The following is a 44952-nucleotide window of genomic DNA, read 5'->3' as shown; positions in this document are numbered from 1 at the left end:
TCGCCGGCGCAGCGAACTTCTTGGGTCGATAAGTGACCCGCCCGGCTGGTCTACACGTGGGGGGCACGGGCGCCGGGCGGGTCTGACAGAACCGTCGTTTGGAAAAAACGCGATCCTGACTTCACGAGCATATCACACTCAGACCAATCAATGGTAGCAAAACCCGGGCGATCATGAGCCCGACGGTCGGTGCGGGTCACCTTGCCAGCCTTAACACCAACCCTGTTCTGGTCATGTTCGGCTCGTTTGAGGGGTAGTCGCAATACCCCTTTTTGTTCCGCCCGTTTTGCCACCCGGCGGCTGGCGCGGCCCGGACCGGAGGGGCACGATCCGGTGCCGCGACGGGTGGGCGTTGCAAAGGGCTCGACAGGGTCTGACGGGTTGCCGCACCGAAAAATGGACCTCCGGTGCCCGCCGGGCCCGACACGAAGGGAACCCTTGGCTGCCTGGCGGATTGGTCCGGCATGAGCCGAACCGACCGAAAAAGCACCGCACCGAAAAATGGACCTCCTCCGCGGCCGAAAACGCCGCCTGAGGGACCCCATGCCGATCCCCGGCTGATCGACGAGGCAAAGACGCCGGGTTCCGGCATGTTCCCCGACCCGGGGAAGAAGAGAAGCGACGCGCCCAGCGGTTAGGCCCGTCTGACGCCGGGGTTCTGCCGGCATGACGGATCGGACGCAGCCTTTCGCCCGCTGGACTGCCGTCCCTGCCGGCCTGTTGAACATGCCCCCTCACCCCGCGGCACCGTGAGCGTTGCCAGTGCGCTGCATCGCACCTAGGTTCGGTTGCGGAGCGATCATGGCCACGCGCTTCTTCTCCATGACGGATGACAGCCGCGACGTCCGGTCCGCGGCCGCTTCGCCGCGCGTGGCGCTGCTGGTCGGTGCGGGTGCCTATCCGGGCGGCCGGCTGGCCAATCCGCCGCGCGACATCGCACTGGTCTCCGCTGCGCTGAAACCGCTCGGCTTCGATGTCGAGCTGCTGATCGACCCCGCCAAGACGCAGCTCGAGACCGCCATGGTCCGTTTCGCCCAGCGGCTGGAGCAGGCCGGCGCCGAGGGCATCGGCTTCTTCTATTTTGCCGGCCACGGCATCCAGTTCCGCGGCGCCAATTATCTGGTGCCGGTGGACGCCCAGATCCCCGAGACGCGCTACCTGCGCAGCGGCGCCGTGCCGGTGGACTATCTCGTGGCGGAACTGTCCGAGTGCCGCCCGCTCGCCACCGTCATCGTGGTCGATGCCTGCCGCAACAACGACATCCGCGCCTCCGAAGGTGGGCTCACCCAGGGGCTCGGCGCGGTCGAGCACCTGCCGGACGGCACCATCCTCGTGTTCTCCACCGCCGCCGGCGAGGTGGCCGAGGACGGCGAGGCCGGCAACAGCCCCTATGCGATGGCGCTGTCCGGGCGTCTGGCGGCCGGCGGCCACCGGCTGGACGAGATCTTCCTTGGCGTCGCCGGCGATGTCGCGGCCATGACCGGCAACCGGCAGCGGCCGGCGGTGTTCCTGCAGGGGGCCATCGCCCCGGTCGTCCTCAAGGATGCGCCGGCGGGCGAGGCGCCGGGCTTCGGTGGCCCGATGGACCGCCGCCCGCCGCCCAATGCGGTGGCCCTGGCCCGTCCGTCCGAGATCGCCCCGGCCGTCCAGCTCTTCGCCAACGTGCCGCCGCGCGACCTCAACTTCACCGGCCGCGAGGCGGGTCTTGCCGCCCTGCACGATGCGGTGGGGCCACAGGCGGACGCCATCGGCCAGGCGGTGACCCACGGCATGGCCGGCATCGGCAAGACCTCGTTCGCTGCCGAATATGCCTACCGCCACCGCGAAGCCTTCTCAGGCGTCTGGTGGGCCCCGGCCGAGCAGCGCGAACTGCTGGTCGACAGCCTGGCGACCCTTGCCGTGACGCTCGATCCCGCCCTTGCCGCGGAGGCCGACCGCGAACGGCAGGTGCTCGGCGGCTTCAAGCGGCTGGCGCAGATGACGCCACCCTTCCTGCTGGTCTTCGACAATGTCGATTCGCCCGAGATCGTCCGCAACCTGACCCCGCCGGCCGGCGTCCGGCTGGTCATGACCAGCCGCTGGGCCGACTGGGGCGGGCGCGCCGCCGAGATCGACCTGCAGATCTTCGAGCCGGACGCCGCCGCCGAGTTCCTGCAGAAGCGCGCCGGCCGCGACGATCCCGTCGGCGCCCGCCGGCTGGCCGCCGCCGTCGGCCACCTGCCGCTCGCCCTCGACCATGCCGGCGCCTATTGCCGGGCCACCGCCACCAGCTTCGGCGGCTATTCGGAGAAGATCGACGCGCGGGTCCAGCGCGCGCCGAAGGGCGTGGCCTATCCGGCCAGCATCGCGGCCACCTTCGGCATGGCCATCGACAAGGCGACGCTGGAACAGCCGGCGGCCGAAGACCTGCTCGGGCTTTTCGCCCACATGGCGCCCGAGCGCATCCCGCTCGATCTCGTTTCCGACGCGGTGATGGACGAGGACGACCGCGCGGAGGCCCTTGCGGCGCTGTTCGCCGTCTCGCTGGTGGAGCACGACCAGTTTTCCGATGGCGCGCCGGCCATCAATCTCCACCGCCTGATCCAGGCGGCCATGCGGGTTCGCCTCGCCGACCAGGGCCGGGCGGAGGTCATGGCCGACCGCGTGATCGCGGCACTGGCCTGTGCCTTTCCCGACAATGCCCATCTGGACCCCGGCCTGTGGCGCGCCTGCGGCCGCCTCATGCCCCATGTCCTGGCGACAAGGGAGCTGGCCCGCTGGAGCACTGCAGCAGAACCCGCCGCAGCCATTCTGTTCCACCGCGCCGGCCGCTACCTGTTCGGCCGCGGGGCCTATCGCGACGCCGAGCCGTTCTACCGGCAGGCCATCGCGATCGGCGAGGCCGGCGCGGGCCGCGACGACCCGGAAGTCGGCCGGCGCATCAACGATCTCGCCCAGTTGATCGCCGCCGCCGGGCGCTTCGACGAGGCCGAGCCGCTGTTCCGCGAGGTGATTGCCAGCGGCGAGGCGCGCCTCGGCCGTCAGCACCTCGACGTGGCCATAAGGCTCAACAACCTCGCCCGCCTGCTCAACGACACCGGCCGGCGGGAGGAGGCCGAGCCGCTTTACCGCGAGGCCATCGCCATCAACGATGCGGCTGCGGGCTCAAACTCCATCCACGCGGTCGCCTGGCGCAACAATCTCGGCATCCTCCTGAACGAGGCCGGCCGCAACGACGAGGCCGAGCCGGTCTATCGAGAGGCCATCGCCATCGGCGAGCGGCGGCTTGGCCACCGCCACCACGAGGTCGCCCGCTGCTTCAACAATCTGGGACGGGTGCTGTGGCGCGCCGGCCGGCTCGACGAGGCCGAGGCCATGGCGCGCGAATCGCTGGCCATCTCGGTGGAATCGCTTGGCCCGGACCATCCGATCTATGCCCGCCAGCAGCATTCGCTGGCGCAGATCCTCACCGATGCCGGCCGAACCGCCGAGGCGCTGGAAACGGTCGCCGCCGCGTTGAAGGTGCACGAGGCGACGCTCGGCGAAACCCATCCGTGGACCCGGGATTCGGCGCTCACCTTCGTGGAACTGGCGAGGGTCGAGGGGCAGCCGGACAGTGCGGCTGACGTTGCCGGCCGCCTGGGCCTGGAGACACAGGACGCGGGCTGATCCGGCAGACGCGGCCTGTCGGCTGCCGAGCCCAGCAGCAAGATCCTCACAGCAAGGCCCTCGCAGCAAGCCCCTGCAAGCCGGGGCAATCCCGCGACGGCGCGTCCCCTGCCAAGGGTTCCGCCGACCGCTGGAGACCCGCATGGACAGCCCGACCACATCATCCGACCGCGCGGCCGAGAGCCGGGCCGGCCTCTGGAACAGCCTGCGCGAACGGCTGCTCATGACGGCGGTCGCCACCGTCCTCCTGTGCTGCCTTGCCGCCGCGATCGAGCCCGAGCCGCGGTTCATGCTGGCCATGCTGACGCTTGCCGCCGTGCTCGTCGCCTTCACCGGCCTCGTGGCGCTGGCCTTGCGCTGGCTCCTGATCGGGCGGCGGCGCTGAGCCCCCCGGCGATCAACCGCCCATCACCGGCCGCGACGGCGCAGGAGCAGCCAGACCGGCGCCGCGATCAGCGCGCCCTGCAGCAGGAACGGAATGGCGCGGACCAGTTCCCCGATGGACCCGATCGTCAGTTGCCTGAGGCTCCACAGCGGATGGCGCAGAAGATCGGGGAGCGTCACATCGGCCATGTAGAAGAGACCGCCGAACAGGGCCGACAGGCCCGCCAGCAGGCCGAGCCCCATCGGCTCGGCGGCGGGTCGGGAAGCGGGGGCTATGCCGAAGGGGCGATAGTGCATGGCTGGTCTCCTCTGGTCCGGTTGCCGGCACGGTCCCACAGCCTCGCCGAACCCCTCCTGACCGCACCGGTTCAGGCAAGGTTCAGCCGGCGGGCCTCTCACCCTGGAACGACTTCAATCCGCCGTCGGGATGGCCTATGAACCGCCATCGCCCTGCCACACGCGCCCTCGCCCGGCGCCTTCCGACGGGATCATCTGCCATGAACGCTCCCCTTGCCGCCGGCTCCTATTCGCTCTTTCCGCTGGCAAAGGACGAAACGCCCTATCGCAAGCTCACCTCGCAGGGGGTGCGGGTGGAGACCGTGCTCGGCAAGGAGGTGGTCGTGGTCGAGCGCGAGGCGATCCGGCTCCTGTCCGAACAGGCCTTCATCGACATCAACCACCTGCTGCGCCCCGGCCACCTCGCCCAGCTGCGCCGCATCCTCGACGATCCGGAATCGACCGCCAACGACAAGTTCGTTGCCTATGACCTTTTGAAGAACGCCAATATCGCCGCCGGCGGCGTGCTGCCCATGTGCCAGGACACCGGCACCGCCATCATCATGGGCAAGAAGGGGCGGCTCGTCTGGACCGAAGGCGAGGACGAGGCGGCGCTCGGCCAGGGCGTGCTCGACGCCTACGAGAAGAAGAACCTGCGCTATTCGCAGGTGGCGCCGCTCTCGATGTTCGAGGAGCGCAACACTCGCAACAACCTCCCCGCCCAGATCGAGATCTATGCCGAGGGAGAGGACGCCTACAAGTTCCTGTTCATGGCCAAGGGCGGCGGCTCGGCCAACAAGAGCTTCCTGTTCCAGGCGCCGCCCTCCATCCTGACCCATGACAGGATGATCAAGTTCCTGCACGAGAAGATCCTCACCCTCGGCACCGCCGCCTGCCCGCCCTACCACCTCGCCATCGTCATCGGCGGGCTTTCCGCCGAACACACGATGAAGACGGCCAAGCTCGCCACCGCCCGCTATCTGGACGGGCTGCCGACGGCGGGCTCCGAATTCGCCCACGCCTTCCGCGACCTGGCCATGGAGGAGGAGGTCCACAAGCTGACCCAGGCCATGGGGGTCGGCGCCCAGTTCGGCGGCAAGTATTTCTGCCACGACGTGCGCGTCATCCGCATGCCGCGGCATGGCGCCTCGCTGCCCATCGCCATCGCGGTCTCCTGCTCGGCCGACCGGCAGGCGCTCGGCAAGATCACCCGCGACGGCGTGTTTCTCGAGGAGCTGGAGCATCACCCGGCGCAGTATCTGCCGGAGATCGACGAGGGCGCGCTCGGCGGCGATGTGGTCCGGATCGACCTCACCCGGCCGATGCCGGAAATCCTCGCAACGCTCTCGCGGCAGCCGATCAAGACGCGGGTCTCGCTCACCGGCCCGATGATCGTCGCGCGCGATGCCGCGCACGCGAAGATCCGCGAGCGCCTCGACCGCGGCGAACCCATGCCCGACTATTTCCGCAACCACCCTGTCTATTACGCAGGTCCCGCCAAGACGCCCGAGGGCTATGCCTCCGGCTCGTTCGGCCCGACGACGGCCGGCCGCATGGACGGCTTCGTCGACCAGTTCCAGGGCGCCGGCGGCTCCATGGTCATGCTCGCCAAGGGCAACCGCTCGCGCGAGGTGCGCGAGGCCTGCGCCAAGCACGGCGGCTTCTATCTCGGCTCCATCGGCGGCCCTGCCGCCCGCCTCGCCCAGGACTGCATCCGCAAGGTGGAGGTGCTGGAATATCCCGAGCTCGGCATGGAGGCGATCTGGCGGATCGAGGTCGAGGATTTCCCCGCCTTCATCGTTGTCGACGACAAGGGCAACGACTTTTTCAAGGAACTGAACCTCGGCTGAGGCGTTCGATCCGATGTGACCGGCCTGTTTCGGGCCGGAAACATCGGATGGCGCGCCCCGCAATCCCCGTGAAACCGGGTGGCGCGAATGTGCCATCCACGCCAAGGGGATTTACGAAAAGGGGTTCGCCATGCGCCGCTCGATCCCGACCACGCAGCGCAGCTTCGCCACTGCCCAGTCCTCCACCGCCGATGCACAGACGCTGGCGGTGATCGCTTCCTCGCTGGTGGCCGCCACCGCGATTGCCTTCCTCGCCATGGTCATGACCGCCTGGCCGGTGCGCGCCGCCGAGCCGGTGCGCCTCGCCTCCGTGTCGCCCGCCATGATCCACGGCACCCTGCACGCCGACGACGCCCGCACCCTGCTGCAGCCGCGGATCACCGCGCCGCAGGCGGCGGCGCCGGCCGCCGCGGCCACGCAGACGGCCGCCCTCGGCACGCTTCCCATGGCCGCCGAGCCCTGCCCGGCTTCTGTCGACGCCATCGACGCCGAGGTCAACCAGAGCCTGACCAAGGTCGAGGCGGCCTATGAGGCGGACGGTGCGGCCCAGTGCCAGGCCTTCCGCGTGCACATGACCTCCCTGCAGCGCGCCGCCCGCGCCGTGGACCGCTGCGTCCAGGGCGAGGCGCGCGCCTCCAAGCTGAGCCTGATCCGCCGCTCCATGACCGACTGGAACGGCGTGATCGCCAACGGTTGCCACTGATCCCCTTCCCGGCCTGACCCGGCCACCTTCCGGACGACCTTCCGCATGCCCCTCCAAACTCCTGACCTGGCCCGCAGGCCCCCCGGCCTTGCGGGCCTTCTTTTTGCGATCATGGCCGCAGCCTGCCTCGCGCTGGTGCCGGCAGGGTCGGCCCTTGCGCAGTCGACGGCGGCGGCGGCGTTCTGCGCGCGCGACCTGTCGGCGACCGACACCCGCCTGAAGGCGACGCTGCGGCGCCTCGAGACCACCCGCTCATCCCCCATCGCCCAGCGCTGCTCGGTGTTCCGCGACCATATCCGCGTGATGCAGCAGGCAGCCGTGGTGTTCGAGCGCTGCACCACCGGCCGCCACCGGCAGGAGAATGTCGGCCAGATGATCGGCTCCATCGCTGACTGGCGCGAGATCGTCGCCCGCAACTGCCGCTGATCGCCGCCTCAGTTGCGGAACAGCAGGTCGCGGACGGTGGTCGCCACCTCGCCCAGCGTGCCGAGCGCTTCCTTCAGCCGCCGCTGGCCCGCGCGGGTCAGAACCGAGGGATCGACCCGGTTGCCCGGAGGCCGGCCGGCGGCAATGTCGGCAAGCTGCTGCCGAAGGATGGCATCGACGATCACCGCATGGGCCTCCGGCCAGCGCTCCAGATCGGCATCCGAGCCGATCTTCATGCGCCGCACCGCCTCGATGCGCTCGCGCGTCGCCCGCAGGCGGATGTTGTGGCGCATGGCCAGACACCGCGCCGCCGCGACCACCGGGAACAGCCCGCCCTTCTTCAGGTCCACCCGACCCTGCTCGGTCCGGAACCCGCCGAGCAGCGTCAGCGGCGGCCGGTGACCCTCGATCTCGCCGGCCAGCAGTTTTGCCAGGAGCGGTGACCGGTGCGCGGCTTCATAGGCCTCGTCGAACAGGCGGGCCGCCAGTTCCATATCGCCGTGGACGGGCCGGAAATCGTAGAAGATGTCGACCGCGAGCAGATCCTCCGGCCGGTTGCGGCCGAGCCATTCGGTGATCCGACCGCGCCAGTCCTCAATCGAGCCGCGAAAGGCCGGGTTCTTCGCCATGACCCCGCCCTTGCAATAGACGACGCCGGCGGCATCCAGGAAGTCGGCCAGATGCGTGCCGAAGCGGGCGAACCAGCGGTCGGCCGCCTCCGGATCGGCCGGCACGGCGGTCACCACCGCATTGTCCTGATCGGCCGCCAGCAGGCTCTCGCCGCGGCCGACCGAGCCCAGCACCAGAACCGCATAGGACACCGGCGGGGCTCCGTGACCCTCGTCGGCCATGCGCATTTCGGCAAGGCGGGCCGCCCGGCCCGTGAGCGCTGCAATCTCGTGGCTGATGACGGCTGCGACGTCGCGCGCCGGCACTTCCTCCTGCATCAGGTGGCTGGCCACCACCGGCATGCGGGCAAAGGCAGCGGCAAGCCCCGCCGGGCTGTCGGACGCCTCGATGGCATCGCCAAGCATGAGCGCGTCGCTCGCCCGCGCCTTCAGGAGATCGCGCGCCGACAGCGCGCCGACCAGCGCCCCTTCCGCGTCCTCGACGCCCAGGTGACGGACCTTCAGCCTGTCCATGCGCCCGATCGCCCGATAGGCGAAATCATCCGCCCGGACCGTGGCCAGAGGACGGGACGCGACCGGGCCGGCCGGCAGACCGAGCGCTGCCCCGCCCTCGGCGGCAATCGTCCGCATCACGTCGCGCTCGGTCAGGATGCCGCAGTCCGAGGCGCGTGAACCCGCTGCCTCGGCCACGAAGACCGAGGAGATTCGCCGCTCCATCATCAGGTCGACGACACCGGCAACCGGCAGGCCGGGCGCCACGATGACCGGTGGGCTGGCCATCAGGTCGCGCACCCGGTGGCGGAACGGGAAGGCGTCGATGCGGGCGAGAGCCGAGGCCTGGGCGGCCCTGTCGGCAAGCACCCCCGGCTCGACCCAGCCGGCGCGGGCGAAGTTCTCGAGCGCACCCGCGAGCCGGCGGCAGGCCTCGTCCGCCTCGCCGACGGTGCGGATGCCGCGCTCCTTGAGATGGGGAACCAGCGCCACGAGCAGCGCCCCAGCCGAAATGGCGTCCGCGACGGCATCGTGCCGCTGGCTACGGTCGAGCCCGAGGCCGAGGCGGCCGGAGAGCACCTCCAGCGTCTGGTCCGGCAGGGATGGAAAGCAGACCTCGCCGAGCAGGCGCGTATCCAGCGAGGGCGGTGGCACGAACGCCCGTCCGGCAAGCCGGCATTCGCGCTTCAGGATCGCCAGGTCGAAGCCGAGATTGTGGCCGACGACCAGCCGCCCGCGGCGGAAGGTCTCGAACGCCTCGTAGGCGGTAATGAAAGCGCCCTTGCCGGCGACGGCCGCATCGTCGATCCCGTGGATCGCCGTCGAGGCGGGGGGAATCGGCCCTCCGGGATCGACCAGCCGGTCGAAACGCTCCTCGGGGACGAGTTGCCCTTCCCGGATCGCCACGGCGCCGATCTGGACGAGGCGCGCCCGCGTCGGGTCGAGCCCGGTCGTCTCCGTATCGAGGACGACGGCATCGAGCGCGATCAGCGGGTGGGCGGCCTGCGCGGGCATGGTGGCAGGTTAGTCCCGCCCGCCCGGCAAAGGCGAGCTAGACCTTGATCTGAGCCTTCACGGCCTCGATCAGTTGCTTCAGCGAGAACGGTTTCGCCAGGAAGGCGAAATCCTGGCCCTCAGGCAGGTCGTTGCGGAACGCCTCCTCGGCATAGCCGGAGACGAAGATTACCTTGATATCGGGATTGGACTTCCTGAGTTCGCCCAGCAGCGTCGGGCCGTTCATTTCCGGCATCACCACGTCGGAGACGACCAGGTCGACCGGCCCCGCCTCCTTCATCACCTCCAGCGCCTCGACGCCGGAGCCGGCCTCGAGCACGGTATAGCCGCGCGAGGACAGCGCCCGCGAGGCAAAGGCGCGGACCGCCTCCTCGTCCTCCACCAGCAGAATGGTGCCGGCCCCCGTGTCGTCGCGCGGCGGCAGGGCCGGTGGGGGTGTAACCGGCGCAGCGGTTGGCGCAGCGGCCGGCGCCGCCATGGCCGGAGCCTCCGCGCCGGACACCAGCAGGACCGCAGGCGCTGCCGGAAGTGCAGGCGCTGCCGGCGCCGGGGAGCGCGACGCATCCTCCTTGGGCAGAACAACATCGTCCTCCGGCAGGGCGACATGGCGCGGCAGGAAGATGCGGAACGTGGTGCCCCGGCCGACGGCCGAATCGACGAACACATAGCCGCCGGACTGCTTGACGATGCCATAGACGGTCGACAGGCCGAGCCCCGTGCCCTTGCCGACATCCTTGGTGGAGAAGAACGGGTCGAAGATCTTCTGCCGGATGTCCTCGGGAATGCCGGTTCCGGTGTCGGTCACCTCGATCAGCACGCAGTCGCTGGCCGGCATCTCCACCGGCTGGTCCTTGGTCTGGTGGCGCCCGATCTCCGAGGCCGGCACATTGACCGTGCGGATGGTCAGCTTGCCGCCATCCGGCATGGCGTCGCGGGCATTGACGGCAAGGTTCAGGATCACCTGTTCGAGCTGGGTGACGTCGGCCCGCACCGGCCAGAGGTCGCGGCCGTGGACGACGTCGAGGCCGACCCGCTCGCCGAGCGAGCGCCGCAGCAGCATCGACAGGTCGGAGAGCACGTCGCCGAGCTGGATCACCTGCGGGCGCAGGGTCTGCTTGCGCGAGAAGGCCAGAAGCTGCCGCACCAGGCTCGCCGCGCGGTTGGCGTTCTGCTTGATCTGCATGATGTCGTTGAACGACGGATCGGCCGGCTTGTGGTTCATCAGCAGGAGATCGGCATGGCCGAGGATCGCCTGCAGCACGTTGTTGAAGTCGTGCGCCACCCCGCCGGCCAGCTGGCCGACCGCGTTCATCTTCTGCGACTGGGCAAACTGCTCCTGCAACTGGCGAAGCTCGGTGGTCTCCACCGCATAGACGATGGCCGCCTCGCCGGCCGCCTCCGGATCGTCCACCGGCGCCACGAGGAAACGTGCGAAGCGGTTGGCATTGCCCTGCAGCGCGCCGTCGACACCGGCAAGGTCGCTGCGCCCGCGTGCCGCCTCGGCAATGGCATGGGCAAGATCGACGCGCGAGCTCTCCTTGACCAGCGCCATGATCGACTTCTGGCCGGCCTGTCCCTCGGGCAGCAGTTCTGCGGACAGGCGCGCCAGCAGCGGGTTGGAGCGCAGCACGTTGCCCGATGCATCGACGGTTGCGATGCCGAGCGGGGAATTGTTGAAGAAGCGGGCAAACCGCACCTCGGCCGCCCTCAGGCTGTCGCCCTCATCGGCCGAGCGGCCGCGATGGATGACGAGCGTGCGCGAGGGACCGGACGTGCCGTCGGCGGCGAAGGCGACCTTGTGCAGCAGGCGGACTGGCAGCGCCTCGCCGCTGCGCCGCTTGAGGTCGAGGTCGAAGGTCGCCGTCGCGACCTCCCCCGGCACCGGCGTGACGGTCCGCAGCAGCGCCGCCCCGTCCGCAGCCAGGATATCGGCCAGCGCCAGCCCGCCCGGGCCGACCTCGGCCAGGTCATGGTCGAGCCAGCCCGCCAGCGTGGCGTTCATGTAGCCGATGTCGCCGGAGGGCTCCATGGAGAAGAAGCCGGCCGGGGCATGGTCAAGGAAGTCGATGGCCCGCTGCAGCGTCTCGAAGGCGCTTTCCGCATGCTGGCGGTCGCGGGTGATGTCCTCCACCGACCAGACGCTCGCCCGCCCGACCCCGCGCGGGCGCACGACGCCCTCGCCGACCAGCGGCCGCACCCGAAGCCGGTACCAGCGCGCGCCATCCGCTGCCGGCAGGCGCACCTCCTCCTGGTGGCGACGGTTCTCGCGCGCGGACTGGGACAGGCGGTAGATGGCCTCGGAGACCTCTGGCGCGCCGGTGAAGGCCCGTTCCACGCCCTTGACGTCATCCGAGCCGGTCACGCCGGTCAGCTGGAGATAGGCCGGATTGGCATAGAGCACGCGCCCCGACGGCTCGGTCACGACGATCGCCTGCGGCGCCCCGTCGGTCATGGCGCGGGTGAAATCGTTGCGGCCGTCCTCGGTCGAAAAGCGCAGGATCCCGGCGGCATAGGCAAACAGCGAGAACACGCCGCAGACGGCGAGCACCGCCAGAAGGCCGAGCACGAAGGGATAGGCCTGGTCCCGGCCGATCGCCAGGAAGAACAGCGCGGCGCCGACCAGCACGACGGCCACGGCCAGGACCATGACCGTCGAGCCCGATTGCTCGGATCGGTCGAGGGCGCGGCGACCGCTCATGCCCGGCTGGTCCGGGTGATCGGCGCGGGCATTCTTTTCGACAAGGGCCATGCGCGAAAGCCGTCCTGGAGGGCGCGGAGAATCTGTTCGGGAACCAATGACTAGTCGTGCCGCCTTGCAGGCCCGGAGGCAAGGCCGGCGTGCAGCGGGACGGCGTTATCCGGGCGGGCCGGATCAGTTCAGCCCACCCTTCAGGCGCATGACATAACCGATCACCTCGGCCACCGCCCGGTAGTGATCCTCCGGAATCTCCGCGTCAAGCTCCACGCCGGCGTGAAGCGCGCGCGCGAGCGCGACGTTTTCGACGATGGGAACGCCGTTTGCCGTCGCCACCTCGCGGATTTTGAGCGCGATGGCGTCCATGCCCTTGGCCACGCACAGGGGCGCGTCCATGCCGGGCTCGTATTTCAGCGCCACGGCATAGTGGGTCGGGTTGGTGATGACCACGGTGGCGTTCGGGACATTGGCCATCATGCGCTTGCGCGAGCGCTCGCGCCGGATCTGGCGCACCTTGGCCTTGATTTCGGGATTGCCGTCGGTCTGCTTGAACTCCTCCTTGAGCTCCTGCATCGACATGCGCTGCCGGTTATACCAGCGCTGGTACTGATAGACGTAGTCGCCGATGGCGATGATGGTCAGGATGGCCATGACAGCGACCAGGATCTGCACGATCACCCCATGGGTGAACGGCAGCAGCATGGTCACGTCCATGCGCACCAGGCTGTCGATCACCGACCGCTGCGGCCACAGCACCGCGGCGATCACGATCCCCATCAGCGAGATCTTGGCGAGCCCCTTCAGGAAGTTGACCAGCGCGTCCTTGCCGAAGATGCGTTTGAAACCGGCGACCGGCGATATCTTGGAGGCCTTCGGCTTCATGCTCTCGGCCGAGAACACCAGGCGGTGCTGGACCATGTTGCCGGCAACGCCGGCCAGGAAAAGGGCCAGGAACGGCAGGCCGAGCGCCAGCACGACAGCCAGCACCAGCGACATCAGCAGGCCCATAAGGCCGGTGCGGTCGACCTGCACGAGATCGGCATTGCCGATGAGGTTCTTCAGCGGCAGGGCCAGACCACCGGCGGCACCCGCGGCGAAAACCACCACCACGAGCGTGCCGGCCGACAGGAGGAACCAGGTCACCAGGTCCTGGCTCTTGGCGACGTCGCCTTTCTTCAGCGCGTCGTCGAGCTTCTTCTGTGTCGGCTCCTGTGTCTTCTGGTCCTTGTCGTCATTGCCCTCGGCCATGCGTCACCTCCGGTTGACGGCAAGGTCGTTGAGCACGGTTTCGAGTGACCCGAGATAGTGGGTCATCATCACACCGATGACGAGCAGCAGGATCAGGAAGCCGACACCGATGGTGGCGGGCATGGCGACGAAGAACACCTGCATCTGCGGCATCAGCTTGGACAGCACGCCGAGCCCGATGTTGAACACCAGCGCGAAGACGATGAAGGGTGCCGCCAGCTGGATGGCGATGAGGAAGGCCCGGGCCATGGCGCTGGCGAGGAACGAGGCCGCATCGCCAGAATCCGGCAAGGTCCCGGGCCGGATGATCGTGAAACTGTCGGAAATGGCGGCGATCACCAGGTGGTGCAGGTCGGAGGCGAAGACCAGCACAAGCCCGGTCAGTGTCAGGAACGTGCCGATCACCGCGCCCTGCTGCCCCTGCGTCGGATCGACCTGCATCGCGAAGCCGAGGCCCATCGTGTTGGAGATGACCACGCCGGCCGTCTGCAGTGCGGAGACCGCGATCCGCGCCGCCATGCCCAGCGTGAAGCCGACCGCCAGTTCCTGGAACAGGATCAGCAGCACGCTGGCCGGCTGGGCAAGGTCCACCGCATAGAGCGGCCGGTGCAGGGGATAGAGCACGAGGGTCAGGAGCAGGGCCACGCCCAGCCTGACGCGCACCGGCAGGGACCGGTCGCCGAGGCCCGGCATCAGCATCATCATGGTGCCGATGCGCGCGAACATCAGGAAATAGACCACCACCAGGTCTGGCGAGAGCGGGACGGTCATGCGCCGGGCCCCTCCTGGACCGTGCGGGTGGCTTGGCGGCGGATCAGAACCGATTCACCCGCCCAGCACCACCCTCGCCATGACCCGGGTCATGTAGCCGTTGAGCGCATCGCCCATGAACGGCAGGGCGATGACAAGCGTTGCGAAGATGGCGAGAATCTTCGGCACGAAGACCAGCGTCTGCTCCTGGATCTGGGTCAGTGCCTGGACCAGCGAGATCATCACGCCGACCAGCAGGCCGACGATCATCAGGGGACCGGCGACTAGGATGATGGTGAGAACGCCGTCGCGGGCGACGTCCAGAACGTCTTGCGGGCTCATCGGATGCCTTCAGATCTGCATGCGCATGATTTCCTCGTAGGCCTGCACGACCTTGTCGCGCACGGCCACGAGGGATTCGACCGCCACCTCGGTCTCGGCAACCGCCGTGACCACGTCGATGAGATCGGCGCGGCCGGCCGCCATGGCCTGCGTGCGCTGATCGGTTGTGCGGGCGGTCTGGCCGACCGACTGCACCGCATTGCGCAGCATGTCGCCGAAGCCCGTGCCCTCCCCGCCGCTGCGCTGGGCCGCGGCGGGCGAGAGCATCCGCGCGGCGGACGCATAGGCATTGGCGGCAATGGAGGTGGTGGACATCAGACTAGACTCTCAGAAGCTCGATGGTGCGCTGGATCATCCGGCGCGTGGAGGTGACCACGTTGAGGTTCGCCTCGTAGCTGCGCTGGGCCTCGCGCATGTCCATGCTCTCGACCAGCGAGTTGACATTGGGGATCTTGACGTAGCCGCGGCCATCGGCGCCCGGGTGGTTGGGGTCGAAGCGGGTCTGAAACTCGCCCTGCGCCCGGCGCACCGGGCCGAGCTGGACGGTGGTCGCCTGCAGTTCGCGGTCGAACGAGGTGCGGAAGGTCGGGATCCGGCGCCGGTAGGGGTCGCCGCCAGGCGCCTGCGACGTCGAATTGGCATTGGCGATGTTCTCGGCCACCACCCGCATGCGGCCGGCCTGGGCGCGCATGCCACCGGCGGCGATCCGGAGCGAGCGCAGGAATTCCATGGACATGGCGTGTCTCCTCAGCCTGTGCGCTTGCCGATGGCGGTGCGGATCAGACCCAGCGAACGCTGGTAAAGGCCGGCGACCGCCTGATAGTCGAGCTGGTTCTGGCTGACCTTCATCATCTCGTCCTCGAGGTTGACGCGGTTGCCATCCGGGGTTGCCGTGACGCCCGTGTCACGGCGGATATCGAAGCGGGTGGTCTGGTCCGACGTGAGCGGAATATGCCGGGCACTCGTCTGGCTGACGCCGGAGATGCCCGAGGCCGAAGGCGAACCCGTTGTCGCTGTCGCGCCGATCCCGGCCGTCGTCATGCCCGAGGCCGAGCCCCCACCCCGCACCAGTGACTGGAAGCTCGGCATCCTGAGGTCGCGCGCCCGGTAACCCGGTGTTTCCGCATTCGCGACATTTTCAGCCAATAGCTTCTGGCGTTCCTGGTGCCAGCGCATACGGGTCCGTAGCATGGAAAAAAGCGGCACGTCGCTCGTCGTCATGGCCCTCTCCACGCGCCGGGGGTGGGCAAACAATGCCCGGTGCATGGTTAACGAGGGGTTAAACGCTAAGGCTCTTTTAACCATTCCCGGCGCGGGTTAACCATCCGCGCAGGTCGGCATCGGCAAGCCTTGCCGGGCCTGTTAACCTCAACATAGACTTAATGCGCACGTTCTTACCCGGCCGGCGCATGGCATGGGATCAGTCTCGATGAATTATCTCACCAGCTTGCTGGGCCCTAACGCGCCGTTGGCAGCGACTTTCATCGTCGCTTTCGCCGTCGTGCTCGTGCTCATTGGCCTGACGGCCTGGATCTTTCGTCTGATCCGCGGCCGCGGCCTCGGGATCGGCTCCGGCGGCCGTGGGCGCCAGCCGCGCCTTGCGGTTCTCGACTATGCGGATGTCGACCAGCGCCGCAAGCTGGTGCTGATCCGGCGCGACAATGTCGAACATCTGCTCCTGCTTGGCGGTCCAACCGACGTCGTGGTGGAGAGCGCGATCGTGCGCGGCATGCCGGTTCCGGCCAGTGCCCTGCGCGAGCCGGCAGCCGCCGAACCCGCACCGCCCGCCCCGGTCGCCGCGGAGGCACCGCGCCTGTCGATGCGGGAACAGGCCCGTCAGGCGGCCGGCGAATATGCCCCGCGACCGGAGCCGGCGCCCGCGCCGCGGCTCGATCCGGTGCGCCCGAGCCTGCGCGAGCCGGCCCGTCCCGAGCCTTCGCGACCCGAACCGGCCCGCCCGGCGCCTGTCGCGCCGCGCGAGACGCCGCGCATCAGTCCCGTCGTCACGCCCGCCCGCGCGGGCCAGCCCGCCGCGCCGATAGCCCCTCCCGCCGCGCCGCGCCCCGGCACGGGTCCGGCCGCTGCACCGGCCACCGACGATGTCGCCGCGCGGCTGGAGGCGGCCCTGCGCAAGCCGATCGGCGCGAACCCGGCCGCCCCGCTTCGCCCGACACCCGGCATGCCGGCACAGCCGGCTCGACCGCCAGCCGCGAAGCCGGGCGGACCGTCTGCTCCGGCGGCCGCCGCGGCAGGGTCTGCCGGCCCTGCGGCAGCGGGCGGTCCGGCAAAGCCCTTGTCGGCCGACGACAAGTCCGTCTTCGACAGTCTCGAAGAGGAGATGGCCGCGCTGCTCGGCCGCGGGCCCACCCCGCCCAAAGCCTCCTGATCGGCTGAGCCATCATCGGGGCGATGGGCGATCGTCCCTCGCCCTGGCCGGCACCTGTCCACAGCGCCCCCGCTGCCGCAGGGCGGTGCCCGGCAGCCTGCTAGACTGCCGCCACGGCGCGAGCGATTCGCGCCGGCGGTGAGACGGCGATGCGGGCCTTGTCAGTTCTGCGGACTGTGATGCCGGCCGGGCGCTCTGCCCTGGCTGCGCTCGGGCTTGCGCTGGCGGCCGCCCTCCTCGCCGCGCCCGTGCTGGCGCAGGACATCGCGATCAATCTCGGTCAGGGCGCCGGCGTCACCGAGCGGGTCATCCAGCTCATCGGGCTGCTGACCGTCCTGTCGGTGGCCCCGTCCATCCTCATCATGGTGACGAGCTTCGTGCGCATCGCCGTGGTGCTGTCGCTGCTGCGCACCGCCATCGGCACGCAGACCGCGCCGCCCAATGCCGTCATCGTCGGCCTGTCCCTGTTCCTGACCGGCTTCGTCATGGCCCCTACGCTCCAGCAGAGCTACGAGAACGGCATCCGGCCGCTGATCGACAACCAGATCGAGGTCACCCAGGCGTTCGAGCGGGCATCCGCGCCCTTTCGCGAGTTCATGCTCGGGCAGGTGCGCGAAAAGGACCTCGCCCTGTTCCAGGAATTGTCGCGCGAGCCGCCGCCGCCGACCCCCCAGGAGGTGTCGTTCCGCGTCCTCGTCCCGGCCTTCATGATCTCCGAGCTGCGGCGCGCCTTCGAGATCGCCTTCCTGCTGTTCGTGCCCTTCCTCGTCATCGATCTCGTCGTCGCCTCGGTGCTCATGTCGATGGGCATGATGATGCTGCCACCGGTCACCGTGTCGCTGCCGTTCAAGCTGATCTTCTTCGTGCTGGTCGACGGCTGGAACCTGGTCGCCGGCAGTCTGGTGCGAAGTTTCGGCGGCTGAGCCGCTACGCCCGCGTCAGCGAACCGCCGTGTCAGCCCTGCCGCTGTGCCGCGCCCGGAACGGACGAGGTCGGACGACCGGCGCCCGGTGTCTCGGCGGGATAGCGCTCGCGATAGGCCTTCAGGAAGGCCTCCAGCGTGTCGCGGTCGGCGATCGAGCGGGCGATCTCGCGGTATTCGACACCGCGGGCCGCGATCGGCGAGGTCACCACATCGAAGGCGCGGGCATCGGGCGTGTCGGCCATGGCCTCCTGCCAGCGCGTGCGCAAGCGGTCGAGCCCCAGCGCATCGTCGATCAGGGCAAAGCCGATGGCCGCGCGCAGGAGATGGCGCCGTGCCGCCTCGGACAGGGGCTGGCCGCCGCGTCCCGCCGCGACGAGCCTCTCGCTCTGTTCGGCAGCCTCCTTGTGGCGCCCGGCGCCCCACAGGATGTCAGCCCGCAGCATTTCCGCTTCCGGCGTCTGGATGTCCGCAATCAGTTCGAGGCCGCGGTCCGGCCGGCCGAGGTCGGCATGGCCGCGCGCCTCCAGCAGATAGCGCTGGATGCGCAGTTCCTCGGGCAGGTCGGCAAGGCGGGTGGTCTGCAGGACCTGCAGGGCAAGCGCCGGCTTGCGGTTCATCAGGTGCAGCAGCGCGAGCCGGGCGGCAACCTGCGTGCGGGCGGCGCCCTGCAGGCGGTGGTCGATCTGGTGCTGCAGCAGCGAGGCGGCCTGATCGAGCAGTTCCATGCTCGCCAGCCGGTCGGCCAGGCGCCGGATGATCTCGTCGCCGCGCCGCCCCTGCGGGGTCATGCCGCGGAAGTCGTAATAGAGCGACAGCGCCTCGATCGGCCGCATCTGGTCGGCATTGCCATCGAGGAACAGCTGCTCGAAATGCCGGGTCATCGCGTCCTGCGCTTCGTGCACGGCCGGCGAGCGCGGATGCACGGCAAGCGCCAGCCGCATGACATCGAAGGCATCGCGGAAGCGCTTCTCCTCGGCATAGAGGCGGGAGAGCAGCGCCAGCGTCCTTGCCTCCACGTCGTCGCCGCGCCAGGCGAAGCTCATCACCTCCAGTTCGGAGATGGCCGCCTTGCGGTCGAGTTCGCCGAGGCGCAGCCGCGTGGCGACGAGCCGCTGCTCGGCATCCGCCCGGGTCGGCAGGTGATGCCCGTTGGCTGCCCGCGAGTAGGACGCCAGGGCATCGCGGTCCTGGCCGCGCGCCTCCGCCAGGCGGCCGCGCAGCAGGGCGAACTGCTGCTCGCCGCCATCCGGGATGCCGATCTCCTGAAGCTCCTCGATCAAGCGCTCGGCGCGCTCCAGCGCTCCGGCGCCGATCGCCGCATTCGCCGCATGAAGGAGCAGCGCATGGGCCAGCGAGGCCGGCAGCGTGCCGATGGCCATCTGGGAGTTCTCGAAGGTATCGTTGGCCTCGCGGGCACGGGAATCCATCAGCAGGGCGGCGGCCCGCCACGGGGCCGCGTCGGGAGCCGTGGCCATGGCCGGGTGGGCAAGGTCGCGCAGAGCGTCGGCGGGCCGGTGCATCATGACGGCGATGACGCCGCGCAGACCGAGCAGCGAGCCGTCCTCGGCCACCCGCCGGTCCTGTTGCATGATGGCATCGATCACCGACTTGGCCTCCGGCCAGCGGCGGCGGGCCATGTAGAAGCGGACGAGATCGAGGCGCTTGGCGGTCCGCTGGGTCTCATGGACGGCGGCGGCGGTTGCAGCGAGATCGGTCTCACGGTCGCGGAACGGCGCCTGTTCGTCGGCCGTCCACAGTTCGAGATCGAAGGCGATCGTGCGCGGCCGCCTGACGAGGCGCTGCACCGATTGCGGGCGACCGTCGGCGGCGCTGAGCTGCAGGCCGCGCGGGCGCGAGACATTGACCCGGTCCCCCTCGACCGACACGGTCAGGTCGTCGGCCAGCGGCTGGAAGACGAGGCCGTGGCTGCCGGCCAGTGCCGCGAACTCGACCATCTCCATCGTGCGCAGGAACGCGCGCGCAGGCCCCGCCCCCGTCACCACGATCAGGTCGTCACCGGCCAGGGGGTCGGCGAGGTAATGCACCTGCCCGGCGCCGCCGAACTCCGCCGAGGCGACGAGCCGGCCACCGTCGGCGGCACGGGTCAGCTGGACGGGCCGCGGCGGCTCGAGCTGGGTTTCGGCGAGCGTGATGATCCAGGCGGTGCCGTCCCGGCCTGTCGAGGTCAGGCCCTGCCGGTCGAGCCCGATGCGGATGGCCGTGCCGTCACGCGAGCGCGTGGCATCGACGGAGGCGAACAGGCCGTTGGCGCCGGTCTGCAGGCCCGAAATGTCGATCGGATCGGCGGCATCGAACACAAGCCAGAGCGTGTCGCCGCGCTGGAACACGGCACCGGGCGTGTCCCGGGCGAACGGCACGAGAATGCGGATCGTGTCGCCGGCCCGGCGTGCCTGCAGGCTGACGCCGCGGGCGGGCTCGGCCCCGACAGCCGGCCGGGCCGATGGCGCGGGCTCGGCCTGCGCGGGTCTGGCGGCCAACTGGGGCGGGGCCACCGGTGCAGGCGGCCGGTCGGCGGCGGCCCGAGGGGGCGGCGGCTGTGGGGGCGTCGCCTGAGCGGGGGCGGCAGGAGTGGCTGCCGCAGGCTGCTGCCGGGGCATGATGGGCAGCGGCACGGTGGGGACCGGCGCGTTTCCTGGCAGCCGGGTTGCCCCTGCGGGCGGCGCCATGGCCATCGCGCCCTGCTGCGGCGCGGGCCGCATATGGGGCATGGAGACATCCACGACATAGGTGTTGTCCTCGCGGAAGGCGCGGACATCGGCCTGCTGGGACACCATGATCCGGATCAGGAGTTCGTCGGCAGCGGTGTCGGCCTCGATCTCGGCGATGAAATTGGGCAGCGAGTCGCGGACATTGCGCAGATCGGCCCGGAACGGCTTGGCGATCTTCACCGTCAGCCGGTCGCCGGAACGGTCGAGCGCCACGCCGACCGGCTCCGGCAGCGCGAACAGGATGCGCGTGAAGGTCGGATGGTTGCCGATCCTCACGCCGACGGCCGGAACGGCGCGGGCGGCACGGGCCGTCTCGGCGGCGCGCGCGCGGCGCTCGGCATCGCGCGCCCGGCGCGTCAGTTCCTCGACCACGTCGGCCGGCAGGCCCGGCGGCGGCCCCGGCCAGCGATCCGGCAGCATGTCGATGAACAGGCGCTCGCCGGCCTCCATCGAATTGACGGTGACCCGCCGCGACAGCGCGAAACGCAGCGACCGGCCGTCCGGATCGCTCCGCACCGCGGTGACATAGCCGTCGAGCTGCGAGACCAGCAGGCCGATCTGCTGGACTTCGATCGGCTGGCCGAAGGCGACCACGAGGACGCCGCCGCTGATCTTGACCTCGGAACTGACGATCTGGTTCAGGTTGAAGATGATACGGGCGAAGCCGTTCGCCGTGCTGGCGGTGGCCTCGACCTTGAGCGTGGTCGCGGCGGCAGCCTGCGACCTCTGCGCTTCGGCCGGGCCGGTGCCAGGCAAGAGGGCGAGAGACAGAACCAGCGCGGGGGTCAGCACAGCGCGCAACAGGGCGGCGGTGAGCCTCCCCTTCGCAAGACGCTTTACGCCCACTGCGCACCCGTCCATGGGACGCCACTCGACACGCTACCCCGCGCCGGGGCGCGGTCGTCCGGCCGCTCCATGCCACCAGATCGGCGCCATCATGGCGGCGCGTGATTAACGGGGGGTTTCGTCAGGCCGGAATGCCGTCTCCGGCGGGGCGGGCGCGGGAAAAGGCCACCCGTCACCGGGTCGGCCGGCCCTCGATCTTCGGCAACTGGTCCGGCGAGACGGATCGCGGAGACTGGGCCCCTGCCGCCACCTGCTGGCCCGGCCGGCGGGCAAGCTCGATGGTCAGGCGCTTGGCCGGTTCCGCCTGCATCTGGGCGATGACGTCGGCAAGCTTGGCCGGACGCATGGCGCGCGCCACTTCCGTCAGCACCGGCATGTCGAGCGTGTCGAAGATGCGCGCCGCATCGCGCGGCCGCATGCTCTCGTACATGCTCACCACGCCACGGAAACGCGCCTGCTCGGCCTCGTCGCGGCGCTGCTCGATGGCGGTGATGCGGGTTTCCAGTTCGCGCAGTTCGGTGGCGCGCTGCTCGAGCCTGCGCTCGGTTGCCCTGAGCAGGTTCTCGCGCATGTCGAGCTCGCGCTGGCGGCGCTCGAGGTCCTGCCGGCGCTCCTGCAACCGCTCCAGAATGGCCCGCTCCGCCGGTGAAACGGCGGCCGCCGGCGGTTGATTGCCCAGCGGCGTCGGCGCACTGGCCTGCCGGCCTGTGGCCGGGGGACGCTGCGCGGCGGCAGGCGGCTGGGCCGCGGCCGGCACGGCGCCGGTGGTCAGAAGTTCGTCCGGCCGCTCCGGGCCGGGGATCATCGCCTGCTGTGCATGGACCGTTCGGGGACCGGCCGGCAGCATGTCGCCGCTGATCAGGCCGATGGCCTTCAGGAACAGGAGCCCGCCGGCAGCCACCATGACGATGGGGAGAAGGCGCAGGTCCCGCATTCCGGTTCTCCCTCAGGCCGCGCGCGATGACACGCGGGCGGCGAATGCACTGGCCGCCGCCAGCGTCGAGGCGGCGTTCGGGCCCGGGTCCGGCATGGCGGATGCCGCCGACGCGGGCTTTGCCGCCACCGTGACGGGAACCACCGGTGCGACCGGGGGCGCCACGACCGCCGGCGCCGCGGGGCGCGAGCGAGCCGCCTCGGTGATCCGGGAAATCCGGTCGACCACCGTCTGGCCGGCCTTGACCTCGCGCTCGATGTCTCCAAGGAAGCGCTCGGCGGTCCGCAGGCGCTCGCCCAGCGTGCCGTCGCATTCGCGCACGGTGACCTTCAGACCCTGGATGGCGCGCTCCGCGATTTCGGTCGCGGTGATCAGTTCGGCAATGGTCGCCTTCAGCGCCTGGTCATCCGCCTTCAGGCGGATCAGGCGCCGGTTGAGTCGCACGCAGTAGCCGATGGTTGCCGCAAGAAGAACCGCAACAAGCAGTTCGATCGCAAGCGAGACCGTGAATCCGGACATCATGCTTCATGCCCCCCCGAGGAAACCTGCTCGAACTGTGCCAGCGAGGTGCGGCCGCGGCGCAACGGCCGCTGCACCCTGACGGCCACCTTGTCGCCGACACGGCCCATGCGCCCCTCGGTCAGGATATGGTCGCCGCAGCGCACCTTGACCATCGCATCGGGCTTCATGTCGAGCATCAGCGTGTCGCCGACCTTCAGGTTCATCAGTTGCCGCAGCGGATAGCGGCTCTCGTAGAGCACCGCCTCGACCTGCGTGCGCGCCTGGAAGATCTCGGTGGCCAGGTGCCCCTCCCAGACCGGGTCGCGGCCAAGCTTCTCGCCGACGAAGGTCTGCATCAGGCGATCGCGGATCGGCTCCAGCGTCGCATAGGGCAGCAGCATCTCGATGGAGCCGCCGCGCTCCTCCATGTCGATGCGGAAGCGCACCAGGATCGCGGCATTGTTCGGCCGCGAGATGGCGGCAAAGCGTGGATTGGTCTCCAGCCGGTCGATCCTGAAATTGACCGGCGAGATCGGGCGGAAGGCAGCCTCGGCATCGGCGAGGATCACCTCGACCATGCGCTTGACCAGCCCCATTTCGATGGTGGTGTAGGGCCGGCCCTCGACGCGGATGGCGGTGACACCGCGGCGCCCGCCGAGCAGCACGTCGATGATCGAGTAGATGAGGCTCGAATCGACGGTCGCGATGCCGAAATTGTCCCATTCCTCGGCCTTGAAGATCGACAGGATGGCCGGCAGCGGGATGGAGTTCAGGTAATCGGCGAAGCGCACCGCGTGAATGCGGTCGAGCGAGACCTCGACATTGTCGGAAGTGAAATTGCGCAGGGATGTCGTGAGCAGCCGCACGAGGCGGTCGAACACGATGTCGAGCATCGGCAGGCGCTCGTAGGCAACCATCGCTGAATCGATGATCGCGCGGATGCCGCCATTGTCGGTGAGCGCCAGGTCCTCGATGGAGAAGCCGAGGAGATTGTCGATCTCCTCCTGGTTGAGGATACGTTCGGCGCCGCCCTTGGCACCGATCGTCGCATGGGACACACCGTCCTCGCCGACAGTGTCCCAGCCACCGCCCCCGGCGGCGTCGGCCGCGCCCTGCTCCTCGAGGGCCATGCCCCATTCGGCGGCAAGGGCGTCCTGGTCGATGTCGGACATGCGGTCAGGCCCTCACTGCACCACGATTTCGCGGAACAGCACCGCATTCACCCGTGCCGGGTGGACGGCGGTGTTGACCCTGCGTGTCAGTTCGTCGCGCAGGCGGAAGATGCCGGCCGAGCCCTCGATGTCCGACGGGCGCATCTCGCGCAGGTAGAGCTGGAAGGCATCGACGACGCGCGGCATGATCGGCTTGATCTGGTCGGCAACCTTCTGGTCGGTCACCTCCAGCGCCACGCGCACCCGCAGATATTGCGGCCGGTCCTGGCCGACCGACAGGTTCACCGTCATGTCCGGCAGGTCGACGAAAGCGACGGGCTTGGGCGGCTCGACCTGCTGGGTGTTCTGCGCCACCGGCTTGGGCTTGAGCAGGAAGAACCAGCCGCCGCCGCCAAGCGCCAGCACGGCCACTGCCGCCCCGGCGATCATGATGAGCTTCTTCTTGCCGCCACCGGCAACGGCTTCGGGGCCGTCTTCTGCGTCGCCGTCCGCTTCGGGCTTTTTCGGGGCCTTGGCCATGGTCCGGAACCTGATGAGTCTCGCTGGGCCGGACGTTGCGGCCCAAATGGTTAACGGCGCGTTTATTTCGGTAAACAGCCGGCAAGATTTGCCGGGCCGTCCGCGCCCTGCCGGCGCTTCCTGCCGGGTACAGGACATGGCTCCATCACGCTAACCCCTTGATATTTCGAGGATCACCCAGTTGGCACGGCGCGTGCCAGTTCGGGACCTGAAGTCGCCGGACTGTTTGGGAGAACGTTCGGGGACCTCAAGCTGGGGAGCACCCGGTTGAAGCCGAGGCCTTGGGAGAGGCGGAAGCGGATGCTGGACAATCTGGGACCGGTCCGATGGAGAACATTGGTCTCGTCGGTCTTTCGCGGCAGGTCGCCCTGCAGCGGGAGCTCGACGTCATTGCCAACAACCTGGCGAACCTGAACACCACCGGGTTCAAGCAGGACAACCTGCTGTTCCAGGAATACATGATGCCGGTCGCCCGCGAGGACTCGTTCCAGCGCGGCGCCGATCGCCGCCTGTCCTTCGTCTGGGACCGCGCCACCGTGCCAAACATGGCCCAGGGCGCGATGCAGCAGACCGGCAATTCGCTGGACATGGCCATTGGCGGCCGCGGCTTCTTCGTCGTCCAGACACCCGAGGGCGAGCGCTACACGCGCAACGGGTCTTTCGAGATCAATGCCCAGGGCCAGCTCGTCACCAAGCAGGGCCACCTCGTGCTCGGCGAGGGCGGCCCCATCGCCTTCGAGCAGAACGATATCGGCATCACCGTCGGCCGCGATGGCTCGGTGGCGGCCTCCGGCGGCCTGCGTGGCCGCCTGCGCATCGTGACGGCCGATGGCGCCGGCGCCTTCGAGAAGGCCGGCGACAACCTGTTCCGGATGGCGCAGGGCGTTGCGGCCCGGCCCGCCGAGGCCCGCGACGTGCGGCAGGGCTTCATCGAGAAGTCCAATGTCGAGCCGGTTCTTGCCCTGTCCCGCATGATCGAGGTGACGCGCGCCTATCAGTCGCTCGCCACGAGCATGGAACGCCACGACCAGCTGCGCCGCGAAGCGATCCGCTCGCTCGGCAACGCCTCAGCCTGAGGAGGATGAACCATGCGCGCGCTGCACACCGCCGCCACCGGCATGAAGGCCCAGGAGCTCACCGTCGAGGTGATCTCCAACAACATCGCCAACATGCGCACCACCGGCTTCAAGCGCCAGCGGGCCGAGTTCCAGGACATGATCTACGAGAACCTGCGCCGGGCTGGCACGCAGAATTCCCAGCAGGGCAATCTCCTGCCGGTCGGCCTTGCCGTCGGCTCGGGCGTCAAGCCGGCTGCAACCGCCCGCGTCATGAGCCAGGGCAACGTCCTGCCGACCGAGCGCGACTATGACCTCGCCATCCGCGGCGAGGGCTTCTTCCGGATCCAGCTGCCCGACGGCCGCACCGCCTTTACCCGCGACGGCTCGTTCGAGCTCAATGCCGAAGGCCAGGTCGTGACCGTCGACGGCTACCAGCTCGACCCGGCCATCACGGTTCCGAACAATGCCCGCTCCGTCACCATCTCGGCAGCCGGCGTCGTCCAGGTCACGGTGCCGAACCAGACCGCGCCGCAGACGGTCGGCAACATCCAGCTCGCCCGGTTCGTCAACAAGGCGGGCCTGGAATCGATGGGCGACAACCTCTACCTGGAGACCGCAGCCTCCGGCCAGGCCCAGAACGCCACGCCGGGCTCGGAGGGCCTCGGCTCACTGCTGCAGAAGCATCTGGAACAGTCGAACGTGACCGCGGTTTCGGAAATCTCCGACCTGATCGCGGCCCAGCGCGCCTACGAGATGAATGCGCGCATCATCTCGGCGGCCGACCAGATGCTGCAGTCCACCGCCCAGATGATGCGGTGAGGCCGTCATGAGGCGCGTCCGCTCCCTCGCCCTGATCGCGGCCCTCGTTGCGGGCCTCGCTCCCGCGGCGGCTGCCGAGCCGGCACCGCGCCTGCGGCCCCATGTCAGCGTCGCGGCCGATATCGTCCGGCTCGGCGACTTCGTGGAACATGCCGGCCGGTTTGCCGATGTCGCGCTGTTCCGGGCCCCAGACCTTGGCCATACAGGCACCGTCCCGGCCTGGCAGATCGTCGATGCGGCCCGGCGCGCCGGCCTCGCCGATGTGGCTGCCGACAGCCAGGCCGAGGTGGTGGTGACGCGCGCCGCCCGCATCATCCCGCTCGCCGACATGGAGGAGAAGGTCGCAGGCGCCGTCGCCCTCTCGCTGGGCGTCACCGATACATCCCGTATCCGCGTGGCCTTCGAGGCGGGCGTGCGCCCCATCGCGGTGGAGCCGGACGCACGCGGCACGGCCATCGTGGTGCGCCTCGACCACGATGCCCGCACCGGCCGGTTCGAGATCGTGCTCGCCGTGCCCGGATCCGACCGCTCAGCGCGCGCTGGCGGGTTCGTCCTGACCGGCCATGCCCATGAACTGATCGACGTCGTCGTGCCGGCCCGCATGATCAATAGGGGCGAGGTGCTGAAGGCGAGCGACCTGACGGTCGAGCGCCGCGCCCGCCACGAGACGCACGGCCTGACCGCGGACACCGTCATGTCGCTGCCCCAGGCGGCAGGCCTTGCCGCCCGCCGGCCCCTGCCCATCGACCGGCCGTTCCGCACGGCCGATCTGATGAAGCCCGAACTGGTCGAGCGCAACAGCGCCGTCCTCATCACCTTCGAGACGCCGGGCATGATGCTCTCGCTGCGGGGCCGGGCCCTGGAGGCTGGCGCCGAAGGCGACGTCATCCAGGTCCAGAACCTGCAGACCCAGCGCACGCTGCAGGCCAAGGTCATCGGCTCCGGCCGCGTCTCCATCATCCGCCAGGCACGGCCGGTCGCCCTCGTCCGGTCCGCACCCACACCCTGACCGCAATCCGACCCTCCCCCGCCCTGCCCTTTCCGGTCGACCTTCAGGACATCCCATGCGTCCCGCCCGTATCGCCCTCATCGTCGCCGCCGCCCTGACGACCACCGCCTGCGGCGCGCCCGACCGGCTCCGCAATATCGGCCGGGCACCGAGCCTGTCGGCGATCAACAATCCCCAGACCCAGCCGGGCTACCGGCCGGTCTCGATGCCAATGCCCGAGCCGCAGCCGGTCTCGCACAATCCAAACTCGCTGTGGCGCAACGGCTCGCGGGCTTTCTTCCGCGACCAGCGCGCCCAGAGGGTGGGCGACATCCTCACCATCAAGGTGAAGATCACCGACCAGGCCAACGTCCAGAACACCACCACCCGCTCCCGCAACAACACCGAGGCCTTCGGCGCGCCCAACCTGTTCGGTCTCGAGAACGCGGCAAGGGCGCGGGGCATCGACCCCGCCAACCTGATGACGCTCAACGGCCAGTCCGGCAACGAGGGCCGCGGCCAGACCCAGCGCTCCGAGCAACTGGTTACGAACGTGGCGGCCGTGGTGATGCAGATCCTGCCCAACGGCAATCTGGTTCTGGAGGGCAAGCAGGAAATCCGCGTCAACTTCGAGGTTCGCGAACTGGTCGTCGCCGGCATCGTCCGGCCCGAGGATATCGAAAGCGACAACACCATCGATTCGGCCAAGATCGCCCAGGCGCGCATCGGCTATGGCGGCCGCGGCCAGATCACCGATGTCCAGCAGCCGCGCTACGGCCAGCAGGTGATGGACGTCCTGCTGCCCTGGTAGGGCCACCCGTCAGTTCCCAGCTCCACAGCCGTCCCGCTCCCCAGGCGTCACGGCAGACCGACGCCGCCCGTGCTCTCCCACACGGGCGGCGTTCGGCCGTTTCATCCACTGGAAAAACGACAGGCCGCCCGAAGGCGGCCTGTCGGCATCTCGGCAATGGCGGCAACCGTCACTCGTCGCGATAGACCCGCTCGCGGCGCTCATGGCGCTCCTGCGCCTCCAGCGACAGGGTTGCGATGGGCCTCGCCTCCAGCCGCTTCAGCGAGATCGGCTCGCCGGTCTCCTCGCAATAGCCGTAGGAGCCGTCGTCGATGCGGGCGATCGCAGCGTCGATCTTGGCGATCAGCTTGCGCTGGCGGTCGCGGGCCCTGAGTTCGATCGCCCGGTCGGTTTCGGACGATGCGCGGTCGGCGATATCGGGATGGTTCTGGTTCTCGTCCTGCAGGTTCTGCAGGGTCTCGCGGGCCTCGCGGAGGATGTCCTCCTTCCAGGCCTGAAGCTTCTTCCGGAAGTACTCGCGCTGCCGCTCGTTCATGAACGATTCCGATTCGCTCGGGCGGTAATCCTCTTCCAACTCCAATGGCATACAGGAACCCCTCGATGAATCACGGGCTCGCACCCGGGTTTCGGCGCGCTCATAGCACCCGGCCCCCGGCCAGACAACCTGAAACCGGGTCACCGGAGCGTCATTGACGGAGGCCGGCTGACGAGCCGGAAGCCGGCGTCAGCCCTGCTGCACCGCGCGCTTGGCCAGTTCCACCTGCGCCCTGAGGTCGATTTCGGCGAGCACGCCGTCGAGCCCGTCCTCGCCGGTGGCCTCCAGGCCCGATGCCGTGAGCCCGCGCAGGCGCAGCAGGACGACGGGAACCGGCTCGCCGGCGATCAGCGCCAGCTTGAGTTCGTCGAGCAGATCCAGCGAGGCCCGGCCGCGCTGGAGGGCACGCCGGCGACGGTCCCGGCGATCGTCGGGCTGCATGCCCTGGACCGCCAGCAGGGTCTCGAGGCCCGCCGTGCCCGCCGGCGCGCGGGCAACGGACGGCTTCGCATCCTCGGTGCGGGGCTGGCCGGGAAGTTCGAACGCATTGCGCGCACGCTCAGCCCGCTGAACGGGCTGCGCTGTCGGAACGGCGCCGAGGGGCGGCGTGGTCGTGATCCGCATGGTCCTCCTCCGGAACGGCGCATTCACACTGTGGCAAGGCGTCTTTCGCAGAGGTTAAGAGAGCGCCGTCATGGTTAAGGCGCCGTTAATGCCCGGCAGGATTTGCCGGGCGGCATCGCCGGCCGGCTGCCGGATGCCGGGCGCGCGATTTTTTCATCGCAATATCAGATGCTTGCAAATCGGCCTGCATGGCACGGCTCCTGCTACGTGCAGGGATGACAACTGACGAGGCTGCCTGAATGGTCACCCGCATCGCCCTTGCTCTGGTCTGCCTGGCGCTGGCTTTCCCGGCTTTCGCCACGACGTCCCGCATCAAGGATCTCGTCGATGTCGAGGGCATCCGCGAGAACCAGCTCATCGGCTACGGACTTGTCGTCGGCCTCAACGGCACGGGCGACACGCTGAACAACTCGCCGTTCACCCGCCAGTCCATCCAGTCGATGATGGAGCGGCTCGGGGTCAACACCCGTGGCATGAACCTGCGCACGGCCAATGTTGCTGCGGTCATGGTCACCGCCAACCTGCCGCCGTTTTCCACGCAGGGCACCCGCATCGACGTGAAAGTCTCCGCCATGGGCGATGCCCGCTCGCTTCAGGGCGGCGAACTGTTGGTCACGCCGCTGGTCGGCGCAGACGGCGAGGTCTATGCGGTGGGCCAGGGCGCGGTCGCGATTGCCGGCTTCCAGGCGCAGGGCGCGGCCGCCAGCATCACCCGCGGCGTTCCGACGGTCGGCCGCATCGCCAACGGCGCCATCGTCGAGCGCGAAGTGGCCTTCTCGATCAACCGCATGGCCTCGATCAAGCTGGCGCTACGCAACCCCGATCTCACCACGGCCCGCCGCATCGCCCAGGCGATCAACGACTTCATCGGCGCTCCGACCGCCGAATCCACCGATCCGGGCACCATCCACGTCAAGGTGCCGCCGCGCTTCGAGGGCAACATCGTCTCGCTGCTCACCGAGATCGAGCAGTTGCGCGTGCAGCCCGACCACGTCGCCAAGGTGGTGATCGACGAGGCCTCCGGCATCATCGTCATGGGCAAGGATGTGCGCGTCTCGACCGTCGCCGTCGCGCAGGGCAACCTCACCGTCTCGATTTCCGAGCGGCCGCAGGTCACCCAGCCCAATCCGCTGGCCGGCGGACAGACCGTGGTCACGCCGCAGACGCAGATCCAGGCGACCGAGGATGGCAAGCGTTTCGCCCTGGTGCGCGAGAGCGTGTCGCTGCAGGAACTGGTCGATGGCCTCAATGCGCTGGGGCTCGGGCCGCGCGACCTCATCGCCATCCTGCAGGCGATCAAGGCGGCCGGCGCGCTCCAGGCCGAGATCGAGGTGCTCTGATGCGCTCGCAGACCCCCGTCCCGCTCACCATCACCAACCAGACGCCGGCGGCCGCCCGCGTCGCCGGCTCGCGCGAGCAGCGCGCCTGGCGCCAGGCGCAGGATTTCGAGCAGGTCTTCCTCAACACCATGCTCGGCCAGATGTTCACCGGCATCGGCGACAACTCGCCGCTCGGCGGCAAACAGAGCGAGGCCTGGCGGGGCATGCTGGTTGACGAATATGCCAAGTCGGTCACCTCTCAGGGCGGGCTCGGCATGACCGGCCATATCTATCGCGAACTCATCTCGGCGCAGGAGGCAGCCCCGCGCCGCCTGCCGAACGCGCTGCAGAGGCCCGCCTATGCGCCCTGAACCGACACCGCGCCCGCCCCTCGCCGTTTCAACGCCCGCCGAAGCGGCCGAACTGATCGACCGTCTTGCCGGCACCATGGCGGACCTGACCCGGCTCCTCGCTGAGGAAAGCGCCCTCGTCCGCGCGGTGAAGCTGACCGAGGCCCGTCCGCTGGAGCGGCGGAAGGCGGAGCTCAGTCAGCTGTATCTGGCCGACCTCGCCCGGCTGAAGGCCAATGGCGCCTATATCCGCCGGGCCGCGGGAGCCAGGATCGACGGCCTGATGCGGAGCAACGAGGCGCTTCAGAAGGCCCTCGAATACAATCTCGCGATCCTCGCTACCGCCCATGCCGTCAGCGAGGGCGTCATCCGCTCGGTCTCGACCGCCATTCAGAGCAAGCGGGCGCCCGCAACCTATGGCGCCAATGGCCGGACCAATGCGCCGCCGGCGCGCGCGGCAGCACCCGTGGCGATTTCGCGGCAGCTCTGATCTTGCATTGCTTCACGCGATGCTGAGGATTTGATTCGTATTCTTGGCATTGTTGCACTGCCACATTTACCATGTCCCCTAACGTCACCTTAGAACATCGGCGGTAATCTCCGGCATGAGGGAGAAAAGGGATCACGAGATCCCCCCCGCAGGGAGTACCGGTCATGGACGTTCAGTCCCCACGACCGGCCGTCGGAACGGGTCAATTCGGGCGGCCGGAAACGGTCTCGTATCGCGAGGCGGTACGCACCGAGCTTCCCCGCGTTCAGCGCGTGGAGCAACCCCTTGCCGCGAGTGCGGCGGCCGCCGCTGGCGACCGCCGGACAGGGGATTCAGCGGCACGCGATGAACGCGCCCAGGCCGAACGCCGGGCGCGCATCGAGCGCATGGCCGACATGGTGCGGGAATCGCTCCAGCGGCGGATCGAGCGCGACGAGAACGCGGACACGCTGGTTTACCGGACCGTCGACAAGGTCACGGGTGAGGTCGTGCGCCAGTTCCCGGACGAGATGATCCTCAAGCTGAAGGCCTATGCGCGCGAGATGGAACGGCAGGATGCCGGTTCCGGGGAGGCTGGCCGGCTCGACAAGGTCGCCTGATCCGGACGGCTCCGGCCGCTACGGACCCGCCAGCCCGCACCGCCCCGCAAGGGCGGCTTTCGTCGTTCAGGCGGCGCGCCTCTGCGCCGGCTTGAGGATCAGCGCGACACCGACGAGCACCACCAGCGTTCCCAGCGCCATCCGCAGATCGAAGTGGTCGCCGGTGATGGCGACGCCCATGCCGATGGCCATCAGCGGGCACATCAGGGTGAGCGTGGAAATAAGGTTCGCCTCGTAGCTCTGCACCAGCCGGAAGAACAGGCTGTGGCCGATCAGCGAAACCGCCACCGCCGAATAGACCAGCGCGAGCAGGAACGGCCAGCCCCCCGCGACCATCCGCTCGACCTGGTTCGTCTCCAGTCCGATCGAGGCGAGCGCCAGCGGCAGGCAGGAGGCAATCCCCACCCAGGCCTGGAACTGCAACGGCTCGACATTGGTGGTCTTCTTCATCATCACCATGCCGAAGGAGGAGGCCAGCGCGCTGCCCAGCACGAAGAGCAGGCCGACCGAGACGGCAAAGCCGCCGGGGTCGTACATCACCGTGATCGCCCCCGCGAAGGCGATGGCAATGCCGAGGCCGCGGCGCAGCCCGATCCGCTCGGCCAGCATGAAGACCGACATCAGGGCGGTGATCGGGACGCCGAGCTGCACCACCACCGCCGCGCTCGACGGCGTCGCGGTCATGAGGCCGACCGAGACGAGCCCGAAGCCGCCCGCCCCCATCAGCAGCCCGACCAGCACGATGCGCCAGCGCGGGCGCGGCCAGGGCAGCAACCATGGCACCGCGACCAGGAACACCAGCAGAAAGCGCAGGGCCGAGAAGGCCAGCGGCGGCACGTCGAGATCGGCGAGCACCAGCTTCGTCACGATGAAGTTCGTCGCCCAGATCAGGCAGACGAGCATCAGCAGGGCGAAATCGCGCGGGGCCATGCCAACGCCTAGCCATCGGCACCGGGCCACCGCAACCAAAAATGCCGCGCATCTGGCATGTGCAGAGGCCCCGGCAAGCGGCTCGGTCCCTTCCGGCCGCGCCTAGCCGGGCGCGATCATCTTCCGCGGATCGACCAGCGCGTCGTAATCCTGCGCGCTCACAAGCCCGGTCTTGAGCGCCTCCTCGCGCAGCGTCGTGCCGTTCCGGTGCGCGGTCTTGGCGATCCTGGCGGCATTGTCGTAGCCGATCGTCGGGGCAAGCGCGGTCACCAGCATCAGCGAGCGCTCGACGCCGGCGCGGATATTGTCCTCGCGCGGCGCGATGCCGACGACGCAATTGTCGGTGAACGAGACCGCGGCATCGGCCATCAGCCGGACCGACTGCAGGAAGTTGTAGGCCATCACCGGATTGAACACGTTCAATTCGAAATGGCCCTGGCTGCCAGCGAAGGTGATGGCCGCGTGATTGCCGAAGATCTGCACGCAGACCTGCGTCAGCGCCTCGCACTGGGTCGGGTTGACCTTGCCGGGCATGATCGACGAGCCCGGCTCGTTTTCCGGCAGGGACAATTCGCCGAGGCCCGATCGCGGGCCGGACCCCAGGAAGCGGATGTCGTTGGCGATCTTGAACAGCGAGGCCGCGACCGTGTTGATCGCGCCGTGGGCGAAGACCATGGCATCATGGGCCGCCAGCGCCTCGAACTTGTTGGGCGCTGAGGTAAAGGCCAGGCCGGTAATGGCCGCGATCCTCTCCGCGACCCTCTCCGCAAAGCCGACGGGGGCGTTCAGCCCGGTTCCGACGGCGGTGCCGCCCTGCGCCAGTTCCATCAGCCCTGGCAGGGTCTGCTCGATGCGCCGGACCCCGTTCGCCACCTGCTGCGCATAGCCGGAGAACTCCTGGCCGAGCGTCAGCGGCGTCGCGTCCTGGGTATGGGTGCGGCCGATCTTGACGATGTCGGCCCAGGCTTTCGCCTTGTCGTCGAGCGCTCCGTGAAGCTTGCGCAGCGCGGGCAGCAGGCGGTGGTGGATCTCCTCGGCGCAAGCGACATGCATGGCTGTCGGATAGGTATCGTTCGACGACTGGCTCATGTTGACGTGGTCGTTCGGGTGGACCGGCTTCTTCGAGCCCTGTTCACCGCCCAGCATCTCGATCGCGCGGTTCGAGATCACCTCGTTGGCGTTCATGTTGGACTGGGTGCCGGAACCGGTCTGCCAGACCACCAGCGGGAAATGGTCGTCGAGCAGCCCACCGATCACCTCGTCGGCCGCCTTCACGATGGCCGCGCCGATCGCCGGGTCGAGCCGGCCGAGCGCCATGTTGGTCTCGGCAGCCGCCCGCTTGACGATGCCAAGCGCCCGCACGATGGGCAGCGGCTGCTTTTCCCAGCCGATCCGGAAATTGCCGAGCGAGCGCTCGGCTTGCGCGCCCCAGTAGCGGTCGCGGGCGACCTCGATGGCGCCGAACGTGTCGGTTTCGGTGCGGGTGCCGGTCATGGAAATCCCCTTCTCGCGCGCTGCCGCCGCGACCGCGCATCGACGTCGCGGGCCCGCCCCGCGCGGTCTCGAAGGCACCGGCCATAGCCCCGAACGGGACGTCCCGCAAACGCGGCCAGAGCGAACCGGCCCTGCCGCGCGCGGCACCCGGCAATTCCTGCCGGTTAACTTCTGCCGTGTCGGCCGCGCCACACTTCCCGCCCTAAGCCATTATCTTGCAAAGCGATTTCAGGCCCGGGACGGAAATTAACCATTGGTTAGGGTTAACGGGCCAGATTGCCGGGGATGAAGAGGCTTCGGGGGATTCGTGTCCCGTGGAGCGTCGCCGGGGACACACAATGAGCGATATCGTCCTTTCAAAAGGCATACGGGGCAATCTGCTCTCGCTGATGAGCACCGCCGACCTGCGGGACCGCACGCAGTACCGCCTGTCGACCGGCAAGAAGGTCAATACCGCCCTCGACAATCCGGGTAACTTCTTCTCCGCGGCGATGCTCAATTCGCGCGCGACCGACATCACCAACCTGCTCGACGGCATCGGTAGCGCGATCAAGACCCTGGAAGCCGCCGACAACGGCATCCGCTCCATCGTCCGAGTCGTGGAGAACGCCCAGGCGCTGGCCCGCCAGGCGCAGGGTTCGGCCGCAACCACCGCCCGCCTTGCCGGCCTGCTGCCGACGATCGGCGGCGGCCTCAGCGCGCTGACCACCCTGACCAACCTGTCCGCGCTCGGCTATGCGGTCGGCGAGACGATCACGGTCAATACCGGCACCGGCCGCCAGACCACGCTGACGATTGCTGCCGGCTCGACCGTCGGCGACCTGGTCGATGCGATCAACAACAACACCGCGGAGACGGCCGCTACGGGCACGGGCGTGACCATCGGCGGCACGTCCGGCGCCGATGCCCGTGCCCTGCTCTCCCCCGACGGGCGCCTCGTCATCGAGGCGACCGGCACGCAGCCGCTGACCATCTCGTCCTCGAATGCCGGCACGGCCCTCACCGACATGGGATTCCCCCTCGCTGACCGGGCCAAGCCGGTCGGCGAGATGAACGTCACGCGCTCCAACATTTCCGCGCAGTTTTCAGAGCTTCGGCGCCAGATCGACCAGTTGGCCAAGGATTCCGGCTTCAACGGCGTCAACCTGCTGGCGGCCGACACCCTCCAGGCGATGTTCAACGAGCGCCAGACCTCGTCGCTGACCATCACCGGCGTGCGCTTCATGGTCGAGGAGGATCTGGCGATCCGCGACCAGATGAACCAGTTCCAGACGGATCGCGACATCAACGCCGCGCTGGCCGACCTGTCGGGCGCCATGGCCAAGCTCCGCTCGCAGTCCAGCGCCTTCGGTTCCAACCTTGCCCTGGTGCAGATCCGTCAGAAATTCACCCAGGAAATGGCGAACACGCTGAAGACCGGCGCCGACAACCTGGTGCTCGCCGACATGAACGAGGAAGGCGCCAACATGCTGGCCCTGCAGACCCGCCAGCAGTTGTCCACCCAGGCCCTCTCGCTCGCCAACCAGGCCGACCAGAGCGTCCTGCGCCTGTTCGGTGGCTGACCGATCGCCGCATTGGCAGGACGGGCGGCGGGCCTCTGGTCCGCCGTTGCCGTTTGGAGCAGCCGCAGCCTGCGCACGGCGTATCGCGACCATCCTGCACGGATCGCCCGGCTTTCTGCTAGTCTTTGCCGGCGAGCGAATCGCGGGAGAGGCTTGATGGCGCTCAAGGTTGAACTGAAGCCAGGCGAACGGTTCATCCTGGGTGACAGCGTCATCGTCAACGACGACCAGCGCACGCGCCTGACCATCGAGGGCGAGGCGCCGATCCTGCGCGAGAAGGACGTGATGACGGTGGATGCCGCCGACACGCCCTGCAAGAAGATTTATCTGCTGGTCCAGCTCATGTACCTGTCGCGGGATCCCGTCCAGCATCACAAGATCTATTTCGACCTCGTCAACGACGTGGTGAAGGCTGCCCCCTCGACACTTGGATTTATCGACGAGATCAACAAGCACATTTTAACCGGTTCCCTTTACAAGGCTCTGAAGGCCACGAAGGGCCTGATCGAGTACGAAGGGACTCTGCTGGGTCATGCATCACGGAGCAGCGGCGTACGCGTCGACAGCTAAAGTCACGGCTACGGCCAGTCCCCGGGACCTCGAGGCAAGCCTGCTTCTGAAGGCGGCTGCCAAGCTGCAATCGGTCAAGGACCAGTGGCCCGCCAGGTCGGCGGAACTTGGTCCGGCGCTGACCTACAACCGCAAGCTCTGGACGATCCTGACCACTTCGGCGACAAGGCCGGAGAATCAGCTGCCGCTGGCGATCAAGAACAACATCGCCAATCTCGGTATTTTCATCTTCCAGCGCACGCTCGACATCGAGATCGATCCCAAGCCCGAGAAGCTTGGCATCCTCGTCTCGATCAATTCGAACATCGCCGCCGGCCTCGCCGGGCGCGGCTGAACCATCCGGGCAGCACGCCGGCAACCGGTCTCGCGGAGCGCGCACGCGCGCCCTCGCCGGGCCTGTTCCGGAGCGTTGACAGACCGGCTGGCCCGACTGTCCCGAAGCGACCGGTCAGATGTATTTGAGCAGGCTCAGCTGCGAGAGCATCGAGGTCGTCTGGTAGCTCGCCTCGAGGCTGGTCTTCATCGCCAGCATGAACACGGCGATCTCGTTCGGATCGACGTCCTCGATATCGCCGAGCAGGTTCTGCAGCATCGAATAGCTGTCGCCATGCCGGGTCTTGGCGGAGTTGGCGGCCGTGCTTGCGGCGGAGATCTCGATCAGGATCGACTGCACCGACTGAGCGCTGTCCTCCATGCTCAATCCGCCCGACACGCGCGGCGTCAGGGCCTGATAGCGGGCCAGCCCGTGCGGATCGGCAGACGAGAAGGTGATCGCCGAGGCGACGGCCAGATACTGGACGGTGCTGCGCAGCGCATCCTCGCTGGCCCGCGCGCCATAGGAGACGCTCTGCGCGCTGTCGATCTCGGCCGTTGCGGTCGTCCGTGGCGGGGATGTTGTCCTGTCGCCCTGATACCAGCGCATGGTTCGCGCATCGGCATTGGCCAGGCTGTCATAGGCCACGGCATCGGACATGGTTCCGGACAGGCCCGGAACCAGCCGCAGCGGCGCGCCATATTCGACCGCCGGCGGGCCGGCGAGCGCGACGGGGCTGGTTTCTCCTCTGAAGAAATCCTCTCCCGCCTTGACGGCAGAGGCGGCGGCCAGCTTGGTGCGGACCATGCCGTCCAGCTGGCCGGCCAGGTTGGTCCGGAGGTTTTCGAGGGACTCGGCCGCGTTCGCGCCGACCCGGAACTGTTCGGGCGTCAGGTTCTCGGCATCGGCCGCGACCGCCTGCAGCGTGAGCAACTCGGTCGAGCCATCCGGCAGCGTGAAGCTGAGCGACAGGCTTTGGCCCGGCATGGCATTGCCAGCCGCGCTTGCCAGCGACACCGAGGCGGGCGGCCCGGGGGTTACCGTTGCCGCAACCCCGTCAATGGCGCCCGTCACCGTGCCGACCTTGAGACCGAAGGCATGCACCCCGTCCTCCGCCAGGATGACGGGATCGCTTGCGGCACCGGACAGCGACACCCGGCCGGAGGCGGCCGGATTCTGCTCCGGGCTGGCGCCTGTGGCGCCGAGATCGGCCTGCATGCGCTCCAGCAGAACCGTCTTGAAGCCGTCCTTGGCCCCTTCTCCGTTCATGAACAGGAGCGGATCGACAACGGGCGGCGTGGCGGTCTTGCGGCCGCCGAAGACATAGCGGCTGCCATCATTGGCGTTGAGCATCGAGACCACGGCGTTCAGGCCGTCGGCGGCCGAGATCTGCCCGTAGGTGCGGCCCGATGACAGCGTGAAATCGTTCGGCTGCAGCGCGGTCTTCACCGAGGACGTCATGCCGTGAATGCCGGTCAGCGACGTCTCGATGATGTTGATGCGGGTCGCGACAACGGAGATGTTCTGCTGCCAGGCGTTGATCTGGGTCAGGGACGACCGGAAGGCGAGCGAAAAGCCCCGGTCGGCGCCAAGCCCGCCGTAGGTCTCGGATTTCTTGCCGGAGCCGAGCTGGCGCTGCAGGTCGGCCAGACGCTCCTTCATGGTGACGAAGTCGCCGGCGCCAAAGCCGTTCAGGATCCCCGCAGTGCGAATGGCCATGACGCGTCCTCACATCTGCCTGAGCATGTCGAACATCTCGCGCACCGCGCTCATGACCCGCGCATTCGCCCCATAGGTCGTCTGGAGCTGGATAAGCATGGTCATTTCCTGGTCGATGTTGACGGCTGCCAGGCTGTCGAACCGGGCCTGGAGCTGGGTGACGACCGCCGCCTGCCCTTCGGCAAGCTGGGCCGCTGTCTGTGCGGCGTTGGTCTGGTGGATGATCACCGCCCGCGAATAGGACAGCAGCGAGCCCTGGAAGGGATTGGCCGCCGAGCCCAGCCCGCCGGCCGGAACGAAATAGCGCGCGGCATCGGCCAGGGCCGCGGTGAAGAAGGTCGGGCGCGTCGGATCGGACTCCAGCGTGCTGGACATCATCTTCACCAGCGAGCTGGCATCCGCCTTCAGGGCTCCGTTGATGTCGATGCGTGCGGCAAAGCCTGTGAACTGCGAGCCGTTCACCGTGACCCGGTCGGAGAAGACTCCGTTGCTCAGGCCGGCATCGACGAAGAAGGGCAGTGCGGGCGTGCCGCTGTCGAGGGCCTGCGCAGAGGGATGGGCCGCACCGCGGTCGACCCTTGCTCCGCCGACCACGGCCGGATCGGCCAGCAGCCTGAGCGAGCCGCCGGTATCGGCGACCGAGAATGCGCCGGCTGGCGCGCCCGCGCCGGCGGCCCAGGTGTCGATGGCCGCCTGCATCTGCGCGGCATAGCCGGCGGCCGAACTGCCGGTCAGGCGGATGACCGTGTCGTCCGGATCCGCCGTCAGGTCGTCGGTCACAGCGACGCCGGGGTCATCCACCCGCTTGAAGGTGAACTTCTGGGTCACGCCATTGGCGGTGAGGGTCACCGTGAGGCTGTCGCCGTCGAGCAGGCCGGCGCCGAGATTCATGTCGAAGCCGGTGGTCGGCCCCGGTCCGGCAACAGTCACGGCTTCCGAATTGGACGACGTGCCGAAGGCCTGCGCGAGGCTGGCCGCGATCTGGTCAAGCTGCTCCTGGGCCGCGACCAGCGAGGAATCGCGCAGTTCGATGAGGGCCGCGATCTTGCCCGACTTGAAGACGCCGGCGGCGATCAGGTCGACATCGCCGGATGCGGTCGAGGCCGTGATGGTGCCGACCGTGCGCCTGGTGGGGTCGACATCGTACAGGTTGGTCGGGCCGATGATGTCGCGGGCGTCGAAATCCAGCACGGGCCGGTTGTTGGAGAGCAGAACGAAGCCGTTGCCGGCGTAGAGCTGCACCGTGCCGTTGTTGTCATAGACGGTGCGGACTTCGACATATTCGCTGATCTGCGCGACGAGGTGGTCGCGTTGGTCCAGGAGGCCGACGCGCGACTGGTCGTCGAAGGCCGTCGTCAGCCGGCCGTTGACGTCCGTCAGGTCCTTGAGCAGCGCGTTGAGCCGGGTGGTCGCATCGGCAAGGCCCTTCTCGGCGTCCACGCGCATCGACTGGACGGACGAGGACAGGCTGCGCAGGGTCTGGGCGACTACGGTCGCCGAATTGATCACGCCCGCGCGCGCGGTCTGGCTCTCAGGCGATGTCTGCAGCGTCTGGAAGGACCCGGACAGGTCGTTCAGCACCGTGTCGAGCGCGCGCGCCGAACCCGGCGCCCCGAACATCTGGTCGAGCCGCGAGAGGAACTGCGCGCGCGTGGAGGCATAGCCGGCATTGGAGATTTCGGCCACCAGCTGGCGCTGCACGAAGGCATCGTATTCGCGCGTGATCGCGCCGACCGCGATGCCCGAGACCTGATCGCCTGCGAAGAGCTGGACGGGGTTGATGCTCTTGCGCGTGTAGGACGGATTCGGGGCATTGGAGATGTTGGCGCTGGTCAGCGCGGTCGCCACGGAGGTGAACCGCAGACCGGCCAGCGCATTGTTGAGGGCGCTTGTGAGAGCCATATGCCCCTAACTCCCGAAACCAGCCATGACCCGGATCACCGGATCATGTTGATCGTTTCCTGCAGCATCGAGTTGGACGTGGTGACGATGCGCGTGTTGGCCGCATAGGCCTGCTGGGTGATGATCAGCTTGGTGAACTCCTCGGAGATGTCGACATTCGACCCCTCCAGGCTCTGCGACAGGATGCGGCCGCTGGCGCCCATGACCGGCGGACCGGATTCGGCCGTCTCCGCAAAGGCGCCGCCATCCATGCGCTTCAGCATGTTGTCGCCGTTGAAGGAAACGAGCGGGATCTGGAAGAGATCGACCGACTGGCCGTTGGAGTAGTTGCCGCGAATGCGGCCGGCATCGGTGATGATGACGTTCATCAGTTCGCCGACGGCGTAGCCGTTCTGGCCGATCTCGGTGATCTGCACGGTTCCGTCGGTCCGGGCATACTGGCTGAGGCCGCTATTGCCGAGGTTGAGGGTCACGTCGCCGACGGCCCGTCCGTTGACCGCCAGGCCCGTGATGGTCGGGTTGGTGGTCGGGGCGGACAGCTGGCCGGCTCCGTCGAAGGTGAAATCGCCACCGACGCGCGACCATTCCTCGGTTCCGGAGCCGGAATTGGACTGGTAGTAGAGGCTCCAGGTGTCCTCCACCGCAGGCGGTCCGGCGGCGGCATTGGCGGTCTTCGCCCAGCGAAGCTGCACGTTGATCTCGTTGCCGAGCGCGTCATAGGCGGTTCGCGAGCCGCCGGCGATCGAGGTCGACACGAAGGTTGCTGCGTCGCCGGGGCCAATCGTCGCCTGGCCGATCAGGCCGGCCGCCATCAGTTCGCTGCCCGGCGTTCCGGCCGAATACATCGAGGTCTGCGGCACGGTGGGCAGGCTGGCGCGATAGTTGATGGTGTCGGTGGCCCGCGCCGGGATCACGTCGTTGCTGACGCGGATCGCCGAGGGCGAGGAGCCGATCGCATTGCCTGTCGTGCGGTCCAGCGGCAGGCCGTAGAGGTAGTAGCCGGCGCCGTTGACCATGTAGCCGTTGGCATCCACCCCGAAGTCGCCGCGACGCGTGTAATTGTTGCTCGTCGTGAAGACCGGCCCGCCGTCGCTCCGCCCCACCGGCTGCTGGACGATGAAATAGCCGTCGCCGTTCACCGCCAGATTGGTGGTGATGGCGGTGGACTGGATCTGGCCCTGCAGCGTGTTGGTGGCGCGCGACTGGCCGGTCACCGAACCGGACAGTTCGCGCCGCGGCCCGGAATCGGGGATGAGGTCGACAAAGCTCGTCTCGATCCGCTTGAAGGCGGTGGTCTGCGAGTTCGCGATGTTCCCCGAGATGTTCTCCAGGGCATAGGCCTGAGCGGCCAGTCCGCTCACCGCCGTGTTCATGGCACCGAAGATACCCATTCCGATCCCCCAAAGGCCCGACAGGCCGGTCTGCGATGCGAAGGCAACGCGGTCGGTCCTGCTTCTGCATGGCCCGTGCCAGCGGCAGGCCGGCGGGAAAAGCCAGAAAGCGCAGCGATTTCCGTGGTTAACGAGTGGTTTATGTGCCGCTGCGGTGGCGGGAGCCTGTGCCGATCGGCAGATTCTGCCGGGTGTTGCCGTGCCGCCTGCCCGCCCCTACCCTGCCGGCCGGTCGGCGGGCAGGGGTCCGCCGCGTGAACGAGATGGATCATCCATGGCGTCCGGGCGTTTCGAGGGAACCAGCGGCTATGTGGCAACCGATGACCTGAAGGTCGCGGTCAACGCCGCCATCACGCTGGAGCGCCCGCTGCTGGTGAAGGGCGAGCCGGGCACCGGCAAGACGGTTCTGGCCATCGAGGTGGCCAAGGCGATCGGCGCGCCGCTGATCGAATGGCACGTCAAGTCGACCACCAAGGCGCAGCAGGGGCTCTACGAATATGACGCGGTCTCGCGCCTGCGCGACAGCCAGCTCGGCGACGAGCGCGTCAAATCCATTGCCAACTACATCAAGCGCGGCAAGCTGTGGGAGGCCTTCACGGCCGACAACCGGCCCGTCCTGCTGATCGACGAGATCGACAAGGCCGACATCGAGTTTCCCAACGACCTGCTGCAGGAACTCGATCGCATGGAGTTCTTCGTCTACGAGACCGGCGAGACGATCAAGGCCGTGCAGCGCCCGATCGTCGTCATCACCTCCAACAACGAGAAGGAGCTTCCCGACGCCTTTCTGCGCCGCTGCTTCTTCCACTACATCAAGTTCCCCGACGCGGAGACGATGCTGCGGATCGTCGACGTCCATTTTCCCGGCATCAAGCAGAAGCTGGTGTCCGAGGCGCTGCGCATCTTCTACGAGGTGCGCGACGTTCCGGGCCTCAAGAAGAAGCCGTCCACCTCCGAGCTGCTGGACTGGCTAAAGCTGCTGATGGTGGAGGACATCGATGCCGACACCCTGCGCGAAAAGGACCCGCGCAAGATGATCCCGCCGCTACACGGCGCCCTCCTGAAGAACGAGCAGGACGTCCACCTGTTCGAGCGGCTGGCCTTTCTGGCAAGGCGGGGTTGACCGGCGCGCGCCAGACCGCGACGGTCTGGCGATGGAATATCGACCGCCCCGCACCGGACGGATGACCGCGCCCCTTGCCGCGGCAGCCGCCTGCGCGCTTCTGGTGGGCTGCACGGCGGTCTCGACGGTTACCCCGCCCGTACCTTCGCCCAGCCCCTCCTGGGCCATCGAGCGACAGACCCTGAATTGCCGTGTCGCCGAGACTGGCAGCAGCCGGACCGCATCGGCCGGTGCCGGCGGCCTTTTCGTCTTCGGCACGGTCGCGACGGTGACGCGCCAGCAGCCGGGCGAAGCCTGCCGCGCCCTCCTCGCGCTGAGCGACCAGGACATCGCGGAGATCCGCACCTTCGTCCAGGCAACTGCCGCCAGCGGCCGGGGGCTTCAGACCAACTGGACGGCGGCAGGCGGGCGCCGCCGCGACATCACCCTGTCGGTCTATCCCGATGGGCGGCACCAGGAGCAGCCGTGCCGGACCGTGGCGGCCAGTATCGAGGTCCATGACGGCGCCGCGCGCCCCGGCTCCGCGCCCGCGGTCGCCACCCTCGACGAGCAGCGCCTGTGCCAGACGCCGGCGGGCGCCTGGCAACCGCTCTGAGCGCCGTCCATCAGCGGGCCGAGCCGGATGACGGATTCCAAAGTCGTGGCAGTTCGCGGCAATTTGCGGGAACCGGTTGTCCTGGTATCAACCTTTGTCTGAGACGATGGCGTCATGGACATGATCGCTCTCGCCGGTCTGGCAGTCCTCGCCGTCATCTGGCTCGGCTACCTGTGGTATGCGCACTGGTGCCGGGAGAACGGCGTTCCCGAGCCGGTCTCCAACGCCGATGTCTCGCTCGATGACGGCGGCGGCGGCGACTGAGACGGGCCGCGCGGCAAGAGGCGGCCGATCGATCCCGGATGGGTCTGGCCCACCGAATGAGTTCGCCCTCCGTTGGCATCGTGAGCCGGAAGAGGCCGACCTCAACTGGACGAAACTAGCCGAGCAATTCGGCGACGAGGTCCGGGCGGATACAAACCAGGTCGCTATAGACTGAAATGCCAATGCCGCGTCCGTGCTTCGCGAATGTCTCGACGAACGCATCAGGGGCGCTCTCATGCTTGTTTGGCCAGCCCCAGAAGGCCGCTCTTCCAGTGGAGAGTCTGGTGGGCTGCAACTCTCTCCAGTCGGACATCGAGACCCCGTCCACGAACGGAATCAGCAGATATCGATGGTCGAAGACGACGAACCTCTCGAGCAGCAAGTCGAGAAGGTCGCGCTCCCCGCCATATTCGACGAAAAGCACATCAACCCCCTTCGCCAGGGTCTGCTGCCCACCCCGGAGGATGTCCAGCTCGGCGCCCTGAACGTCCAACTTCAGAAACCGGATAGGCTCGTCGATCTCACGGTCCAGCGTGGAGACAGGGACCATCAGGGTGGGCTGGTGACCTGAGACCCTGAACCTCCTCCAGATTTGGGTAGAGTCCGTCGACCATGGAGACGGACGATGCGACCCTCGCGGTTCACGGAAGAGCAGATCATCGGGATGCTGAAGGAGCAGGAGGCCGGTGCAAAGACGTCGGAGGTCTGTCGCAAGCACGGCATCTCGGCTGCGACCTTCTACAAGTTCAAGGCGAAGTTCGGCGGGATGGACGTGTCGGACGCCCGCCGTCTCAAGGTGCTGGAAGACGAGAACGCGCGTCTGAAGAAGCTGCTAGCGGAGCAGATGCTGGACAACGCGATCCTGAAGGATGTCGCCGCAAAAAAATGGTGACGCCCGATGCGAAGCGGAAGGCGGTGGCTCATGCCTGCGAGGTGCATGGGGTGAGCCAGCGTCGGGCGTGCCAGGCTTTGAACATCGACCGCTCGACCGTGCGCTATGCGAGCACGCGTCCGGACGATGCTCTGT

General features: G+C 68.4%; 43 protein-coding genes and 1 pseudogene. 22 read left to right on the top strand and 22 right to left on the bottom strand.

Annotation, left to right across the window (positions count from 1 at the left end):
- The first annotated feature begins 801 nt into the window (after window positions 1-801).
- On the top strand, window positions 802-3648 hold the full coding sequence (fxsT, locus tag ACTIFS_RS21200) for an FxSxx-COOH system tetratricopeptide repeat protein (RefSeq protein WP_439576114.1): 2847 nt from the start codon (window positions 802-804) through the stop codon (window positions 3646-3648).
- 142 nt (window positions 3649-3790) lie between these two features.
- Window positions 3791-4033 (top strand): hypothetical protein, encoded by a 243-nt coding sequence (locus tag ACTIFS_RS21195; RefSeq protein WP_439576113.1) that lies wholly within the window; start codon window positions 3791-3793, stop codon window positions 4031-4033.
- A gap of 23 nt (window positions 4034-4056) precedes the next feature.
- On the opposite strand, the gene ACTIFS_RS21190 is transcribed toward ACTIFS_RS21195, so the two are convergent.
- The gene (locus tag ACTIFS_RS21190) at window positions 4057-4329 is read right to left on the bottom strand and encodes a hypothetical protein (protein WP_439576112.1); all 273 of its coding nucleotides are present in this window, start codon (window positions 4327-4329) and stop codon (window positions 4057-4059) included.
- A 200-nt stretch (window positions 4330-4529) separates the two neighbouring features.
- Here ACTIFS_RS21190 and ACTIFS_RS21185 point away from each other — a divergent pair, with 200 nt between their 5' ends.
- The 3 genes from ACTIFS_RS21185 (at window position 4530) to ACTIFS_RS21175 (ending at window position 7287) form a co-directional block, all read left to right on the top strand.
- Window positions 4530-6158, top strand: coding sequence for a fumarate hydratase (locus ACTIFS_RS21185; protein ID WP_439576111.1), 1629 nt, complete (start codon window positions 4530-4532; stop codon window positions 6156-6158).
- A gap of 130 nt (window positions 6159-6288) precedes the next feature.
- Window positions 6289-6861 (top strand): hypothetical protein, encoded by a 573-nt coding sequence (locus tag ACTIFS_RS21180; protein WP_439576110.1) that lies wholly within the window; start codon window positions 6289-6291, stop codon window positions 6859-6861.
- 45 nt (window positions 6862-6906) lie between these two features.
- Window positions 6907-7287 carry a hypothetical protein gene (locus ACTIFS_RS21175; RefSeq protein ID WP_439576109.1) on the top strand — a complete coding sequence of 127 codons (381 nt, stop codon included), beginning with the start codon at window positions 6907-6909 and terminating at the stop codon, window positions 7285-7287.
- An 8-nt stretch (window positions 7288-7295) separates the two neighbouring features.
- On the opposite strand, the gene ACTIFS_RS21170 is transcribed toward ACTIFS_RS21175, so the two are convergent.
- The 8 genes from ACTIFS_RS21170 to flgB form a co-directional block, all read right to left on the bottom strand.
- Window positions 7296-9422 carry a DUF294 nucleotidyltransferase-like domain-containing protein gene (locus ACTIFS_RS21170; protein WP_439576108.1) on the bottom strand — a complete coding sequence of 709 codons (2127 nt, stop codon included), beginning with the start codon at window positions 9420-9422 and terminating at the stop codon, window positions 7296-7298.
- Between the two features lie 37 nt (window positions 9423-9459).
- Window positions 9460-12120: a cell cycle histidine kinase CckA gene (gene cckA, locus ACTIFS_RS21165; RefSeq protein WP_439576117.1), complete on the bottom strand. Its 2661-nt coding sequence runs from the start codon at window positions 12118-12120 to the stop codon at window positions 9460-9462.
- A gap of 174 nt (window positions 12121-12294) precedes the next feature.
- On the bottom strand, window positions 12295-13365 hold the full coding sequence (flhB, locus tag ACTIFS_RS21160) for a flagellar biosynthesis protein FlhB (RefSeq protein ID WP_439576107.1): 1071 nt from the start codon (window positions 13363-13365) through the stop codon (window positions 12295-12297).
- 3 nt (window positions 13366-13368) lie between these two features.
- A complete protein-coding gene (gene fliR / locus ACTIFS_RS21155; protein WP_439576106.1) occupies window positions 13369-14136 on the bottom strand; it encodes a flagellar biosynthetic protein FliR in 768 nt (255 codons plus the stop codon).
- A 54-nt stretch (window positions 14137-14190) separates the two neighbouring features.
- Window positions 14191-14457 carry a flagellar biosynthesis protein FliQ gene (gene fliQ, locus ACTIFS_RS21150; RefSeq protein WP_439576105.1) on the bottom strand — a complete coding sequence of 89 codons (267 nt, stop codon included), beginning with the start codon at window positions 14455-14457 and terminating at the stop codon, window positions 14191-14193.
- Between the two features lie 9 nt (window positions 14458-14466).
- Complete coding sequence (gene fliE / locus ACTIFS_RS21145) at window positions 14467-14772, bottom strand: flagellar hook-basal body complex protein FliE (RefSeq protein WP_439576104.1); 306 nt, start codon at window positions 14770-14772, stop codon at window positions 14467-14469.
- Window positions 14773-14776: 4 nt separating this feature from the next.
- Window positions 14777-15187, bottom strand: a complete 411-nt coding sequence (gene flgC, locus ACTIFS_RS21140; RefSeq protein WP_439576116.1) for a flagellar basal body rod protein FlgC — start codon at window positions 15185-15187, stop codon at window positions 14777-14779.
- A 17-nt stretch (window positions 15188-15204) separates the two neighbouring features.
- Window positions 15205-15678, bottom strand: coding sequence for a flagellar basal body rod protein FlgB (flgB, locus tag ACTIFS_RS21135; RefSeq protein ID WP_439576103.1), 474 nt, complete (start codon window positions 15676-15678; stop codon window positions 15205-15207).
- Window positions 15679-15925: 247 nt separating this feature from the next.
- Here flgB and ACTIFS_RS21130 point away from each other — a divergent pair, with 247 nt between their 5' ends.
- Together ACTIFS_RS21130 and fliP are read left to right on the top strand one after the other, a co-directional pair.
- The gene (locus ACTIFS_RS21130; protein WP_439576102.1) at window positions 15926-16843 is read left to right on the top strand and encodes a flagellar biosynthetic protein FliO; all 918 of its coding nucleotides are present in this window, start codon (window positions 15926-15928) and stop codon (window positions 16841-16843) included.
- 179 nt (window positions 16844-17022) lie between these two features.
- On the top strand, window positions 17023-17766 hold the full coding sequence (gene fliP / locus ACTIFS_RS21125; RefSeq protein ID WP_439576115.1) for a flagellar type III secretion system pore protein FliP: 744 nt from the start codon (window positions 17023-17025) through the stop codon (window positions 17764-17766).
- A 31-nt stretch (window positions 17767-17797) separates the two neighbouring features.
- Here the strand turns inward: fliP and ACTIFS_RS21120 are convergent, their stop codons facing one another.
- The 5 genes from ACTIFS_RS21120 to fliL form a co-directional block, all read right to left on the bottom strand.
- Window positions 17798-21343 (bottom strand): tetratricopeptide repeat protein, encoded by a 3546-nt coding sequence (locus ACTIFS_RS21120; RefSeq protein WP_439576101.1) that lies wholly within the window; start codon window positions 21341-21343, stop codon window positions 17798-17800.
- A gap of 172 nt (window positions 21344-21515) precedes the next feature.
- The gene (locus ACTIFS_RS21115; RefSeq protein ID WP_439576100.1) at window positions 21516-22277 is read right to left on the bottom strand and encodes a MotE family protein; all 762 of its coding nucleotides are present in this window, start codon (window positions 22275-22277) and stop codon (window positions 21516-21518) included.
- Between the two features lie 12 nt (window positions 22278-22289).
- On the bottom strand, window positions 22290-22799 hold the full coding sequence (locus ACTIFS_RS21110) for a DUF6468 domain-containing protein (RefSeq protein WP_439576099.1): 510 nt from the start codon (window positions 22797-22799) through the stop codon (window positions 22290-22292).
- Window positions 22796-23950 carry a flagellar motor switch protein FliM gene (gene fliM, locus ACTIFS_RS21105; protein WP_439576098.1) on the bottom strand — a complete coding sequence of 385 codons (1155 nt, stop codon included), beginning with the start codon at window positions 23948-23950 and terminating at the stop codon, window positions 22796-22798. The genes ACTIFS_RS21110 and fliM overlap by 4 nt, the downstream gene beginning before the upstream one ends.
- Window positions 23951-23962: 12 nt before the next feature.
- Entirely contained in the window at window positions 23963-24469 is a 507-nt protein-coding gene (fliL, locus tag ACTIFS_RS21100) for a flagellar basal body-associated protein FliL (RefSeq protein ID WP_439576097.1), read from the bottom strand.
- Window positions 24470-24795: 326 nt separating this feature from the next.
- Here fliL and flgF point away from each other — a divergent pair, with 326 nt between their 5' ends.
- The 4 genes from flgF to flgH are packed head-to-tail and all read left to right on the top strand — an operon-like array spanning window position 24796 to window position 28145.
- Window positions 24796-25545 carry a flagellar basal-body rod protein FlgF gene (gene flgF, locus ACTIFS_RS21095; RefSeq protein ID WP_439576096.1) on the top strand — a complete coding sequence of 250 codons (750 nt, stop codon included), beginning with the start codon at window positions 24796-24798 and terminating at the stop codon, window positions 25543-25545.
- A gap of 12 nt (window positions 25546-25557) precedes the next feature.
- On the top strand, window positions 25558-26346 hold the full coding sequence (gene flgG, locus ACTIFS_RS21090; RefSeq protein WP_439576095.1) for a flagellar basal-body rod protein FlgG: 789 nt from the start codon (window positions 25558-25560) through the stop codon (window positions 26344-26346).
- Between the two features lie 7 nt (window positions 26347-26353).
- Window positions 26354-27355, top strand: coding sequence for a flagellar basal body P-ring formation chaperone FlgA (gene flgA, locus ACTIFS_RS21085; RefSeq protein WP_439576094.1), 1002 nt, complete (start codon window positions 26354-26356; stop codon window positions 27353-27355).
- A gap of 55 nt (window positions 27356-27410) precedes the next feature.
- Window positions 27411-28145 carry a flagellar basal body L-ring protein FlgH gene (gene flgH, locus ACTIFS_RS21080; protein ID WP_439576093.1) on the top strand — a complete coding sequence of 245 codons (735 nt, stop codon included), beginning with the start codon at window positions 27411-27413 and terminating at the stop codon, window positions 28143-28145.
- Between the two features lie 169 nt (window positions 28146-28314).
- On the opposite strand, the gene dksA is transcribed toward flgH, so the two are convergent.
- The gene (gene dksA / locus ACTIFS_RS21075) at window positions 28315-28731 is read right to left on the bottom strand and encodes an RNA polymerase-binding protein DksA (RefSeq protein ID WP_439576092.1); all 417 of its coding nucleotides are present in this window, start codon (window positions 28729-28731) and stop codon (window positions 28315-28317) included.
- A 138-nt stretch (window positions 28732-28869) separates the two neighbouring features.
- Complete coding sequence (locus tag ACTIFS_RS21070) at window positions 28870-29304, bottom strand: flagellar assembly protein FliX (RefSeq protein ID WP_439576091.1); 435 nt, start codon at window positions 29302-29304, stop codon at window positions 28870-28872.
- A gap of 239 nt (window positions 29305-29543) precedes the next feature.
- Between ACTIFS_RS21070 and ACTIFS_RS21065 the strand changes: the two genes are divergently transcribed.
- The 4 genes from ACTIFS_RS21065 to ACTIFS_RS21050 all read left to right on the top strand — a co-directional run bounded on the left by ACTIFS_RS21065 (window position 29544) and on the right by ACTIFS_RS21050 (window position 32062).
- Window positions 29544-30644, top strand: a complete 1101-nt coding sequence (locus ACTIFS_RS21065; protein WP_439576090.1) for a flagellar basal body P-ring protein FlgI — start codon at window positions 29544-29546, stop codon at window positions 30642-30644.
- Window positions 30644-30994, top strand: a complete 351-nt coding sequence (locus ACTIFS_RS21060; protein WP_439576089.1) for a rod-binding protein — start codon at window positions 30644-30646, stop codon at window positions 30992-30994. Before ACTIFS_RS21065 ends, ACTIFS_RS21060 begins: the two co-directional genes overlap by 1 nt.
- Complete coding sequence (locus tag ACTIFS_RS21055; protein ID WP_439576088.1) at window positions 30984-31463, top strand: hypothetical protein; 480 nt, start codon at window positions 30984-30986, stop codon at window positions 31461-31463. Before ACTIFS_RS21060 ends, ACTIFS_RS21055 begins: the two co-directional genes overlap by 11 nt.
- A 164-nt stretch (window positions 31464-31627) precedes the next feature.
- Window positions 31628-32062, top strand: coding sequence for a flagellar protein FlaG (locus ACTIFS_RS21050; RefSeq protein ID WP_439576087.1), 435 nt, complete (start codon window positions 31628-31630; stop codon window positions 32060-32062).
- 66 nt (window positions 32063-32128) lie between these two features.
- On the opposite strand, the gene ACTIFS_RS21045 is transcribed toward ACTIFS_RS21050, so the two are convergent.
- Window positions 32129-32992, bottom strand: a complete 864-nt coding sequence (locus ACTIFS_RS21045) for a DMT family transporter (protein ID WP_439576086.1) — start codon at window positions 32990-32992, stop codon at window positions 32129-32131.
- 102 nt (window positions 32993-33094) lie between these two features.
- Window positions 33095-34486: a class II fumarate hydratase gene (fumC, locus tag ACTIFS_RS21040; protein ID WP_439576085.1), complete on the bottom strand. Its 1392-nt coding sequence runs from the start codon at window positions 34484-34486 to the stop codon at window positions 33095-33097.
- Between the two features lie 338 nt (window positions 34487-34824).
- Between fumC and ACTIFS_RS21035 the strand changes: the two genes are divergently transcribed.
- From ACTIFS_RS21035 to flaF, 3 genes are all read left to right on the top strand, one after another.
- Window positions 34825-36048 (top strand): flagellin N-terminal helical domain-containing protein, encoded by a 1224-nt coding sequence (locus ACTIFS_RS21035; RefSeq protein ID WP_439576084.1) that lies wholly within the window; start codon window positions 34825-34827, stop codon window positions 36046-36048.
- A 156-nt stretch (window positions 36049-36204) separates the two neighbouring features.
- Window positions 36205-36618 carry a flagellar biosynthesis repressor FlbT gene (gene flbT, locus ACTIFS_RS21030; protein WP_439576083.1) on the top strand — a complete coding sequence of 138 codons (414 nt, stop codon included), beginning with the start codon at window positions 36205-36207 and terminating at the stop codon, window positions 36616-36618.
- Window positions 36581-36952 carry a flagellar biosynthesis regulator FlaF gene (gene flaF, locus ACTIFS_RS21025; protein ID WP_439576082.1) on the top strand — a complete coding sequence of 124 codons (372 nt, stop codon included), beginning with the start codon at window positions 36581-36583 and terminating at the stop codon, window positions 36950-36952. The genes flbT and flaF overlap by 38 nt, the downstream gene beginning before the upstream one ends.
- Window positions 36953-37066: 114 nt before the next feature.
- Here flaF and ACTIFS_RS21020 read toward each other — a convergent pair whose 3' ends face one another.
- The 3 genes from ACTIFS_RS21020 to ACTIFS_RS21010 are packed head-to-tail and all read right to left on the bottom strand — an operon-like array spanning window position 37067 to window position 41943.
- Window positions 37067-38650, bottom strand: a complete 1584-nt coding sequence (locus ACTIFS_RS21020; RefSeq protein WP_439576081.1) for a hypothetical protein — start codon at window positions 38648-38650, stop codon at window positions 37067-37069.
- Between the two features lie 9 nt (window positions 38651-38659).
- Window positions 38660-40552 carry a flagellar hook-associated protein FlgK gene (gene flgK, locus ACTIFS_RS21015; protein WP_439576080.1) on the bottom strand — a complete coding sequence of 631 codons (1893 nt, stop codon included), beginning with the start codon at window positions 40550-40552 and terminating at the stop codon, window positions 38660-38662.
- Window positions 40553-40587: 35 nt separating this feature from the next.
- Window positions 40588-41943 (bottom strand): flagellar hook protein FlgE, encoded by a 1356-nt coding sequence (locus ACTIFS_RS21010; RefSeq protein ID WP_439576079.1) that lies wholly within the window; start codon window positions 41941-41943, stop codon window positions 40588-40590.
- 274 nt (window positions 41944-42217) lie between these two features.
- Between ACTIFS_RS21010 and ACTIFS_RS21005 the strand changes: the two genes are divergently transcribed.
- From ACTIFS_RS21005 to ACTIFS_RS20995, 3 genes are all read left to right on the top strand, one after another.
- On the top strand, window positions 42218-43066 hold the full coding sequence (locus ACTIFS_RS21005) for an AAA family ATPase (RefSeq protein ID WP_439576078.1): 849 nt from the start codon (window positions 42218-42220) through the stop codon (window positions 43064-43066).
- A gap of 61 nt (window positions 43067-43127) precedes the next feature.
- Window positions 43128-43661, top strand: coding sequence for a hypothetical protein (locus ACTIFS_RS21000; RefSeq protein WP_439576077.1), 534 nt, complete (start codon window positions 43128-43130; stop codon window positions 43659-43661).
- 114 nt (window positions 43662-43775) lie between these two features.
- Complete coding sequence (locus tag ACTIFS_RS20995) at window positions 43776-43925, top strand: hypothetical protein (protein WP_439576076.1); 150 nt, start codon at window positions 43776-43778, stop codon at window positions 43923-43925.
- A gap of 115 nt (window positions 43926-44040) precedes the next feature.
- Here the strand turns inward: ACTIFS_RS20995 and ACTIFS_RS20990 are convergent, their stop codons facing one another.
- Window positions 44041-44475 (bottom strand): FkbM family methyltransferase, encoded by a 435-nt coding sequence (locus ACTIFS_RS20990; RefSeq protein ID WP_439576075.1) that lies wholly within the window; start codon window positions 44473-44475, stop codon window positions 44041-44043.
- 75 nt (window positions 44476-44550) lie between these two features.
- Here ACTIFS_RS20990 and ACTIFS_RS20985 point away from each other — a divergent pair.
- Window positions 44551-44952: pseudogene (locus tag ACTIFS_RS20985) on the top strand (transposase); the annotation flags it as partial.

This window comes from Phreatobacter sp. (assembly GCF_051860605.1).
Lineage (GTDB): Bacteria > Pseudomonadota > Alphaproteobacteria > Rhizobiales > Phreatobacteraceae > Phreatobacter.
The sequence above is the reverse complement of the archived record's forward strand: the minus strand, read 5'-3'. Positions and strand labels throughout refer to the sequence as shown.

Coding starts and splice junctions, on each gene's coding strand:
- flbT (WP_439576083.1), top strand. CDS start 36,205: ATGGCGCTCAAGGTTGAACTGAAGCCAGGCGAACGGTTCATCCTGGGT.
- fliP (WP_439576115.1), top strand. CDS start 17,023: ATGCCGGCCGGGCGCTCTGCCCTGGCTGCGCTCGGGCTTGCGCTGGCG.
- ACTIFS_RS21050 (WP_439576087.1), top strand. CDS start 31,628: ATGGACGTTCAGTCCCCACGACCGGCCGTCGGAACGGGTCAATTCGGG.
- fliM (WP_439576098.1), bottom strand. CDS start 23,950: ATGTCCGACATCGACCAGGACGCCCTTGCCGCCGAATGGGGCATGGCC.
- ACTIFS_RS21055 (WP_439576088.1), top strand. CDS start 30,984: ATGCGCCCTGAACCGACACCGCGCCCGCCCCTCGCCGTTTCAACGCCC.
- ACTIFS_RS20995 (WP_439576076.1), top strand. CDS start 43,776: ATGGACATGATCGCTCTCGCCGGTCTGGCAGTCCTCGCCGTCATCTGG.
- flgG (WP_439576095.1), top strand. CDS start 25,558: ATGCGCGCGCTGCACACCGCCGCCACCGGCATGAAGGCCCAGGAGCTC.
- ACTIFS_RS21115 (WP_439576100.1), bottom strand. CDS start 22,277: ATGCGGGACCTGCGCCTTCTCCCCATCGTCATGGTGGCTGCCGGCGGG.
- ACTIFS_RS21110 (WP_439576099.1), bottom strand. CDS start 22,799: ATGATGTCCGGATTCACGGTCTCGCTTGCGATCGAACTGCTTGTTGCG.
- ACTIFS_RS21010 (WP_439576079.1), bottom strand. CDS start 41,943: ATGGGTATCTTCGGTGCCATGAACACGGCGGTGAGCGGACTGGCCGCT.
- ACTIFS_RS21070 (WP_439576091.1), bottom strand. CDS start 29,304: ATGCGGATCACGACCACGCCGCCCCTCGGCGCCGTTCCGACAGCGCAG.
- dksA (WP_439576092.1), bottom strand. CDS start 28,731: ATGCCATTGGAGTTGGAAGAGGATTACCGCCCGAGCGAATCGGAATCG.
- ACTIFS_RS21195 (WP_439576113.1), top strand. CDS start 3,791: ATGGACAGCCCGACCACATCATCCGACCGCGCGGCCGAGAGCCGGGCC.
- flgB (WP_439576103.1), bottom strand. CDS start 15,678: ATGACGACGAGCGACGTGCCGCTTTTTTCCATGCTACGGACCCGTATG.
- flaF (WP_439576082.1), top strand. CDS start 36,581: ATGCATCACGGAGCAGCGGCGTACGCGTCGACAGCTAAAGTCACGGCT.
- ACTIFS_RS21020 (WP_439576081.1), bottom strand. CDS start 38,650: ATGGCCATTCGCACTGCGGGGATCCTGAACGGCTTTGGCGCCGGCGAC.
- ACTIFS_RS21005 (WP_439576078.1), top strand. CDS start 42,218: ATGGCGTCCGGGCGTTTCGAGGGAACCAGCGGCTATGTGGCAACCGAT.
- flgA (WP_439576094.1), top strand. CDS start 26,354: ATGAGGCGCGTCCGCTCCCTCGCCCTGATCGCGGCCCTCGTTGCGGGC.
- cckA (WP_439576117.1), bottom strand. CDS start 12,120: ATGAGCGGTCGCCGCGCCCTCGACCGATCCGAGCAATCGGGCTCGACG.
- fxsT (WP_439576114.1), top strand. CDS start 802: ATGGCCACGCGCTTCTTCTCCATGACGGATGACAGCCGCGACGTCCGG.
- ACTIFS_RS21045 (WP_439576086.1), bottom strand. CDS start 32,992: ATGGCCCCGCGCGATTTCGCCCTGCTGATGCTCGTCTGCCTGATCTGG.
- ACTIFS_RS21065 (WP_439576090.1), top strand. CDS start 29,544: ATGGTCACCCGCATCGCCCTTGCTCTGGTCTGCCTGGCGCTGGCTTTC.
- flgH (WP_439576093.1), top strand. CDS start 27,411: ATGCGTCCCGCCCGTATCGCCCTCATCGTCGCCGCCGCCCTGACGACC.
- fliE (WP_439576104.1), bottom strand. CDS start 14,772: ATGTCCACCACCTCCATTGCCGCCAATGCCTATGCGTCCGCCGCGCGG.
- flgF (WP_439576096.1), top strand. CDS start 24,796: ATGGAGAACATTGGTCTCGTCGGTCTTTCGCGGCAGGTCGCCCTGCAG.
- flhB (WP_439576107.1), bottom strand. CDS start 13,365: ATGGCCGAGGGCAATGACGACAAGGACCAGAAGACACAGGAGCCGACA.
- fliQ (WP_439576105.1), bottom strand. CDS start 14,457: ATGAGCCCGCAAGACGTTCTGGACGTCGCCCGCGACGGCGTTCTCACC.
- fliL (WP_439576097.1), bottom strand. CDS start 24,469: ATGGCCAAGGCCCCGAAAAAGCCCGAAGCGGACGGCGACGCAGAAGAC.
- ACTIFS_RS21000 (WP_439576077.1), top strand. CDS start 43,128: ATGACCGCGCCCCTTGCCGCGGCAGCCGCCTGCGCGCTTCTGGTGGGC.
- ACTIFS_RS21060 (WP_439576089.1), top strand. CDS start 30,644: ATGCGCTCGCAGACCCCCGTCCCGCTCACCATCACCAACCAGACGCCG.
- ACTIFS_RS21175 (WP_439576109.1), top strand. CDS start 6,907: ATGCCCCTCCAAACTCCTGACCTGGCCCGCAGGCCCCCCGGCCTTGCG.
- fliR (WP_439576106.1), bottom strand. CDS start 14,136: ATGACCGTCCCGCTCTCGCCAGACCTGGTGGTGGTCTATTTCCTGATG.
- flgC (WP_439576116.1), bottom strand. CDS start 15,187: ATGGAATTCCTGCGCTCGCTCCGGATCGCCGCCGGTGGCATGCGCGCC.
- ACTIFS_RS21190 (WP_439576112.1), bottom strand. CDS start 4,329: ATGCACTATCGCCCCTTCGGCATAGCCCCCGCTTCCCGACCCGCCGCC.
- ACTIFS_RS21180 (WP_439576110.1), top strand. CDS start 6,289: ATGCGCCGCTCGATCCCGACCACGCAGCGCAGCTTCGCCACTGCCCAG.
- flgK (WP_439576080.1), bottom strand. CDS start 40,552: ATGGCTCTCACAAGCGCCCTCAACAATGCGCTGGCCGGTCTGCGGTTC.
- ACTIFS_RS21170 (WP_439576108.1), bottom strand. CDS start 9,422: ATGCCCGCGCAGGCCGCCCACCCGCTGATCGCGCTCGATGCCGTCGTC.
- ACTIFS_RS21185 (WP_439576111.1), top strand. CDS start 4,530: ATGAACGCTCCCCTTGCCGCCGGCTCCTATTCGCTCTTTCCGCTGGCA.
- fumC (WP_439576085.1), bottom strand. CDS start 34,486: ATGACCGGCACCCGCACCGAAACCGACACGTTCGGCGCCATCGAGGTC.
- ACTIFS_RS20990 (WP_439576075.1), bottom strand. CDS start 44,475: ATGGTCCCTGTCTCCACGCTGGACCGTGAGATCGACGAGCCTATCCGG.
- ACTIFS_RS21035 (WP_439576084.1), top strand. CDS start 34,825: ATGAGCGATATCGTCCTTTCAAAAGGCATACGGGGCAATCTGCTCTCG.